This window comes from Pseudomonas sp. Larv2_ips, assembly GCF_963879675.1.
Classification (GTDB): Bacteria; Pseudomonadota; Gammaproteobacteria; order Pseudomonadales; family Pseudomonadaceae; genus Aquipseudomonas.
Genome location: NZ_CAWOAW010000022.1, coordinates 8,187 through 65,857 on the forward strand (window position 1 = coordinate 8,187; position 57,671 = coordinate 65,857).

At 58.1% G+C, this 57,671-nt stretch carries 49 protein-coding genes, 1 tRNA gene and 4 pseudogenes; 15 read left to right on the plus strand and 39 right to left on the minus strand.

All coding sequences use genetic code 11. The features are described from left to right. Positions 1–306: 306 nt before the first annotated feature. From AACV02_RS15390 to AACV02_RS15400, 3 genes and pseudogenes are all read right to left on the minus strand, one after another. Positions 307–816: pseudogene (locus AACV02_RS15390) on the minus strand (IS4 family transposase); the annotation flags it as partial. Between the two features lie 192 nt (positions 817–1,008). After that, positions 1,009–1,416 carry a HEAT repeat domain-containing protein gene (locus tag AACV02_RS15395; RefSeq protein ID WP_119735455.1) on the minus strand — a complete coding sequence of 136 codons (408 nt, stop codon included), beginning with the start codon at positions 1,414–1,416 and terminating at the stop codon, positions 1,009–1,011. 10 nt (positions 1,417–1,426) lie between these two features. Further along, a pseudogene (locus AACV02_RS15400) lies at positions 1,427–3,085 on the minus strand (EndoU domain-containing protein); the annotation flags it as partial. A gap of 119 nt (positions 3,086–3,204) precedes the next feature. Here AACV02_RS15400 and AACV02_RS30970 point away from each other — a divergent pair. Then, positions 3,205–3,318, plus strand: a pseudogene (locus AACV02_RS30970) (DUF6124 family protein); the annotation flags it as partial. A gap of 116 nt (positions 3,319–3,434) precedes the next feature. On the opposite strand, the gene AACV02_RS15405 reads toward AACV02_RS30970, so the two are convergent. From AACV02_RS15405 to AACV02_RS15415, 3 genes are all read right to left on the minus strand, one after another. Beyond that, positions 3,435–3,821 (minus strand): DUF5376 domain-containing protein, encoded by a 387-nt coding sequence (locus AACV02_RS15405; protein WP_234452762.1) that lies wholly within the window; start codon positions 3,819–3,821, stop codon positions 3,435–3,437. A gap of 802 nt (positions 3,822–4,623) precedes the next feature. After that, positions 4,624–5,019: a hypothetical protein gene (locus AACV02_RS15410; RefSeq protein ID WP_119735458.1), complete on the minus strand. Its 396-nt coding sequence runs from the start codon at positions 5,017–5,019 to the stop codon at positions 4,624–4,626. Between the two features lie 543 nt (positions 5,020–5,562). Continuing rightward, positions 5,563–5,850, minus strand: a complete 288-nt coding sequence (locus tag AACV02_RS15415; RefSeq protein ID WP_201255774.1) for a hypothetical protein — start codon at positions 5,848–5,850, stop codon at positions 5,563–5,565. Between the two features lie 841 nt (positions 5,851–6,691). On the opposite strand from AACV02_RS15415, the pseudogene AACV02_RS15420 reads away from it, so the two are divergent. Then, a pseudogene (locus AACV02_RS15420) lies at positions 6,692–7,015 on the plus strand (DUF6124 family protein). 44 nt (positions 7,016–7,059) lie between these two features. Here the strand turns inward: AACV02_RS15420 and AACV02_RS15425 are convergent. The 4 genes from AACV02_RS15425 to AACV02_RS15440 form a co-directional block, all read right to left on the minus strand. Then, complete coding sequence (locus AACV02_RS15425) at positions 7,060–7,305, minus strand: hypothetical protein (RefSeq protein ID WP_119735460.1); 246 nt, start codon at positions 7,303–7,305, stop codon at positions 7,060–7,062. Between the two features lie 212 nt (positions 7,306–7,517). Further along, positions 7,518–7,820 carry a hypothetical protein gene (locus tag AACV02_RS15430; protein ID WP_119735461.1) on the minus strand — a complete coding sequence of 101 codons (303 nt, stop codon included), beginning with the start codon at positions 7,818–7,820 and terminating at the stop codon, positions 7,518–7,520. Continuing rightward, a complete protein-coding gene (locus tag AACV02_RS15435) occupies positions 7,820–25,249 on the minus strand; it encodes a hemagglutinin repeat-containing protein (RefSeq protein ID WP_119735462.1) in 17,430 nt (5,809 codons plus the stop codon). The genes AACV02_RS15430 and AACV02_RS15435 overlap by 1 nt, the downstream gene beginning before the upstream one ends. Before the next feature lie 33 nt (positions 25,250–25,282). Then, a complete protein-coding gene (locus tag AACV02_RS15440; RefSeq protein ID WP_119735463.1) occupies positions 25,283–27,004 on the minus strand; it encodes a ShlB/FhaC/HecB family hemolysin secretion/activation protein in 1,722 nt (573 codons plus the stop codon). 224 nt (positions 27,005–27,228) lie between these two features. Here AACV02_RS15440 and AACV02_RS15445 point away from each other — a divergent pair, with 224 nt between their 5' ends. The 3 genes from AACV02_RS15445 to AACV02_RS15455 are packed head-to-tail and all read left to right on the plus strand — an operon-like array spanning position 27,229 to position 29,957. Beyond that, positions 27,229–28,176, plus strand: coding sequence for an ornithine cyclodeaminase family protein (locus tag AACV02_RS15445; protein ID WP_119735464.1), 948 nt, complete (start codon positions 27,229–27,231; stop codon positions 28,174–28,176). A gap of 21 nt (positions 28,177–28,197) precedes the next feature. Next, positions 28,198–29,331: an NAD(P)/FAD-dependent oxidoreductase gene (locus tag AACV02_RS15450; RefSeq protein ID WP_119735465.1), complete on the plus strand. Its 1,134-nt coding sequence runs from the start codon at positions 28,198–28,200 to the stop codon at positions 29,329–29,331. After that, positions 29,331–29,957 (plus strand): helix-turn-helix transcriptional regulator, encoded by a 627-nt coding sequence (locus AACV02_RS15455; protein ID WP_119735466.1) that lies wholly within the window; start codon positions 29,331–29,333, stop codon positions 29,955–29,957. The genes AACV02_RS15450 and AACV02_RS15455 overlap by 1 nt, the downstream gene beginning before the upstream one ends. Before the next feature lie 59 nt (positions 29,958–30,016). Here AACV02_RS15455 and AACV02_RS15460 read toward each other — a convergent pair whose 3' ends face one another. The 5 genes from AACV02_RS15460 to AACV02_RS15480 form a co-directional block, all read right to left on the minus strand. Next, positions 30,017–30,793 carry an ABC transporter substrate-binding protein gene (locus AACV02_RS15460; protein WP_119735467.1) on the minus strand — a complete coding sequence of 259 codons (777 nt, stop codon included), beginning with the start codon at positions 30,791–30,793 and terminating at the stop codon, positions 30,017–30,019. A 110-nt stretch (positions 30,794–30,903) separates the two neighbouring features. Beyond that, positions 30,904–31,173 (minus strand): hypothetical protein, encoded by a 270-nt coding sequence (locus AACV02_RS15465; protein WP_157986789.1) that lies wholly within the window; start codon positions 31,171–31,173, stop codon positions 30,904–30,906. 90 nt (positions 31,174–31,263) lie between these two features. After that, positions 31,264–31,497 carry a hypothetical protein gene (locus AACV02_RS15470; RefSeq protein ID WP_119735468.1) on the minus strand — a complete coding sequence of 78 codons (234 nt, stop codon included), beginning with the start codon at positions 31,495–31,497 and terminating at the stop codon, positions 31,264–31,266. Positions 31,498–31,569: 72 nt separating this feature from the next. Next, positions 31,570–31,719, minus strand: coding sequence for a hypothetical protein (locus AACV02_RS15475; RefSeq protein ID WP_177410134.1), 150 nt, complete (start codon positions 31,717–31,719; stop codon positions 31,570–31,572). A gap of 51 nt (positions 31,720–31,770) precedes the next feature. Further along, on the minus strand, positions 31,771–32,610 hold the full coding sequence (locus AACV02_RS15480; RefSeq protein ID WP_119735469.1) for an SDR family oxidoreductase: 840 nt from the start codon (positions 32,608–32,610) through the stop codon (positions 31,771–31,773). 213 nt (positions 32,611–32,823) lie between these two features. Here AACV02_RS15480 and AACV02_RS15485 point away from each other — a divergent pair, with 213 nt between their 5' ends. Continuing rightward, positions 32,824–33,060, plus strand: coding sequence for a hypothetical protein (locus tag AACV02_RS15485; protein WP_106580003.1), 237 nt, complete (start codon positions 32,824–32,826; stop codon positions 33,058–33,060). Between the two features lie 6 nt (positions 33,061–33,066). Here the strand turns inward: AACV02_RS15485 and AACV02_RS15490 are convergent, their stop codons facing one another. Together AACV02_RS15490 and AACV02_RS15495 are read right to left on the minus strand one after the other, a co-directional pair. Then, positions 33,067–33,282 carry a hypothetical protein gene (locus tag AACV02_RS15490; protein ID WP_106580020.1) on the minus strand — a complete coding sequence of 72 codons (216 nt, stop codon included), beginning with the start codon at positions 33,280–33,282 and terminating at the stop codon, positions 33,067–33,069. Between the two features lie 36 nt (positions 33,283–33,318). After that, entirely contained in the window at positions 33,319–34,029 is a 711-nt protein-coding gene (locus AACV02_RS15495) for a glycosyltransferase (RefSeq protein ID WP_119735470.1), read from the minus strand. Positions 34,030–34,199: 170 nt separating this feature from the next. Here AACV02_RS15495 and AACV02_RS15500 point away from each other — a divergent pair, with 170 nt between their 5' ends. The 4 genes from AACV02_RS15500 (at position 34,200) to AACV02_RS15515 (ending at position 35,677) form a co-directional block, all read left to right on the plus strand. Continuing rightward, on the plus strand, positions 34,200–34,742 hold the full coding sequence (locus AACV02_RS15500) for a cupin (protein ID WP_177413653.1): 543 nt from the start codon (positions 34,200–34,202) through the stop codon (positions 34,740–34,742). Positions 34,743–34,801: 59 nt separating this feature from the next. After that, entirely contained in the window at positions 34,802–35,083 is a 282-nt protein-coding gene (locus tag AACV02_RS15505) for a hypothetical protein (protein WP_119735471.1), read from the plus strand. 100 nt (positions 35,084–35,183) lie between these two features. Further along, entirely contained in the window at positions 35,184–35,441 is a 258-nt protein-coding gene (locus AACV02_RS15510; protein WP_106580000.1) for a DUF6555 family protein, read from the plus strand. Beyond that, a complete protein-coding gene (locus AACV02_RS15515) occupies positions 35,438–35,677 on the plus strand; it encodes a hypothetical protein (RefSeq protein WP_119735472.1) in 240 nt (79 codons plus the stop codon). Before AACV02_RS15510 ends, AACV02_RS15515 begins: the two co-directional genes overlap by 4 nt. A gap of 230 nt (positions 35,678–35,907) precedes the next feature. Here the strand turns inward: AACV02_RS15515 and AACV02_RS15520 are convergent, their stop codons facing one another. The 4 genes from AACV02_RS15520 to AACV02_RS15535 all read right to left on the minus strand — a co-directional run bounded on the left by AACV02_RS15520 (position 35,908) and on the right by AACV02_RS15535 (position 38,609). Further along, the gene (locus AACV02_RS15520) at positions 35,908–36,834 is read right to left on the minus strand and encodes an NADP-dependent oxidoreductase (protein WP_119735473.1); all 927 of its coding nucleotides are present in this window, start codon (positions 36,832–36,834) and stop codon (positions 35,908–35,910) included. Between the two features lie 156 nt (positions 36,835–36,990). Then, on the minus strand, positions 36,991–37,836 hold the full coding sequence (locus AACV02_RS15525) for a DNA/RNA non-specific endonuclease (protein WP_119735474.1): 846 nt from the start codon (positions 37,834–37,836) through the stop codon (positions 36,991–36,993). Between the two features lie 118 nt (positions 37,837–37,954). Beyond that, on the minus strand, positions 37,955–38,140 hold the full coding sequence (locus AACV02_RS15530) for a hypothetical protein (RefSeq protein ID WP_157986790.1): 186 nt from the start codon (positions 38,138–38,140) through the stop codon (positions 37,955–37,957). A 187-nt stretch (positions 38,141–38,327) separates the two neighbouring features. Further along, entirely contained in the window at positions 38,328–38,609 is a 282-nt protein-coding gene (locus AACV02_RS15535) for a hypothetical protein (protein ID WP_164487977.1), read from the minus strand. 391 nt (positions 38,610–39,000) lie between these two features. Between AACV02_RS15535 and AACV02_RS15540 the strand changes: the two genes are divergently transcribed. Beyond that, on the plus strand, positions 39,001–39,675 hold the full coding sequence (locus tag AACV02_RS15540) for an HAD family hydrolase (protein ID WP_106579996.1): 675 nt from the start codon (positions 39,001–39,003) through the stop codon (positions 39,673–39,675). Between the two features lie 231 nt (positions 39,676–39,906). Then, the gene (locus AACV02_RS15545) at positions 39,907–40,671 is read left to right on the plus strand and encodes an OBAP family protein (RefSeq protein ID WP_119735475.1); all 765 of its coding nucleotides are present in this window, start codon (positions 39,907–39,909) and stop codon (positions 40,669–40,671) included. A 60-nt stretch (positions 40,672–40,731) separates the two neighbouring features. On the opposite strand, the gene AACV02_RS15550 is transcribed toward AACV02_RS15545, so the two are convergent. Both AACV02_RS15550 and AACV02_RS15555 read right to left on the minus strand, forming a co-directional pair. Continuing rightward, on the minus strand, positions 40,732–41,190 hold the full coding sequence (locus tag AACV02_RS15550; RefSeq protein ID WP_106579994.1) for an Hsp20 family protein: 459 nt from the start codon (positions 41,188–41,190) through the stop codon (positions 40,732–40,734). Positions 41,191–41,436: 246 nt separating this feature from the next. Beyond that, positions 41,437–41,847 carry a phosphate-starvation-inducible PsiE family protein gene (locus AACV02_RS15555; protein ID WP_106580017.1) on the minus strand — a complete coding sequence of 137 codons (411 nt, stop codon included), beginning with the start codon at positions 41,845–41,847 and terminating at the stop codon, positions 41,437–41,439. 305 nt (positions 41,848–42,152) lie between these two features. On the opposite strand from AACV02_RS15555, the gene AACV02_RS15560 reads away from it, so the two are divergent. Beyond that, entirely contained in the window at positions 42,153–42,296 is a 144-nt protein-coding gene (locus AACV02_RS15560) for a DUF2256 domain-containing protein (protein ID WP_106579993.1), read from the plus strand. A gap of 40 nt (positions 42,297–42,336) precedes the next feature. Here AACV02_RS15560 and AACV02_RS15565 read toward each other — a convergent pair whose 3' ends face one another. The 10 genes from AACV02_RS15565 to AACV02_RS15610 all read right to left on the minus strand — a co-directional run bounded on the left by AACV02_RS15565 (position 42,337) and on the right by AACV02_RS15610 (position 50,052). After that, positions 42,337–42,702: a histone-like nucleoid-structuring protein, MvaT/MvaU family gene (locus AACV02_RS15565; protein WP_106579992.1), complete on the minus strand. Its 366-nt coding sequence runs from the start codon at positions 42,700–42,702 to the stop codon at positions 42,337–42,339. Positions 42,703–42,858: 156 nt separating this feature from the next. Beyond that, entirely contained in the window at positions 42,859–44,139 is a 1,281-nt protein-coding gene (umuC, locus tag AACV02_RS15570; protein WP_119735476.1) for a translesion error-prone DNA polymerase V subunit UmuC, read from the minus strand. Further along, positions 44,126–44,554 carry a LexA family protein gene (locus tag AACV02_RS15575; RefSeq protein WP_106579990.1) on the minus strand — a complete coding sequence of 143 codons (429 nt, stop codon included), beginning with the start codon at positions 44,552–44,554 and terminating at the stop codon, positions 44,126–44,128. Before AACV02_RS15575 ends, umuC begins: the two co-directional genes overlap by 14 nt. Before the next feature lie 124 nt (positions 44,555–44,678). Next, on the minus strand, positions 44,679–45,461 hold the full coding sequence (locus AACV02_RS15580; protein WP_256680196.1) for a DUF4253 domain-containing protein: 783 nt from the start codon (positions 45,459–45,461) through the stop codon (positions 44,679–44,681). A gap of 386 nt (positions 45,462–45,847) precedes the next feature. After that, complete coding sequence (locus AACV02_RS15585) at positions 45,848–46,096, minus strand: hypothetical protein (RefSeq protein WP_256680209.1); 249 nt, start codon at positions 46,094–46,096, stop codon at positions 45,848–45,850. Positions 46,097–46,336: 240 nt separating this feature from the next. Further along, positions 46,337–46,412 (minus strand) — tRNA-Gly (locus tag AACV02_RS15590). Positions 46,413–46,475: 63 nt separating this feature from the next. Further along, positions 46,476–47,036, minus strand: a complete 561-nt coding sequence (gene pgsA / locus AACV02_RS15595) for a CDP-diacylglycerol--glycerol-3-phosphate 3-phosphatidyltransferase (RefSeq protein ID WP_003232771.1) — start codon at positions 47,034–47,036, stop codon at positions 46,476–46,478. A gap of 32 nt (positions 47,037–47,068) precedes the next feature. Beyond that, positions 47,069–48,892, minus strand: coding sequence for an excinuclease ABC subunit UvrC (gene uvrC / locus AACV02_RS15600; RefSeq protein ID WP_119735477.1), 1,824 nt, complete (start codon positions 48,890–48,892; stop codon positions 47,069–47,071). Position 48,893: 1 nt separating this feature from the next. Continuing rightward, entirely contained in the window at positions 48,894–49,535 is a 642-nt protein-coding gene (gacA, locus tag AACV02_RS15605; RefSeq protein WP_003190387.1) for a response regulator transcription factor GacA, read from the minus strand. A gap of 151 nt (positions 49,536–49,686) precedes the next feature. Next, positions 49,687–50,052 (minus strand): helix-turn-helix domain-containing protein, encoded by a 366-nt coding sequence (locus AACV02_RS15610; RefSeq protein ID WP_106579987.1) that lies wholly within the window; start codon positions 50,050–50,052, stop codon positions 49,687–49,689. An 81-nt stretch (positions 50,053–50,133) separates the two neighbouring features. On the opposite strand from AACV02_RS15610, the gene AACV02_RS15615 reads away from it, so the two are divergent. Beyond that, positions 50,134–50,373 (plus strand): DNA-binding protein, encoded by a 240-nt coding sequence (locus tag AACV02_RS15615; protein ID WP_106579986.1) that lies wholly within the window; start codon positions 50,134–50,136, stop codon positions 50,371–50,373. A 35-nt stretch (positions 50,374–50,408) separates the two neighbouring features. Here the strand turns inward: AACV02_RS15615 and AACV02_RS15620 are convergent, their stop codons facing one another. Both AACV02_RS15620 and AACV02_RS15625 read right to left on the minus strand, forming a co-directional pair. Beyond that, positions 50,409–50,855: a GNAT family N-acetyltransferase gene (locus AACV02_RS15620; RefSeq protein WP_119735478.1), complete on the minus strand. Its 447-nt coding sequence runs from the start codon at positions 50,853–50,855 to the stop codon at positions 50,409–50,411. Continuing rightward, positions 50,856–51,605: a carbon-nitrogen hydrolase family protein gene (locus tag AACV02_RS15625; protein ID WP_119735479.1), complete on the minus strand. Its 750-nt coding sequence runs from the start codon at positions 51,603–51,605 to the stop codon at positions 50,856–50,858. It lies immediately after the preceding gene. Between the two features lie 619 nt (positions 51,606–52,224). Between AACV02_RS15625 and AACV02_RS15630 the strand changes: the two genes are divergently transcribed. Further along, positions 52,225–53,304 (plus strand): 3-deoxy-7-phosphoheptulonate synthase, encoded by a 1,080-nt coding sequence (locus AACV02_RS15630; protein WP_119735480.1) that lies wholly within the window; start codon positions 52,225–52,227, stop codon positions 53,302–53,304. A 123-nt stretch (positions 53,305–53,427) separates the two neighbouring features. On the opposite strand, the gene AACV02_RS15635 is transcribed toward AACV02_RS15630, so the two are convergent. The 4 genes from AACV02_RS15635 to AACV02_RS15650 are packed head-to-tail and all read right to left on the minus strand — an operon-like array spanning position 53,428 to position 57,551. Next, positions 53,428–54,129 (minus strand): NAD(P)H-dependent oxidoreductase, encoded by a 702-nt coding sequence (locus tag AACV02_RS15635; RefSeq protein WP_119735481.1) that lies wholly within the window; start codon positions 54,127–54,129, stop codon positions 53,428–53,430. A gap of 9 nt (positions 54,130–54,138) precedes the next feature. Next, a complete protein-coding gene (locus AACV02_RS15640; RefSeq protein ID WP_119735482.1) occupies positions 54,139–55,758 on the minus strand; it encodes an ABC transporter ATP-binding protein in 1,620 nt (539 codons plus the stop codon). Positions 55,759–55,760: 2 nt separating this feature from the next. After that, positions 55,761–56,588 carry an ABC transporter permease gene (locus AACV02_RS15645; RefSeq protein WP_106579980.1) on the minus strand — a complete coding sequence of 276 codons (828 nt, stop codon included), beginning with the start codon at positions 56,586–56,588 and terminating at the stop codon, positions 55,761–55,763. A 3-nt stretch (positions 56,589–56,591) separates the two neighbouring features. Continuing rightward, the gene (locus AACV02_RS15650; protein ID WP_119735483.1) at positions 56,592–57,551 is read right to left on the minus strand and encodes an ABC transporter permease; all 960 of its coding nucleotides are present in this window, start codon (positions 57,549–57,551) and stop codon (positions 56,592–56,594) included. Between the last annotated feature and the right edge of the window lie 120 nt (positions 57,552–57,671).

Sequence of the window (57,671 nt, forward strand, 5' to 3'; positions counted from 1 at the left end):
CTGGAGAGCACTCAAATTGGTATAACTTGCTAGTCTCATCAATCAAATAGTTGAGTAACACTCGCGCCAGCACCTCTGCACCAACACCCAAAGGTATACCTGCGAGAGACACCGATGGCACGATTGGTGTTACCCAAGATATTGAAAACTGACTAACCTGTTTCATTCTGGTACCCATTTATTGATCGTGGGATTAAATATCACCTCTTGCCCCCGGAAAGAAATGGGGGTCAGACCACCATTCACATGTTTCGAAGAGCAATCTTGATTACCTTTACAAAACCGTGGTCTGACCCCTATTTCTCCTACGGCCTTCATCCAGGGGCGCCGGAAACCTGCATCAGTGACCAGGACTGGAACGCATCCCTCAGGTAGTAATGCAGCCAACGTTTTGAGCAGGCGACTTTGATATTTGGGGCAACTCTCACGCTCATGAACGCTTTCATAAATAGGAAACGAGCGTCCCGCAAACGGGACCGCGGCTCTCAACAAAAAGGCGTCGCCAGAGGCATCAAATCGAGACCAGTCGACCAAGATTAAAGGATGTTTCAAAGAGCCCAACAACGCCCGCAGCATCACCCAGTAGAACAGTGCCCGCTCTGCTCTGAGGTGTTGATTACCCAACAATCGGTCCACTCGCTTGATCGCATGTTTTGGATACGCCTGACCTGGCATAAAACGTCCCAGCGCTGTTAGCGTCAGGCGACGGCCTTGCAGTAACGAACTGACACAACTCATCAGCGTTGTCAGGCGGCGAGAATGGATTGAAGGCAGTGCTTGAGCGAGCGCTCTGTGTAAAAATCGGATGGCCTGCATGGGTTCGGGGTCTTGTTTTTGTGTGGTGCAAACCAAGTTGCCAACTCATGCAGGCCTCTTCAATATTCCAACTTCTTGATTTTTGGTAAGAAAAATCGGGGATCCCTCAGGGTCTGCCCCCTATTTCTCCTCCTCCTATTTTTCCCTATTTTTCCGAAACCCTGGGCGATTCAGTGAGCTACCGAGCAACCTTCATGCCTCACTTAACTTCCTGACCAACGTAGCCGTCATTAGCTTCAACGTTCTGCTCTCTGCCTCAAACCCCTCATCTAGAGCGCGTATGACCTGCGCCCTGTCAAGAATGTAGCCAGCCAAAAAAACTGACTCAATTGATTCAATTGCATGAATGACAACCGACTCCTCTCCAGCTTTTAGAAGCATTAGCAAAACACGCAACGCTCGGTCATCATTCGAGTCACCGAGAGACTCCGCGCACCGACCTCGCCAGACTTCAGACTTCGCCAGAAGAGCAGATTCAAGGTCGCTCCAGCTAGAGTTATCAAACTGAGAGATCTTGGAGGCCGCGATATCAATTCCTACATCCGACCAGTAATCTTCTGACCCTATTGAATCCAGCAAAAATTCATATTCTTTAAACATATTTCACCTATCAGAATTTCGTCGGATCCGTACAGCCTCTGCCACAAGGATAGCCAGCAGTAACGCGCTCCCCAACCTTGATGACCTCAACTTTAACCCCGTTAACTGTCGTTTGATGCAACGAGGCCCCATCGGCCCTCGTCGCAAGCGCCGGGCCATTTCCAGTAGCTCGAACGGCACTCATCGTTTGCGCATCCGACCAGGACGCGGGGAACAAGGTGCTCGTTTTAATCTTCGAAATATTCCCATCAGTAAATTGCGCCACCAATTTTGCATTTCGTGTCCCGTCAGCGTTGCTCGACAACACCTCCACAGCATAATCGGGATGCGTATTGCTTATTTCACCCGAATGAGCACCGATGATTTCGTTCTTCGGATTTCCTGAAGGAGTGGTTTTACGCTCTCCGTAAAGTATCTTCTGCTCCATTTCCTCAGGTATTAGGGTTTTGCTGATAGGTGAGTAAGGGCCTACGATCTCATGCGGTGGGGGAACATCACCACCATTTGGAGGCGGCACAGGTTTCTTGCCTGGCAACAGAACCGACACCCCCTCACCACTTGCGAGTTTCGCGGCACCTTTGAACAGTGCAATTTCCATGGCAGCCCTCGCTGCCGCCGTGCCGTAATCACGCATGGGATTAACGTCGCCGGGGTAGGTATCCATACTGAACGAGTCGAGTACCTTGCTCCCCTGCGTGTATTGATAAGGCGTTAGCAGTGCACCCGTCGCCTGCATGCCTTCGTGGAAGGCGAGCGCGCCGCTCAAGCCAGAAAGTGCGGGCGCTGCACAGCCCACAATGGTCACGCAGGCAGGCGCCGACAAAATTGCTCCGCCAAACCCGCTAGCAGCGCCCATCGCCCCGAGTACAGCTCGGCTCGCATTTCCAGAGCGGATGACTGCCTCGTCATTCCTCAACAATTTGTCGTTGGCTTTATCCCACGCGCCATACTCATCAAAAGCACCCGTTGCCAACAGTTGCTTCTGAGCGTCCTTGAAATTGCCGCCATCAGACTCAAGTTCGCTGATGTATTTGTAGTTTGGGTCTTCAGTCGGAACGGAGGCGCTGCAGTGCACCAACGCACATGCCGCCGCCTTCAATTGATAAGCATTGGTCGGGTCGTCTTTCTGCAACGCCTCAAGGGCGATCGTCTCTTTTTGATGCAGTTGGCGGTTGTATTGATCCGCCATTTGTGACACCCAAGACGCCTTATTGACATCACCTCCTGACAGACCTGCCGCAGTCAAACCAACAATCTGCGCGACCCCTTGCCTCAACTCCGGTTGCTTATCGAATGTGTCGTTCAGAACCTGTGCCATTGCCTGACTTGCACCAGCAGCAATGGCCCCAGTTTTGAAGTCCCCGCCTGTGGCACTCGATACCGCACCGCCAAACAATGCGTGCATGGAGACACGGGCCGCACCTCCCTCAGCCCACATCGCCATGCCAGTGGTGTCACCCGCATTCTTCGCGGCCTGCCAATGCTCTTGGGCATAACTTCCCACAAAGTTAAACGCCGTCGCGGCCGCCACGTTCCCAGCCTGGGAAACCAGACCACCCGTAACATTCTTGCCCAGGCTTCCGCCACCAATCGCGGTTTGGATGGTGCCGGTAGCCACACCCTGAGCTCCCGCGTGAACCGCAAACCCTCCAATCCCCTCCAAGGTATTGAAAGAAATAGGGGTCAGACCACCATTCAAAAGAAATAGGGGTCAGACCACCATTCACATGTGTCGAAGAGCAATCTTGATTACCTTTACAAAACCGTGGTCTGACCCCTATTTCTCCGCTGCCCAGCCCCGAGCGGGCGAAGATTCTGGCGGTGTGGCATTTGCTGGAAATGGCCAAGATCACCGTAGACCGCTCCATCGAGTGCCTGAACCCCACAAAGTCGCCTGCCTGAATAGTAGAATAGGGGTCAGACCACCATTCACATGTTTCAAAGAGCAATTTTGATTACCTTTACAAAACCGTGGTCTGACCCCGTTTTCCTGTCAACTCCAACTGCCAAATGGCAGTTTAGATTTCAACCTCCTGAATTATTCCCACCGCTGGTTTCAGTTTAATAAAGTCCAACCACGCTAATAGTGCTATTTCAAATGAGTCGATAGCAATTAGCTCGAAGTAACTTTCATCATGGAGCGAATAGATTTTTACATGTTCTTTAGTCAATTCAGCCCCCCAGGCATCGCGACTCCAGTCTACAAAATCAACCTTATCCCCCTTAACTAATCTTGTTCTATCCAGTCCCTCATCCAACCACGGCACAGTGTCTAAAAATAATTGCCCGCCATCATCAGTTAAGAGGCACGCTAACGGGCTAACGCCATCTCTGTTGACCATGTTTGAATTACAAACCGGCGACAGAGTTCCTGCTGACTCTTCCCATGAAAAATGCAATTTCATTTTATGCACCTAAAGCTTTGGATAGACGGTAGTTTTCGGACTCATATATCCCTCGACTTGAAGAAATAGGGGTCAGACCACCATTCACATGTTTCGAAGAGCAATTTTGATTACCTTTACAAAACCGTGGCCTGCCCCCTATTTCTCTCAGTCAAAATAGTTGTTCGCGAGGATTCTGCCCGGGTCAGTGATATCTCGGCAACTGGGTCAATTCGGCGCCGGCGCCAATAGGACAGATTTATTTAACCGAAAAAATACCTCTAAGAAAATCAAATAAATCCGGAAGAAGGGGACGGATTTATTTAATTCTCCGAGCTCTTTGTTACTTAAATAAAACTGTCCCCTTTTCCCTGTTGGGTAACGCGACTTGACGTATCCTTTTGTCAGTTCGTCGCAGAGCTGTTGGTTTGTTATCCACAGCGGCCAGTGAGCTTTGCGAGTGGAGTTTGGCGCTACTCGGGAAATGTTTCTTACAACGCTCCGGTATAGGCGCTACAGCCTAGCTAAAAATAAATCTGTCCTCTTTTTGCTGTAAATAAATCCGTCCCCTTTTCCCTCCACTCTGGGCATAAGCAATCTCCTTCCTTAGAAAATCACAGCCTAGCAGATGGGTGAAAAATAAATCTGTCCCCTTTTCTTCTGTTCTTCTTTTCTTCTGGGCGGCCCAAACTAACCGACGACAAAAGCCCCTGGGTGTTCGGTGGCGAACGGACGGCCCAGGGGCCAACAAGCAGATGATGGATGAAAGCGTTGCACTGCCGGCAGATTGAGCGCTTCTTGATCTTGAATAAACGTCCCCCGACTAGACTGGAGACTTCTTTGAGTAACGCTCTTCTAATCTTTCAGCGGACCTTAGAACACTGTCCCCATCATCAGGAAAGAAAGTAGAGTAAACATCAGCTGCAACTTTCATCAGGGAAACGTAGTCAGGCACTGGGATACTTGAAGTTTCAACTTCGCCCAAAAAGAAACTGACCTCACTGAAATCTTCTGGATCGTCCCAGTCCTGATCAAGAGAGTAAAAAAATCCTTCACTCACAGAGAAGCCAACTCCCCGCGAAGCGTCATAGATAAACGCAGGAAAATTAGTCCTCCCCTTCGCTATAGAAGCCTCTATCAATTCGTAAAGGTCTTCATATTCCAGACCAGTTGAAGCAAATGACTTCTTTAGGCTCTCAAGCCAAGCCAAGCTAGCCATCAGTTTGTCCTCGGCGGCATAGTGATAAAGGAGTTTGTTATTTCTCCAGTCTTGCTATTACGTGTCACTTGGAAGTGATAGCCATCAAATTTAATACTAGCTTCTCAAGCAAAAAGGGGACAGATTTATTTATTCGAACGCAATCAAAAAATCAAATAAATCTGTCCCCTTTTCTACTCTTGTCCCAATCAAAAAATCAAATAAATCTGTCCCCTTTTCTACTCTTTGTCCATCAATTGAATACTCAGCAACAGCAATATTCCTACCGCTACCAATATTTAGCTCCGAGCGAACTTGCACCGCCCGTTCAGATAATCTTGCTAATTCATTGGCGGCGGCAGCCTCTTTTGCACTAACAGTATCACCCGACGCGAATTTCGTTGTCTACCCGCGCTACGCCAGACGGGGCGCGGCCTGCGAGCCGGTCGACCCATCTGATACGCGCTCACTGAATAAAACCACCCCGACGCGGGTTTCGGCCCGCCACAGCACACCCAGGATCACCCAAACCAACCGACGACAAAAAGCCCCTCCATCGACACATCAAAAAATCTCGTGCCTAAGCAAACTAAATCCCCCCTCTACTTTTAGTGCATCCATTAACTCAAGAGAACGATTTGTTGCGTTTACATAAAACAGAATCGGGTAATCCGAAAATGCTTGCTCTACAGGCTCGCCATCAAAAGGGTCAATATTTTTTTTCAGAACGAAGTGCTCCGAACTATTGTCACCATGAAGATAATAAATGCCTCCATGATAAGTACTGTCTCTTTCTTCAAGTGAAATTCCTGCAAGTTTTTCTACCTGTGCCCTTGCCAAAACAAGGTTCAAACATTTCGTTCCATACAAATCATAAGTCTTCATTTTGGTAGCACTACGCTTGGTGCTCGGCTTGTAGCTGCGGCCGAAGAGTCATAAATCATAAAGTTAACTTCACGACCTGCTTGTGAGCTTAACTCGCTAGCTAGGTCCTGCAATCCAAGAGCTTGCAAATCTCTTGCACTCAATGGGCCAGTGCGCGTTCCGCCACTTCTAACCCCGATACCTAAAGATTGAGCACGCTGTAACAACTCTGGACTTGCCAGTGCCACATCGAAATCGCTAACCCTTCCTGTGACAAAAAGGGGACAGATTTATTTATTCGAACATAATCTAAAAATTAAATAAATCTGTCCCCTTTTCTCTAAAAAATTAAATAAATCTGTCCCCTTTTCTCTAAAAAATTAAATAAATCTGTCCCCTTTTCTTGCTCTCTGCGTCACCCATACGCCGAATTCAAAACGTGCGTGGGCTGGCGGGACGCGGAGCGTCCCAGGAGGCATTCCCACGCAGAGCGTAGGAACGATCTGATTAGTGGTATTGGGTCATGGTTTGTAAAGGGCCAGCAGGGCGTGTCGCTTTAAATTGCAGGACGTTTCCTACACAATCTCTGCCGCCTTTTGCCTGTTGGAATCGATGGCTAGTCTGCGATCCGTCACTGCTTATCAGTGATCGGGTTTAGTCGCTCGGGTCTTACATGGTGCATGGTCCTCCATGAAGTTTTATGGTGGCTGTGCGTAGGGCACCTTCGGGTGCGCCGGTTTTCCATGTGACCGGTCGACTAACCTGCGTACAGCCGCCACCCAACGTTTAGTCGCGACGGGTGTCAGCTCCAACCATGTGGAGTTACACCATGAAAAAAGTCGTCCCCGATCCACCCCGCAACACCATTAAAGACCGCGCCGCCTTCAACCGCGCCATCGATCATTACCTGCCCACACAAGGTGTTCAAATCGAAGACCTCAGCTTCGAAGACGCCCTGCTCTACACCTAAAGCTTGCTCGACAGCGCTTCGGCCACAACACTCAATTGCAGTGAGCTGCTGCCTAGCCCCGAGCGGGCGAAGATTCTGGCTGTGTGGCATTTGCTGGAAATGGCCAAGACCACCGTGGACCGCTCTATTGAGTGCCTGAACACGGCAAAAACTGTGGGGGCTGGCTTGCCTGCTCCCACATGAGTCCACGTTAAACTTTACTTGGGTATTGCCCTCTCGCGCACACGCTAGGATTTGAACCGATCAGGCAAATATTCCTGCCTCTCCATCTCTCTCACGACATCCGTCACCCCGGAAAGAAAGTAAGACAGCTCTTGCTTAGATTCACACACGGTCATCTCGGCAATCTGAGAATCGGTGTAGTGCTCCATCACAATTCTCATGCAGTCGGCAAACACCATCAGTTCGCCCTCCGACACCCTCACATCAAACAGCGTGACGCTGGCAATGCACTCTTTGCTCAAGATATCCATAAACACCACTTAGATGCATAGAAAAAAGGGGTAAATTTATTTAGTCGAACGCAACCAAAAAATCAAATAAATCTGTCCCCTTTTCTACCGCAACACCTGGATAATGACAGCACGGGCTTTCACCGCCTGAATAACCGAGCAAAGCCAAATAGATAACCTCGCCCTTTCTCGTCCGCTTTCACGGATATTTTTGATATAAGGCTTTTTATCAATCAAACGTTGAACTTGGTTTTAACTTCTCCACCACGCGTATAAGTCATCACAAATGAATTCCAAGTTTCACCACGTCGGGTGGCGCACTCCCTCAATTCCTTCACCAAACGATAGAGGATTGCGCCATTGTAATCCGTTTCTGCATCCGTCACCCGAACCCCTTCCTTCTCGACAGTAAGAACAGTTTCCATATACCCCACGCTTACTACTACCTCATAACAGAAAGAGTCGTAGCCCTCCACGATGCCAGCATCTAGCAACTCAAAAATCTGCTTCACTAACTGTAGGTCTTGAGTAATCACTATATAACCTCCGGAATCTTATGGGCCTCATTTTCAAAGAAAACTTTTTCGGTCTTCCCATTTATCGTATAGGTCACTTCTATGTTATCAGGACGTGGCGACCGCGGATCCTCACGATAAAACTTTATCGTCGTCGGCCCTACCGTCTTACTAGGATCATTCAACGCCGCCCTGATTTTATTCTCATAAAAAACCTTGTACGCCGAATTATTGAAATTCTGGTCCTGCGGGAACAGATTATAACCATCACACGTTCCACCTTGGCTACACGCTTTGGCATGCCCACCCACATCAGTATCCCGCCCTTCCTTGCCTGCCGCCGTCTGCCTCGAATCTCGAGGAACCTTGGTATTGCTTGGCGTGAACGTCAGCTCTTCCACGAACCCTTTGCTGTTGGTGGTGAACGAATCGCCGTTATCAACCTGGTAGCGTGTATTAGGGCTTCGGGCACTAGGGTTGTTGAGTATTTCGTACTCAGGTGAGCCTTTGACGGAATTGCTGGTGTTCACCTTTACAACAGGCAGGTCCGGATGGCTCGAACCGGTAGAGTGACCGCCGCCGACCGGTTTGGGCCCCTCACCCGAAACAGGCGTCGGCTTGCCAGGGCCAGGCTCCATCCATCCCTTCCCTGACGGCTCTCCAAACTTCGAATCAATGGTCATCGGCTCGCTGACCTTTGTAGTCTCGCGGCCCCCAATGACTCCACTGATCTTGCCAGCCACCGCAACAGTGGCTTTTGCCGTCGTCCCCAAAGCGATGTTCAGGAGTGTGGAGGCACCCTGGACATAGATATCGCCCTTCTGGTCACTCGCTCCATTTTCGTGCAGCTTTTTGAATGTATTATCGCTCTTCTCCAAGCTGTCTTTGCTCTTACCACTCAGCTCACTCGCGATGGATTTTGCCAGCGCGTCTTTTGCCGCCTCGATTTTGTCGCCAAACAGTTTGTTGATCAGGACATTCCCTGCCAGGCCTACTGCCATTTTCGCAGGCCCCATCACGGCCTGGACTCCCATGGCCAAAAGTTGAGCCTGTTCGACTGGCAATTGATCCATAAAGTGTTGCAGCTGTTCCGTCTGCGCGAGCAATTTGCCACCCGGCGAATTCGGGGTCAGACCTTTGAGCCCTGTGGCCCAGTTGCTGCTGCCCTGATCACGATAGTGGCTGTACACAGGGTCTTGCTGACTCCCGTCACCTGAGGTGCAGCCACCCGAAGCGTTGCAGGCTTCTTGTTTGTCAGAGAACTCTGCGACTCGCTTTGCAAAGTTGAGGATTGCGGCCACGTCCTCAGGCTTTAGTTTTTCGATGTCACGAGCGTCCCTACCATTGCGCACCAGGTTCTTGGCAATGCTCAACGCAATGTCATCACCCAACTGGGCTCTTGCCTCGGCGGGCACTTCGTCAAGAGAAACACGCTGAGCCTGGATATTGGTCCAGGCCTGTGCGGTGGCCTGAATCGGCCCGTTGATTAAAGAAAGAGCCGACTCGTATGCTTTTTCAGTGCTGCCCGCATAGTTCTCTATTCCGGTTTTCCAAGCCTGTACCGTACCGGACGGATCGGCCACGGCCTCTAGAGAAGATTTGGTGACATACAGATCGGTTCGAGACTCCTTGTCCTTGGTAATTTCATACGCCTTGCCCACGTCCCGATTCAGTCCCGACGTGGAGTCATTGCCGGTCGTCGCATCCCGACGCACAACAATCTCACCGGCCCCTACGGTCGCCCGTACGGCCTGCTCGCGCTCTTTGTCATACTTCCAGCCGTTGACACTCCAACCGCTCTCTCCTTCCGTGCCTTTACCGACCTGACTGCCGTCCTGGGTCGTGCCGCCTTTACCTGCGGTGTAGCTGCCGCCGACATTCAGGTAAAAACCGCGCTCCTTGTCTTCTCCAGAGATATCGCTGAAACCTAGCGTGCCGGTATCCAACTTGAGGTTGCCGTTGTCGGCCGCAATCAGTGCTCCATCGAGTTGGGTGTGGTCTTGAGTCCGGATGTCGACCTTGTTTTTGCCGGTAATGCTGGTTTGCTGTTCAACCCAGTTGGTTTTTCCAGTTGTCTGACCGTAGCCGACCGAGCCGCTGATCCCGGCACCCGGGCCAATGGTCGCGGTGATGCTGATGTCGAACTCTTTGCCCTTGACCTTACCGGTATCGGCAACGGACGAAACGTTGAGATCTCCGCCCACACGGCCAACCACCTCGTCGCCGCGCAACGTGGCGCCATTGATATTGGTGTCATTGCCGCTGTTGAAGCCCAATTGATTGCCGGCATAAAGGTAAGCGTCTTGCTGGCGCTCACCCTCGCGCTCAAGGTTGCCCTTGCCCATGCTGACGCTGACATAGACGCCGACACCTTCAGAACCGAACACCAGTCCGGCTTCACCGCCACCATTGTGTCGATTGCTGTCGCTGCTCCTCTTGTTTTGTGCCGAGGTGATGTTGAGGTCGTTGCCTGCCTTGAGTTCGATGTCCCGGTCGGCCTTGACCTGAGTTCCCACCAGGCTCAAATCGTGGGCGGCGTCCAGATGGACGTCCCGTCCTGCCGCAACCTTAGTGGTGCTGGATGTACCATGTTCCCCGTCTTCGGTGGCCACACCGTAACTGCCACCGATACCGATTTTGAAGCCACCGCTAGTGCCACCATGAATCCCCCCCCAACTCTGGCTCTGGGTGCTTTCCTGGCTGACGCTCCCCTTGGCTACATCAAGAACAATGTCGTGACCTTTTACATTGATGTCACGCCCCGCTTGCAGTTGCCCGCCCTTGACCACCACATCATTGTTGGCAGCAATGTTCAGATCATTACCCGCATTGAGCGTCGAAGACCGGTTGGTCTGTTCGATGGTCTCCAGACCGCTGCTCTGCTTGCTATTGCCGAACTTGACATCGGCCGTCGGCCCCGACACGAACTGGCTAACGGCATCGACGCCCTTGAGCGCGCTTGAGCCTTTACTGACGCCGTCTTCGCCTTTTCCCGCACCGCTTACGGCGTCTTTGGTTCGGCCGTAGTTGTGGTTGAGGGTGACACCCAAACCATTGCGCTCGGTTTGGCGCTGCAGCTCGGTCAACTGAGTTTCCTGTGCAGCATCGATGCGAATATCTCGACCTGCCGTCAGGCTTATGTCTTTGTCGGCGCTCAAGTCTGAACCGACTTGATTGATATCACGTACTGCCTTGACCGTCAGGTCCTGCCCGGCATTGATCTGGCTGGCGGCAGCGGTCTGTTGTTCCAAGCGGTTCTTTTCCCTGCTGCTGTCGGCACCGGCAAAGAAGCTGACACCGTTGGCATCACTGGATACGCCAATGCCAACTTGTTTGGCCTTCGACCAGCCCTGTTCCGCTTTGGCGTTCTGTGCCGCGACTACATTGACATCCCGTCCGGCATCCAGGCTGACGTTGCGCCCGGCACTGATACCGCTACCCACCAAATTGATATCGCGTTCAGCCTTCAAACTTGCATCGCGGTCGGCGGACACTTGGCTACCAACGCTTGTGCTGCTTTGCGCTTGTCTGCCCGACTCCTTGGCCGAGGAAATGGAGATGAACCCACCAGAAGAAGAGAGGCCAACCTTTTTCTTATACTGTTCACTTCGGGTGTAAGCCGTGTCATTCGCAGAAACCAGGTTAATGTCGCCAGTACTGTTCACCAACCCGGCACGTAGTTCGGCATCGTTCTCAGCACTGATCTCACTCGCCCGCAACCGCACGTCATTACCCGCAGCCACCACCACGTCATTGCCGGCCTCCAACTCGCTGCCGACCTGGCTGGCGGTGGTTTTCAGCTGGCTCTTGCCGCTTTTCGAAAGCCCGAGGAACCCGGACTTGGTCTTCTTGCTGTAGGAACCGTGCTCCTCGACACCCGACAGCACGGCGATATCGCCCGTGGCGCCCAGCAGCATGTCGCCGCCGGCTTTCAATTGGCTGCCGATCACGGTGACGTCGCGCCCGCCTTCGATGTTCATGCCGCCATCGGCTTTTTTGCTGGCATTGATGGTCAGGTCTTTGCCGGCTTCGACGACGGAGGCGACGTTGGTGCTGTCGTAGCTTTCACGTTGTTCGCTTTTGCTGCGACCGAACGAGCCTTTGCTCTTTTTCGAGTAGAACGAAGCGTCTTCGTCGAGTGCCGAGAGGATGCTCACATCGCGCTGTGCCTCCAGGGCGACGTTGCCGCCACCGGCAATTCGGCTGGCGGTCAGTTCCAGGTCCTTGCCAGCATTTAACGACACGTCGCCGCCGGCGGTCAGCACGCTGGAGACTTGGCTGATGTGGTCTTTGGACTGTGTGACTTTCTTGGACTTGCTGGAGGAATGCTGCTCATCGGCAGCCGAGGAAACGCTGAGGTTTTCAGTGGCCGTAATGCTCAGGTCGCGCTTGGCGTCGATGCGGCTGGCGATGGCGCTGAAATCGCGGCCTGCCGAGACTGTCAGGTCACGGCCGGCTTCTACGCTGGCACCGTTTTGTGTCACGGTTTCGGTGCGCAGGCGGCTGCCCATGTTGAAGCCATCGCGCTGCTCAACCGCATCAATATGCACATCGCGCCCGGCGGTGATGAGGGTGTCGCGCCCGCTTTGCAACACACCACCGGTGTTGGCCACGTCGCGCCCGGCATTCAGGGTCAGGTCATTCGCGGCCTCGATGCGTGACACGCTGTCGAGATAGTCGCGACGCGTCGCGGTACCGCCACCTGTGCTGGTCACGGCGCGCTCGTTGATCACATCACCCTTGAGGGCCGTGAGCGTGACGTCGCGCCCGGCAATGATGCCGCCGGACTTATTGACGATATTGTTGCCGGCCAGCAGGTCCAGACGATTACCGGCTTCGATCACGCCGCTGTTGGTCAGGTCGTTGCCGGCTTTGGCTGAAAGGTTGTTGGTAGCGCGCAGGGTGCCGGCGTTCTCCAGGTTCTCCCCGGCAATCAGGTTCAGGTCGTTACCGGCGATCAAGGCACCGTTCGGCGCAAGGCGGTTGTCGGCCTGGGCCATGTAAAGCACTGGCACCAGCACTTTCTCACCGTTCACTGAATGCTCTTCGAGCCAGACGATGTCGTGCGTCAGGGCGGCAACCTGCTGCGAGGTCAACGACACGCCCACGGCCAGGTTCAGCTGTTGCTTGCTGCTGATGGCGTTATCCATCAAGTACTTGAACAGTTTTTCGTCGGTGTTCTGGCCGTCGATAAAACGCTGCCCCGTACGCGCTTGCACGGCTTGCTGGATCAAGTGTTGCTCATAAAGCCCGTCGCCCAGGCGTTTGGCACTTTCATCCGGGTTGTAACCCAGGCCCGCCAGCAGGTAATCCGAGCTCATGAACTGTTTCAGGTCGGTGAGCACCGGGTTGGTTTCGACCAGGTATTTGTGCGGCTGGGACACCGGCCCGGTGGGCGTAAAGCCTTGCACACGGCTGACGATCTGGCTGGCGACCGAGGTGGTTTGCGCGCCTGCGTCGAGTGGTTTAGCGACCACCGTGGCTACTTGTGTTGGGCGATTGCCTTGGCTTTGTGTATTGGGCGTGCCGGCTACCGGCTGGATGCCTGGCATCACCGGGGTGACACCGGGAATGTTCACTGTGGGGCGCGCGAGGTCGCCGGGTGTAGTGACCTGTATGCGCGTATCGCGCTCAGTCAGCGCCAGGTTTGGCTGGTCACCAGGCCCGCTGACCTTGACCGTAGGCAGGGTCGAACCTGCGGACGGATTTTGGTTGTTGATGCCATCCCCACGAGCGATCTCACCGGTGGTGATCTGGCCAGGCGTCCAGACGCCGCCGTTGTCCACATCGGTGACCGCAGAGACGTCAAACGCCGTGGCGCTGGCGGTGACGCCGCTGACCTGGCGTGCTGTCGAGCCCAATTGGCGAGTCGCGGCGCTCTGTTGATCGACTTGGGTCAAATCGAAGGTACGCATCGTCGGTGCTGGTTGCGCGTCATTGCGTTGCGCCAGGCCGAGGCTGGCGCCGCCCATGGTCCAGCTTTGCGGGCCCGTGTTGGCCTGTACCGCCTGGGTGCCGTCGACCGCTTGGGTACTGAGGTGGAACAGGCCGTGGGTACCGGTCGGCAGGCTGAACTCACGCAGTGTCAGCGGGTTGACTTGCTGTTTGGCAAGGTCAGGCGGCAGTTGCGCAGCGAGTTGCACCACCACCGTTGCCGGGCCGGTGCTGATAGCGGTGTCTTCGTGGCGCGCGGCGCGTTCGGTCAAGGCTGTGAATGGTGTCTCACTGCTGTTGATCAAGGTCTTGGTGGCGGTGATGTTCACCGCACCACCGGCCTGGATGATCGCCGGCGCCAGTGACGCCCCGGCGGTCGATACCAGGGTGTCGGCAACCAGTGGGAAAGCCGACAACGCACCGACCGGCAAGCTTTTAGGGCCGCCCTGCGCGTTGTACGGGTCTACGACGCTGCGTTTGAAACGCCAGTAAGTACCGTTGGACGCGGTCAACCTCCAGGTACGGGTGCGCGTGCCGGAGCCGGAAGTCGCACCTTTGTTGGTGAGTGTGTCCGCCGTGATATTCATGTCCGTGCCGGCAGCCAGGGTGCTGTATTCGTTGAGCACGTTGTTTGCGGCGATGTCCATTCGCCCGTTCGACTGGATAGTCGAGGCAGCCGAGGTGTTCAGCAGCTCACTTTGATAATTCTCGGTGCCGACGAAGTCGACGACAAAACTGCCACCACTGCAGTCCCAGCAAATGGTGCCGAGCGAGCCGCCACTGCCCGGAATTTCTTTGGTCTGGAACACATCCCGACGGTTTGTCAGGTTGGCCACCTTCAGCGACATATCCCCGCTGGACTGGATGCTGCCGGAGACGTTCTCCAGGCGGGCGGCTTTGCTCACGCCGTCACGGCCGGCAACGTCCAGGCGCCCAAGGCTGTAGATGTCGCCGTATTGATTGGTGATCGAGTCGCTGTACATCGCCATGTCGTTGCCGCTGAACAGCAAGCCATGATCGTTGAGCAGGGTCGCGCTGGTCAGCGTTACCTTTTGCGCTGCGCCCAGGGTCCCGTAGTTGTTCAGGCCACCTGCCGCGAGGTTGAGAGTGGCCGCAGAGGTCAGGCGCCCACGGTTATTGAGCTGGCCATCAACGTTGATCACCGCATCGCCGCCGCTGGTTATCTTCGCGCTGTTACTCAGGTCCAACTGGCCCGCGTGCAGGTTGAGGGTGCCTTGGCTGGTGACTTTGCCATTGCCCGAGTAGGCGCCCGCCAAATCGAGCTTCAAGCTGCCGTCACTGGCAATCAACCCGTTATTGACCCAGCTGCCGCCCTTGCCTTCCAAGTGCGTGGAGGCCAATAGCTGCCCGGTTTCGGTCTGGGTAAAGTTATTGACATTGACGTTCAAACGCCCTGCCTGGATGACGCTGGTGTTGGTCCAGGTATCCGCGTTCAAGGTCAGGCCGCCACGGGTGACAATGGTGCCGCCGGCACCGGTGACATTGGGCAGGGAAATATCGAAATTGCCCTCACCCATGTGCAGCAATTGCCCGCCGCTGTTCTGGAAGCTGGCAGCGGCCAGGATCAGGTCCTGGTTGGCGGTTTCTACGGCGCCGTTGCGGTTATCGAACAGGCTGCCGATCTGGAATTGCGTGGCGCCCGTGCGGCCCAGCGCGCGTAGCTTGCCGCCCTGGTTGTCGATGGCATTGGCCGCCACCGTCAGGGCGTTGGTGCTTTCGATCAGGCCATTCTGGTTAGTCAGTTGGCCCGTGAGGCCCAGTGCTATCTGGTCCCCGGCGATCTGCCCGTTGCTGTTGTCGAGGTTGTCACCCTGGACCCGCATCAGACCCTTGGCATACAGCGCGCCTTGCTGGTTATTCAGGGTGGCGAGGGTCAGCAGCGCGTCACCCGACTGCGCCGCAATGTGGCCGCCCTGGTTGTCGAGCTGGCCAGCAGTGAGCAGAAGACGCTCACCCTGGATCAAACCGCCCTTGCGGCTGCTGCTCTGGTCATAACCATTACGCATCACACCGACCACGCCAGCGTCGATATCACCCTTGAGGGCAGCCAGCACACCACCACGGTTGTCGAAATTACCGGCTTTGAGCTGCACGTCACCGGTCTGGCTGATGAGGTGGCCGGCTTGGTTATCGAGTTCGCCATTGACCTCGACACGCAACCCGTTTTGCCCCTGCAGCTTGCCTTGCGCGTTGCTCAGGCCGAAGGCTTTGATCTGCAGGTCGCCCTCTTGGCTGTAAATCAAACCATCGGCGTTGTTTTGCACCATAGCGCTGGCATCAATCGCCAGTGGGCCTTTGGCGGCGACCGTGCCGCCTTGGCTGTTGTTCAGGCCACCCATGGCCAGTGACAGGCGCCCTTGGCTGGCGAGTTGGCCGCCACGGTTATCCACCTCGACAGCCTGCTTGAGCACCAGCGCCCCGGTGCCGGCGATCTTGCCGTTGACGTTGCCCAGGTTACCTTGCAGGTCGAGCACCAGGTGGTCGTAGCCCATCAGCGAGCCGCCGGTGTTGATCAGGTTGCCACCCAAGACGTTCAGGTTGCGCATTGCCGTGATACTGCCGGTGCTGTTGTCGAGGTTGGCCGCGCTCAGGTCCAGTGTTGAGCCGCTGTCGATCAAGCCGCCTTGGGCGTTGCTCAGCAAACCGATCACATTCAGGGTCTGCTGCGCGCCGCTGGAAATAATGCCTTTGTCACTGTTGTCCAGGCTGGCCGCGCTGACACCCAAGCGTCCCTGGCTGACCAGTACGCCTGCGCCGCTGTTGAGCAAGCCACCACTGAGGCGCAGGTCGAGGTCACCGTTGCGGCTGGAAAGCGTGCCGCCAGTGCGGTTGTCCAGGCTGGCGCCGGCCATATTCAGCCCCTGCCAACCCGATATCAGGCCAGCGCGATTGACCACAGCGTCGGCATTCAGGCTCAGTACTTGTTGGCTGATGAGTGTGCCGGCGCTGTTGTCAAGGCTACGCCCGCTCAGGCTCAGGGCACTTTGGCTGGAGATCTCGCCGCCCTGGTTTTGCGCGTCGCGCAGACGCTTCAAGGTCAAAGGTCCCTTGGCGAGGATCAGGCCTTGACGGTTGTCCAGGTCACCATTGGCCAGGTCCACGGTCAGGCGCTGATCACTGATCAGCCTGCCGCTGCGCAGTGCCAATGCGCTGAGGTTGAGGTCGATATCACCCTTGGCCGACACCTCGCCACCGTCACTGGCGTCCAGCGCCTGGGCATTCAGCACAAGGCTGCCCTGGCTGTTGATCAGGCCTTTGGCGCTGTTGTCCAGGGCCTGGGCATTGAGCGTCAAGGCGCGTGTGCCGAGCAAGCTGCCGCCCTGGTTATTGAGGTCGCCGCTGTTCACCGTCAGTGTTTGTGCGGCGTTGATCAGGCCTTGTTGCTGGTTATTCAGCAGACCGGTGCTGGTCAATTCGAGGTCGCCACGGCTGGTGAGCGTACCGCCGCTGTTATCAACAGAGGCTGCATTGGCACTCAGGCTCGCACCTGCAACCAACCCCTTGACGTTGGTGAGTACCTGGTCGATACGCAAGGCCAGGCCTTGGTTACTGAGCAGCCGGCCATGGCTGTTGTCCAGGTTGCGCGCCAGCAGGTCGAACGCCTGGCCGCTGGAGATTTCACCGCCTTGGTTGTTCACGCTATTGAGACGATTGAGCACCAGCGGCCCGTTCGCGTTGATCAGGCCTTGCTGGTTGTTCAACTGCCCGTTGTTCAGGTCCAGTGTCAGGCGTGTATTGCTGAACAGCTTGCCGCCCTGCTGGTCAAGGCCATCGACGCTGGCCTTCAGGGCCTGGGCACTGCCGATGCTGCCAGCGGCGTTGTTCAACAGGCCAGCCTTCAGGTTCAAGGTGTCGCCGCTGTTGAGGCGAGCGTTGGTATTGTCCAGCGCACCGGTAGTTACCGAGACCGCCCCTTTGCCACTGACCACACCTTTCTGGTTGTCCAGGCTGGCGCTGCGCAGCTGCAACGTACTGTCGGTCACCAACTGGCCGTCTTGGTTATCCACCGCGCCTGCCAGGTCCAGCTCCAACGCTTGAGCGCTGGAAATACGGCCTTGGCGGTTGATCAGGTTGGCGGCGTTGACATTCAGGCGCCCTTCACTGCTGAGCACGCCCTGGCTGTTATTGAGCTCGCCGTTGAGTTCCAGTTGCAAAAGTTGCTGGGCAAGCAACTTGCCGTTGTTGTTGTCCAGGTCCTGCGCCGTGAGCATCAGCCGCTGGGCATTGAGCTGGCCGTCGTTGCCGTTGAGCAGTTTCGCCACGGTCAGGCTCAAGGCTTGCCCGGCCAGCACACGACCGCTGTCGCTGTTATCCAGGGTTTGTCCGGTGAAGCCCAGGTCGCCATTCGTGGACAGCTCGCCGCCACGGTTATTGACATTGCCGACCTGCAGTTTCAGCGCTTTTTCGGCGCCTGCCAGGCCTTTGCGGTTGTCCAGGGACGTGCCCTGCAACGCCAGCTCGGTGGTGCTGATCAGTTGACCGCCACGGTTATCGACTTGGTCGATCGTGGCCGTTACCGCGGCCTTGCCCGTCACATCACCGGCACGGTTGTCGAGCCGCGCGGAAGACAGCAGCAACGCGCCGTCGGCGATCAGCGTACCGCGCTGGTTGTTGATCGCCTGGTCGGCGGCGACGTCCATTGCCCCGTGGCTGCTGAGCAGGCCATCGCTGTTGTCCAGACTGGCGGCACGCGCGTTGATCGAGGCTGCGCTGATGGTCCCGTGGGCGTTGCCTAACGCCTCTTTCACCTGCAGCGTGAGGCCCTGATTGCTGATCAGCTTGCCGGTGGCGTTAGTCAAGTTGCGAGCCGCCAGGGTGAACGCTTGTTGGCTGGAGATCTCGCCGAGCTGGCTGTTGTTTACATCCGCCAGGTTTTTGAGCATCAACAGCGGGCTATTGATCAGGCCGGCGACGTTGGTCAACTGGCCGTGATTGAGGTCAAGGTCGAGCCGGGTTTTGCTGAACAGTTCGCCACCCTGCTGGTCCAGCCCGGTCACTGTGGCCGTGAGGTTGTTGTCACTGGCGATACGCCCGCTGTTGTTCAGTTGGGCGGCCGAGACGTCCAGGCGGTCGGCACTGGTGATACGGCCACTATTGTTCAAGGCGCCGGTGGTCAGCGTCAGCGCGCCGCGACTGTTGAGCAAGCCTTTGGGGCTGTTATCGAGGCTGACACTGGTGAGGTTGAGGCTGGCATCGGTTTCCAGAATGCCGCCTTGGTTGGCGACAGCACCGCCGACCTCCAGCGTCAGCGCAGCGGCCGAAGACACTGCGCCGCCTGCGTTGTTGAGGTTGGCGCTGGTCAGTTGCAGCGTGCCTTCGCTGCTGATCTGGCCCTGCTGGTTGTCCAACTGCCCGTTCAGTTCGGTGCCGGGAATGGCTGCCAGCGCAATGTTCAGGGATTGCTGGCCGGAGAAGGTGCCATGGCTGTTGTCCAGGCGCGCGCCGTTGAAGTGGTTATCGCGGGCAAACACCAGCCCTTGGGCCTGGTTAATCACCTGGGCCACGGCCAGTTCCAGCGCCGTACCGGCGACGAGTTTGCCGCCGCTGTTATCCAGGCGCTGGCCCTTGAAGTCGATGCTGCTCTGGCTGGAAATTTCGCCGGCGCGGTTATCAACGGCGTCGACCTTCAGATTCAGCGCTTTTGTAGCGCCTACCAAGCCGCCGTCGCGATTGTCCAGCGAGGTACCGCTCAAGTTCAGCTCACCCAGGGCAACCAACTCACCGCCTTGTTGAGCCAGCACGCCAACAGTGGCCTGCAGGTCGTTCTGGCTGGCGATACGGCCCGCCGCGTTTTGCACGTTAGCGGCGGTCAGCCGCAGCGGCCCCACGGCACTGATCAGGCCGTTCTGGTTACGCAACTGTTGCCCGGCGGACACCAAGGCCGCCTTGCTGCTGAGCAAACCTTTCTGGTTGTCCAACTCAGCCACATTGAGTTGCAGGTCTTTTTGCGCGAGGACCACGCCGCTGCGGTTGTCGACATTAGCGCTGTGCAACGTCAGCAGGTCCTGGCCGATCAGCCGCCCTTCGCGGTTGTCCAGCTGGCCGGTGTGCAGTTCCATGGTGCCCTTGGCCAACACCTGGCCCTTGGCTTGGTTGTCCAGTAACCCGTCAACGGTTGCGTTCAGTTGACCATTGCTGACCAGTTGCCCGCCCTGGCGGTTATCCAGGCTGGCGGCGTGCACGTCCAACAACGTGCCGGCACCCACTGTGCCGCCCTGGTTGTTCACTGCGCCCTTGACCTTGAGGCCCAGGCTCACATCACCAAGCACTTGCCCCTTGGTGTTGCTCAAGCTGGCTGCACCCAGCTGGGTGTGCCCTGCGCTGATAATCTCGCCCTGGTCGTTCAGCAGATCTTGCTGGACGGCCACGCGCGTGTCCAAGGTGCTGCTGACGCTGCCTTCGCGGTTATCCAGGCGCAAGGCTTCAAGCCCAACTCCAGCCGCTGAAATCAAGCCTTTGACGTTGAGCAGGGCGTGTTCGACTTTAAGGGTCAATGCCTGGTCGCTGAGCAGGTTGCCGCCGCTGTTATCCAAGGTGTCGGCGGTCAAGGTGAAGGCGTGTGTGCTCGAGACCTCACCGTTGCGGTTGTCGACGTCTTTGAGGTTCTTGAGCAGCAACATCCCCGGTGCATTGATAAAGCCATCGGCGTTGTTCAACAGCCCATGCTGCATGTCCAGCGTCAGTTCACTGTTGCTGTAAAGCTCGCCGCCACCGCGTTGGTCGAGGCTGGTCACACTGGCGGCGAGCGCTTGGCCACTGGCGATACGGCCTTCGAAACGGTTGTCGACGCTGGTCGCTTTGAGGTTGAGGCGATCGGCGCTGGTGACACGGCCTTGGTGCTGGTTGAGCAGCACACCCGTTGTGAGTTGCAATGCGCCGTCAGCGATGATGTGCCCTTGGCTGTTGTCGACACTGGCGCCGTTCACGGTCGCGGTGCCGGCACTGAGCACTTCACCGTTCTGGTTAGTGATTTCACCCTGGGTGCTTAGTAACAGCGCCCCGCCGCTGCTGATACGCCCGCCGTTGTTGCCCAGGATGGCAGTGCGCAGTTGCACCCCCGCATCGCTGCGAATCACACCTTGGTTGTTGTCGGCGTGCTCGGCCAGGTTCACGTCAAGGTTGCGCTTGGCGTAGAGGTTACCTTGAGCACTGTTGTCCAGGTTGCCGGCCTTGAGGCTGACGTCCTGTTGCCCTGAAATCAGGCCCTTAAGCTGGTTGTTCAGCCTGTCGAGCGTCAGTTGGAGTGCGCCGTTAGCCAGCACACGACCGCCGTTACTGTTGTCCAGGTCATGCCCTGCCAACGTCAACTCGGTCACGCTGGACACTTCACCGCCACGGTTGTCGACCTTATCGACGGTCACGTTCATGGCCTTGCCCGAATTGAGCAACCCGCCCTGGCGGTTATCCAACGCGTCGCCCTGGACCTGCAGTTGGCCAACCGAGGTAATGCTGCCCTCGCGGTTATCCAGTTTGCCCACACGCAGCTGCGCATCACCTTTGCTGGTGATGCGGCCTTTGGCCTGGTTGTCCAGGCTGGCGGCATTGAGCTGCACACCGTCGCCGGCCGCAAACAGCCCGGCCTGGTTGAGCACGTTGGCCGAGACCTGCACCGTCAAGGCGCCTTCGCTGGTGAGCTTGCCGGCGCTGTTATCGAGGCTGGCGGCATTCACCGTCAACACCTGCCCGGCAGCCAAGGTACCTTGGGTGTTGGTGATGGCGCCCTGGCCGGTCAAGGTCAACTGGTTGTCGCCCTGGAGACGACCCTGAGTGTTATCCAGTGCTGCCACGTTGACCGTCGAGCGCTGGCCGAGCAGTTCACCATGGCGGTTACCCAGCACGCCCTCGATGCTGAGGTTCAAGTCAGTGGCAGCGCTCAATTTGCCGCCCTGGTTGTCCAGGCTGGCGCTGTTGACGTGCACGGCGGCGGCGGCAATCAGGCCGCGGGTGTTGTCTAGCGCCTGGGCGATACGCAAGACCAGGGCTTGCTCGCTGAGCAGCTTGCCGCCCGTGGTGTTCAGGGCCGTTGCCGCCAGCTCAAAGGCGTGCGCACTGGAGATTTCGCCGCCCTGGTTATCCACGCTGCCGAGTTGCTTGAGCAGCAACTGCCCAGGCGCGCTGATCAAGCCACCCTGGTTATTGAGGTGACCACCTTGCAGGTTCAGGCTCACATCGGCCTGGCTGGAGATATGCCCCGCGCGGCTGTTATCCAGCGCCGTCAGCGTCATCCCCAACTGCGTGCCGCTGCTTACGCGCCCGCCCTGGTTACTCAACGTGCTACTGGTGATCTGCAGGGTATCGATGCTGGACAGCGCGGCGGCATCATTGGCCACAGCAAAGGCATCAATAACCAGGCGCCCATCACTGATGATCGAGCCTTGCGTGTTATTCAACTGACCGCCAAGCGCCAAACCCAGCTGGCTTTTGGCAGCCAGGTTGCCCCCCGCACTGTTGTCCACTGTCTGACCCGAAATGTGCAGTTGCTGGGCGGAAATCCGACCTTTGAGGGAGTTGTCCAGGTGGGCGACAGTCAATTGCAGGTCAGCACCGGCGCTGAAGAGCCCCGCCTGGTTGAGCATGTTCCCGGCAATACGCGCGGTCAGTGACGCGTCGCTGTTCAAGTTGCCGCGACGGTTATCCAGACTGGCGCTGTCGAGGGTCACGCTTTGCCCGGCGGCCAACGTACCGGCCTGATTGCTGATTGCACCCTGCGTGTGAAGCGCAAGCGTCGATCCAGCCTGCACCTGGCCCTGATCGTTATTCAGCGCGCCAAGCCCTAATACGAGTTGCTTGCCGAGCAACTTGCCCGCGCGGTTATCCAGTTCGGCATCGACGTGCAGGTTGAGGTCGTCTACCGCAGCGAAACGGCCGGATTGGTTGTTCAGCGTGCCGGCCTGAACCTCCAGAGTCTTGGCCGTTAGCAGGCCTTTGGCGTTGTCCAGAGCCCGGGCGATGCGCACACTCAACGCTTGCTCGCTGAGCAACTTGCCGGCGCCGTTGTTAAGTTGATCGGCGCTCAGGACGAACGCCTGCACGCTGGAAATTTCCCCGCCTTGGTTATCGACACTGCTCAGTTGCGTCAGCAGCAACCGCCCCGGCGAGTAGATCAAGCCTCCCTGGTTGTTCAGATGACCACGATTGAGGTTCAGGCTCAGGTCGCCCTGGCTGAAGAGCTGACCGCCGTTGCTGTTGTCCAGGCTCCCCACGGCCAACTGCGCGCCAGCGTCAGCGCTCAAACGTGCACCTTGGTTGACGAGCGCGCCGCTCACCCGAGCGTTCAGCCGATCACGGCTATGCAAAAGACCACCCTGGTCGTTGATCAAACTGGCGACGTCAATCTCCAGGCCATTGGCGGTAATAACGCCGGCGCCGTTGTTCAGGATTTGCTCGATGCGCAGGCCCAGCGCTCGGTCACTGAGCAATTTGCCGCTGCGGTTATCCAGGCTGTTTGCGGTCAGTTGAAAACCATGCGTATTGGAAATCTCACCGCTGCGGTTATCGACGCTATTGAGATTGTTGAACGACAGCTGGCCGCCCGCGTTGATCAAGCCGCTGTCGCGGTTGTCGAGGTGGCCATTGCCCAGGTCCAGGTTGACGTCGTTGTTACTGTAAAGGCGCCCATGATCATGCTGGTCGAGGCTGGTGACGCGGGCATTGAGAGCCTTGGCGCTGCTGATCGAGCCGCCTTGGCTGTTATTGACCGGCCCTGCAACCAGATCAAGCGCGTCACCACTGATGAGTACGCCGCTCTGTTGGTTATTGAAGGTGCCGGCATTGATCTGTGCGCCAGTGCCGGATTCGATGCGGCCCTGCTGCTGGTTATCCAGCGTGCCGGCAATGTTCAGCCCCAGGCTGCCCTGGCTGCTGACGACGGCTGACTGACTGTTGTTCAGTTGCCCGGCGTCGATCTGCAGGTGCTGCCCAGCGGCCAGGCGACCGGCCTGGTTATTCAGGGTCGCGCCGGCGCTCAAGCGCAGCGCTTGGCCCGAGGAGATCAGGCCAGCGACGTTGTCCAGATCATCGACATGCAAGGTGACGTCGGCCCGGCTGGAGAGTTCGCCCTTGCGGTTGATCAATTGCCCGACGTTAGCGCGCAGCCCGCGGTCGCCGGCGACCAGCCCGGCCTCAGAGTTGAGCAGTCGAGCGGCATTCAGCTCAATGCTTGCAGCACTCAGCACGCGGCCTTGTTGCTGGTTATCCAACGTTGCGGCGCTGACCTTGAGCTGGTTTTTCGCAATCAGGGTGCCGCCCTGGTTGCTCAGCGTTCCGTCGACATTCAGTGAAAGGTCGCGACTGGCAATGAGGGTCTTGCCGTTGTTATTCAACTGCCCAGCGCTGATTTGGATGTCGCCCTGCGCGTTGCGTGTCTGGTCGGCGTTAACGCCAGCTTCGATGATGCCGTTGTTGGTCAACGCCCCGCCGCTTTGCAACTGCACGCGATCACGCGCAACCAGGCTTTTTTGGTTAATCAGTGCGCCTTGGGTCTGCACATTCAAAGCACTGCCCGCCAAGACCGATCCCTGTGCCGCCACGCTTGCGGCCTTCACATTTACGGCGCCGGCGGCCGAGGTCTGGCCCATCACCACATGGCCCGCCGCATCAATCTGAATATCGCCGCCGGCAACCATGTCACCCGACAGCCGCACGCCCACACCGGCCTCGGTGCCGATCAGCTTGACCGCGCCCACGTACATGCCGCCGAGCGCCGAGGAGTCAATCGCCAGGTCTGGCGCCTGGCTGCCATCTGCCGCCCGCGCAGTGGCGTTGAGGGTGCGTGCGTCGACATCGTTGCGACCGGTGACGATGGTGAGTTTTTTCGCCTGAATCTGCGCGTTGATCGTGGTGGCGCGGGTGATGATTTCGAACTGGTCGACGTTGCTGGCGTTCAAGCCGGCGCCTTCGATGGCGACGTTGCCTTGGTCAACCTGATAGCGACTGATCTGGCCGTTTTCGATCACCGCTTTACCAGTGGTCAGCGTGGCTTGTGGGGTGTTGATAAAGCCGCAACCGTTGCAGCTGATGCCGTACGGGTTGGCAACGATGACATGGGCCGACTGCCCCGCCACTTCGGTGTAGCCACGCAGTTGGCTGGGGCTGCCGCCGTTAACTTCGTTGAGGATGATGTTGGCGGCGGTGCCGCGCAGGTTCGGGTTGCCGACGATGATGCCGCCCAGCTGGGTGGACTGGGTGCGATCGGTGGCGTTGTTGAGAATGACACCGTTGGCGCCGACGTTGTAGTCATGGAATTGGTTGTGCGACAGGCCGCTCCCGTTTGGCGCGGCGATGTTGACGATGGGCACGCCATTGCCCGCCTGCCCGAGCGTGGTGCCCGGTGCGCTGACCACGATGCCGTCGGCCTGGGCCAGCAGCGGCTGCCAGAACATCGCGTTGGCCAGGATCAACGCTAACCCACGTTTAGGCAGCCCCAGAAAGTGGGAGCGGCTTTTTACGGCAGCAGAAGGCTGGCGCGCGAGGAAGGCGAACTGGCGAACGTCCATGTCATGTCTCGATGCCCGAGGGCGGTAAAAAATTTAAAGGAAAAAATCCAGGCGGAAATAGATCGGCGCTTCACGTTCTGTGATCGCAGCCGGTCGTTCCAAAGAGTGGGCGAAGGTCACCGTCGCCGCGACGTTCTTGCCGCGGGCAAACAGCTCCAGCGAGTTGCTGCTCATGCGCCCATGCTGTTCGGCGTTGTAGCGGCCGTGGCTGATCACGCCCTGGTCATAACCAAGGCTGGTGCCGTATTCGTTGAGCACCGGCTGCAGCCAGGCCCAGGTCACCGGGCGGCTCCAGCGCAGGTCGTTGCGCCAGTAGCCGCCGCTGTCGCCAGCGAGCATCTGGTCTTTGTAGCCGCGAATCGACGATTGCCCGCCGAGGCTCATGCGTTGTGGGCTGAACAACACGTCTTCACTGTGCTGGCCGGTCATCAAGCTGCTGAAGCTCAGCGACTCGCCCCACAGCTGAAATGGGTACAAGTAGCTCACCGTGGCGGTGTATTTGCGGTAGCGCGCATCGGCCTGACCGGGCTTGGGGTGATGATTGGCTTGGGCATCGAAGGCGCCGATGCCGTCTTGCATGCCCAGGTCGATGTTCAGGAATGAGCCGCCGATGCGGCGGCCATGGTTGATACCGAACTGGGCTTCGCTGAGGCGATTGCTGCTCAGCGCCAGCTTGCTGTCTTCGATGAAGTTGTTAGTGCGCAGGTAGGCCACGCCAGTGCTCAGGGAGGTTTTGCTCAGCGCGTCACGATGAATCACACGCTCCAGGCGCAGTTGGTGGTTTTGGCTGTCGCCGGTTTGCTTGAACGTGAAGTTTTTCGCCTGGGCCTGGGAGCGGTACTCGCTTTCGGTGTAGCTGTAGGTGAGGTTCCACCAGCCAAACGGCAGGCTGTAATTGAGCATCGAATTGCGTGAAGTTTTCTGGTGGTCGCTCATCGCATCGTGGCCGCCGCGCAGCGAAAGTTGGTCGGCCAACCCCAGCGGGTTGTCCCAATCCAGGCTCGCACCCCACTGTTGCTCGCCGGTGCTGCGCTGGCCGCCGTTATGGCGCGACAAGCCGACACGCCACGGTTTCTGCGGAGTGTTCTTGACCAGAACGTCGCTACCACCCACGGCCTTTCCTGGCGCCAACTCCATCTGCGCCTGGTTCGACGGCAGGCGGTTGAGCTGGTCGACCATCTGCTCGATTTCGCGCAGGTTGAGTAACTCGCCGGACTTGCCTGGGAAGCTCATCGCCAACTGGCGGTCGGTGATGCCGCTGCCTTCGACGCCCTTCAAACTTTCGAGCTTGCCTTCGACTACCTGGATCCTGAGGTTGCCGCTGGAAAGGTCCTGCTGTGGCAGGTAGGCACGGCTGGTCACCAAGCCTCTGGCCAAGTAACGGTCGGTGATGACCTTGAGCACTTCATTAAGCTGCGGCACGCCCAGGCATTGGCCGATATAGGGCTTGATCAGCGCGTCACGCTCACCTTCGGACAGCGCATCGGCGCCGGCGAGTTCGATGATTTTGATCGGGAAGCAACGGGTATCCACAGGCGTGGTCGGCGTTGCAGGCGCGGCGGATTTGCCGGGCAGGTCTTTGAGTTCTTCGAGGCGCCGCTGCTGGTCTTCGAGCAGCCGGTCCTGGCGGTCGCGAATCAGGTCGGTGATGCCCGGGGTCGCCTGCGGGGGGGCAGCTTGTGCTAATCCGGCAACGCCCAGGCAAAAAAAAGCGGACAGCAGGCCAAGCCTTGTCCGACGTTCCAAACGCCACATGTCTAGATCCCTCTATATGGCACTGAGCCACTAATCGGCGGCGATAATAGGGTGGCGAAATGCTGGCGTCAATTAAATGTACCCATTTGTATCAGTCCTGATGCATTTATTCAGTGCGTATCACAACTTACCGGCAGGCAGCGCTGTAGCTTTTTTGACACGGATATTGCTCAACAGAATTATAAGTCCATAATGGACAAAACAGTTTATCCGCGGAGATAGCCATGCCCAGCACGCCTCACGTGATCAACCAGGCCCAGGCCCACGAATTACTTGCGCAAATCGATGTGCCTCACATCCTGCGCAAGTTGTTCCGCGACCTGGCCGCAGGGCTTGCGGTACAGCCGGCGCAACAGTGGGTGGAGTTCCCTCAGGGTGCCGGCGACTTTATCAACTACCTGGGCGTGCTGGCCGAAGACGGGGTGTACGGGGTCAAGACCTCGCCCTACATCGTGCGCGAGCAAGGGCCGCTGGTGAGCGCATGGACGCTGTTGATGTCGATGCGCACCGGCCAGCCTCTGTTGCTTTGCGATGCCGCCGAACTGACCACTGCGCGCACCGCGGCTACCACTGCGCTGGCGGTGGACGCGCTGGCACCGGCAACCGCGCGGCGCCTGGCAATTATCGGCAGCGGCAAGGTTGCGCAGGCGCACGTGCGCTATGTGCAGAACCTGCGCGACTGGCAGCACATCAGCCTGTATTCGCCGCGCCTTGGCCGCGCGAATGCCGAGACCCTCGCCCACCTCAAGGGCCTGGACCCGCGCCTGACCCTCGCCACGAGCTGTGACGCCGCCCTGGAAGACGCCGACGTCATCCTGCTCTGCACCTCCTCGGCAACACCTGTGATCGACCCGACACGCTTGCGCAAACCCGCGCTGATCACCTCCATCAGCACCAACGCGCCGCGCGCCCATGAAGTGCCGGCCGAATGCCTCGAGCACATGCACGTGTTCTGCGACTATCGCCAGACCACCCCAGGCGCGGCCGGCGAAATGCTGATCGCCGGCGAACGGCACGGTTGGGACAAGCGCACCATCGTCGGCGACTTGCCTGAGCTGCTCAGCGAAATGGCGCAGCGCCCGGACTACGACCGCCCTGTGTTTTTCCGCTCCATCGGCCTGGGCCTGGAAGACATTGCACTGGCCAATGCCCTGTATCAGATCCAGCGCTAACCGCCTTTTGAGGAGACGTTCATGAACTCTGCAGACTTCATCATTATCGGCGGCGGCATTGCTGGCGCCTCTACCGGTTTCTGGCTGTCGCAGCACAGCAAGGTGCTGGTACTGGAGCGCGAAAACCACCCGGCCTATCACTCCACCGGGCGCTCGGCAGCCCTCTACACCGCCGCCTATGGCACCCCGCAAGTGCGCGCGCTGACCCTGGCGAGCCGTGAATTTTTCGACAACCCGCCGCCTGGCTTTTGCGAACATCCTCTGCTGACGCCCCGCGGTGAAATGACCGTGGATTTCACTGGCGACCCGGTGGAACTCAACAGCCAATACCTGAGCGCCAAGGCCACCGTGCCGCAAGTCGAGCAGCTGAGTGCCGACGAGGCTTGCGCACGCTTGCCAATCCTGCGGCGGGAGAAAGTCCACGGCGCGATCTTTGACCCTACCGCCAGCGACATCGACACCGACGCCCTGCACCAAGGCTATTTGCGCGGCATCCGTCGCCACCACGGCGACGTGCGCACCGACAGCCACGTACTGGGCTTGAGCCGTGACGCCGACGGCCTGTGGCATGTGCGCACCCAGGACGCGACCTTCACCGCCCCAGTCATCATCAACGCCGCCGGCGCCTGGGCTGATCATATCGGCGGGCTGGCCGGCGCGGCGTCCATCGGCCTGCAACCCAAGCGCCGCTCAGCGTTTATCTTCGCTGGGCCCGAGGGTGTGGACACCCACCACTGGCCGATGCTGGTGGCGCTGGACGAGGCCTTCTACATGAAACCCGACGCCGGGATGTTCCTGGGTTCACCGGCCAACGCCGACCCGGTCGAGCCACAGGATGTGCAGCCTGAGGAGCTGGACATCGCCATGGGCATTTACCAGATCGAAGAAGCCACCACCCTGACCATCCGCCGCCCGACCCGCACCTGGGCCGGGCTGCGCAGCTTTGTCCACGACGGTGATTTGCTTTCGGGGTTCGATCCGCAGGTTCCGGGGTTGTTCTGGGTAGCGGCGCAAGGCGGCTATGGTATCCAGACGTCACCGGCCATGGGCCAGGCGAGCGCGGCCCTGGTGCGCGGCAACCCGTTGCCGGAGGCACTGACGCGGTTCGGCCTGGACGCTGGTATGCTCTCGCCCGTCCGCATGGAGCCGCATTGATGAACACCGCCGAGCAAGAAAAAGTCATGCAGAATTTTCGCGCGATCGCCGATGCGATCGCCACGCTGTTCTTCCCTCATGCCGAAGTGGTGCTGCATGACTTGCGCACGCAAAAGGTCGATTACATCGCCAACAACCTGTCCAAACGCGCTATCGGTGACGACTCGTCGCTGGAGGACATGCTCAGCGATGACGTCAGTGAAGTGAACATCGGTCCGTACGAAAAGCTCAACTGGGACGGTCAGAAAATCCGCAGCCTGAGCACCGTGCTGCACGACCACACCGGGCGCCGGCTTGCCGTGCTGTGCATCAACCTGAATATCTCGCTGTTCGAAAACGCGAAGGCGGCGCTGGACCTGTTTCTGTCGCCGAGCAAGCTGATCCCGCAGCCGGACTCGCTGTTTCGCGATGACTGGCAGGAACGGATCAACACCTTCCTGCATGCGTGGATGCGCGAACGCCAGTTGAGCCTGAATCTGCTGACACGCGACCACAAGCGCGAGCTGGTGTTGGCGCTGCATGCCGAAGGCGCGTTCAAGGGCAAGAGCGCGTCGAACTATGTCGCAAATGTGCTGGGCATGGGACGGGCGACGGTTTACAAACACCTCAAGGAATTGAAGGGCTGACCCGGCGCACGAGCCGGCGTGCCGGCCCCTGCGAGGAGTCGGCACGCCGGCTTGAGACGTCAGTCGCCGTAGATGTCGGACTTGAAATACTGCTGTGAGATCTTCTGGTACTCGCCATTGGCGCGGATACCGTCGATGGCCGCGTTCAACTCGCCGACCAGCTCGGTATTGCCTTTGCGTACCGCAATCCCGGCGCCCTCGCCCACGTATTTCGGGTCCTTGAGTTCAGGGCCGACAAAGGCATAGCCCTTGCCACGTGGCATCGACAGGAAGTCGCCCAGCGGGATGGTGTCGGCAAAGATCGCATCGAGGCGCCCCGACGCCAGGTCCATGTAGATTTCTTCGTTGTTGCTGTAACGCTTGACGTTGATGCCCTTGGGCTCGAAGACCTCGGTGGCATAACGGTCGGTGGTCGTGGCGCGCTGCACCCCGACGGTCTTGCCCTTGAGGCTGGCGTACTGGTCATCCACGGTTGCGCCGTCTTTCATCACCAGGCGTGAGGAGGTGAAATAGTACTTGTGGGTGAAGTCCACCGACTTTTTGCGGTCTTCATTGATGGTCATGGACGACAGGGCCATGTCGATTTTCTTCACTTTGAGGGAAGGAATCAGGCCGTCGAATTCACCCTCTACCCACACGCATTTGACGTTCATCTGCGCGCACAGGGCGTTGCCGATGTCATAGTCGAACCCGACGATCTTGCCATCCTGGGTCTTGGAAGCGAACGGTGGGTAGGCCGCCTCAATGCCGATGCGCAAGGTTTTTTCGGCCGCCAGCACATGGCTGGAAGCGAGCAGGCTGAAGGCCAGGGCGGTGATAAGCGTGTGTTTCTTCATGATTGGGTCTCGCAAGTTATTGTTGGTTTGGCAAGCGTGAAGAAATAAAGCCAGCGTTGACGCACGTTTTTGTACTTATAATTCCATACTGGACTTTTAAGTATGACTCGTCAATCCACCTTCCCTTCAGGCAATAAACCGCCCGCCTCCATCGTTCCTAAACAAAACCTCCCATGAAAAATGCACCTGGGTCGCGCACAATAACGCCGCTGCAACTGCATCTGGCCCTCAAGCCCGACCTGTTGCTGCTGGATGTGCTGATGCGGCACGTGGATGGCCGGCAGGTACTGGCTGGTGAACCCACCGCTGATCAGTGGCTGATCGTGGCGCAAATCATCATCGACCAGAGGCCTATGACCCTGCTGTTGCGTGTGGATCACACGCGCGAACTGCTCCGCGAGGCACGGCAAAGCTGTCTGCAACCAGACGGTGACACAGGGCAAGACCCCAGCGTCTCAGGCCCGTCACGCTCACACCACAAGCAGCGCCTCATGCAGTTGAATGCACGGTGTAGCGCCCTCGCAACGCCGGCTGTCCAACCAGCCGCGCGTTTTGGCGATATCGAAGATCTGGCCGTTGTCCATCAATGCCAGGATCAGTTCGTCTGCCACCCGGTAACGTCCGCAGTCCGGGCAGTCGCGTTCTTCCCAGGGGCCGTCGCAGGAAACCCGTTCGGCCGCCCCCACACAAATGAGGCAATTCATCGCGATCACCGTTTTTATCGTTGTAAGCGGTGCAGTCCAGGCTGCTCGCGACAGCCCGGACCCTCCCAGGAACTACTGGCTTTCCTGTGACTTGCCTTCCTGCATCTGCACCGAGGATTTGCTACCGCTGGTGTTGTCCTTGGTGGTGTTGTTGGCGCTGTCAAAACAGCCGTGAAGCATCAACACACTGCACAGCCCCAAGCATCTGTATAACGTCTTCATCATCGTCTACCTGTTAGTGAGGTGGGTGAAAGCGCAAGGCCTTGCCAGGCGTCAGACCGGCGTACCTGGCTTGATGTCATAGGCTTTCTGCACCAGCTGCGCGCGCTTGCCCAGGCCTTCGTTGCTCTTGCGCGTCCAGGCCGAGTCCATCTGCTTGCGCTGCTGGTCAATGATTGCCTTGGGCTCAACGTTTCGATAGGTATCGATAGCCCCGGTAATCACCCCGATAGTGGTCTCGAAGACCGGCTCCGGGTCGTATTGCTCGTGGGGAAAGGCCAGTTTGCTGTAGTCGAAAAGGCGCTCGGAAGGTTCGTCTTGCCAGGTCTTCCAGGTTTCGAACATGCGGTCATTGAAGCCTGTGAGAAACGGCCCCGGGTTGACGGTCGCCACCTCGATGCCAAACTCCTTGAGCTCAAGGCTCATCGACTCGGCGATGGCCTCCAAGGCGTGCTTGGACGACGCGTAGGCGCCGGCGAAAGGGTCGGCGGTCAGGCCGGCAACGGATGACATGAAGACGACCTTGCCCTTTTTCTTCAAGACCATTTTTTTCACAATCAGCTGAGTCAGCATCAATGGGCCAATCACGTTGACGTCATACTGACGGCGCAAATGCTCAGCAGGAATGTCCACGGTCGCGCCGCCTTCAGAAATACCGGCGTTGTTGAGCAGCACGTCGACGTCCCATTCAGCAGCCCTTAAACGGTCGCCCTCGTGCGTGACATCGAGCTTCTCGATACGCAGGTTGACACCCCGGCGGCGGGCTTCCTGTTCCAGCGCATGCACCTGGGCCACGATCTCGACGCCGGCAATCACGTCGAGGCCTCTTTTGGCCAGCCTGAGGGCCACCTCATAGCCGAAACCCGTACCTGCGCCGGTCACTAGAATTGTCATGATTTGCTCCTGGGAATGATGGGTAGCGGTGGCCGGACGAAGCCTGCTGTTCGTCCACACATGATTTATCTGGCCGGAGCGCAGCCGCGCTCGTTCAACTATTAGGCTCAATAGCTGACGAGTGGTTAGGACGTTACGCGAGTTAAAAAAACTGAATCATTCATCCCAACCGCCCTCTTCCTATTTAAAGGTCTGGCAATTAAGGAAGCGGGTTTGAGTGATCTGGATTGGGTGCAGTGGCCAGCAATGCTGGTCACGGTTCTGGCGGCGTGGCTGATCGGCTCTCAGCGCCCCTCGCGCAGAATGGCGGGGTTCGTGTGCTTTTGTTTGAGCAATGTTCTGTGGGTTGTCTGGGGCGCTTACGCTGACGCCTATGCGCTGATCGTGCTGCAGATCTGCCTGGGCTTGATGAACCTGCGCGGGTTTAAAAAGAACTTTCAGAATCAGTAAGGTGGGTCATTCAGAAGCCCGGTGGGTGCGAAGATTTTTCCGGAAGCCACGCGCGTTCATGCCCAACAGCGTGCATTCGAGCACGATCAGCGCGTAGGCATTCGCGTGCCATCCCCAGGCCACCCATAAGGCGTTGCTGAGGATGAAGCCCCAGAACGCGAACATGCGCCGGCGAGGCCGTTGAGACCCGATGAACCAGGCCGAGATCACCGTCACGACCATCGCGGGCCATTGCACCCAGTCGATAAACACCCGAGGTCACCCGGCCCCGAGCGTGACGTTTGCACTCGCACTGGGCTCGCTGACCACGTGGCCCGTGCCAGGCATGAGCGAAGCCAGGTATTCGCCGAACCCGCCCCGACATTTGTAATCACGGCGCGCACTGGTGATCACCGGGTTGGTGGCCGTCCACGCAATCCGCGCGCCGGTCCTTTCCAGGTCAGCCACCAGGCGCACGTCCTCGTGGGCAACCAAATGCTGAAACCCACCGGCGTTGCGATAGGCGTCTGCACTCAGGCCCAGGTTGGCGCCATGGATATGCCGATGGTTTTCGACAAACTGGTAGAGGGCGAGGTATCGAGAACGTGCGACTTCGTCGTACTCGCTCCAGCTGTCCACTTCGACCGTGCCACACACCGCGTCGGCGCCGAACGCGAGCTGACGCACCAGCCAATCCTGCGGCACGAGGGTATCGGCATCGGTGAAGGCCAGCCATTGGGCACCGGCCTCCAGTAGCTGCTCTGCGCCGACAGCCCTGGCCTGGCCGACGTTTCTAAAGCAGACATCAAGCGTTGCCACGCCCAGTGCGGTTGCCCGTTCACCCGTTTGGTCCGAGCAGTCGTCCAGCACTATGAGGACTTCGACGCGCTGGTTTTGCAACGCCGGGTGCGCAATGGCAAGCAGCACGGAAGCCAGGCAATCACTGATGTGCCTTTGCTCGTTATGGGCAGGTATCACAATCCCTATCATTGACGTTACCTCTACCTGGCGAAGTGTCTCCAGCTATCGACACCTCGCCTATCGCGAAGGTTTAAAGTTTCTGGAACGTCCCTTGGCCCTGGCCGCTCAGATTGTTTATCGGCGCGCCACACTGGCGCTCTGGGGGCTTTGCTTCGTTATTAAGCGCAGGAGAACACGGCATGAAGAACGCGCATCCATCGGCAGGTACGTTCAAGACCTTGCTGCTCGACCGCAACGGCTGGGTGCCGAACAACCCGCGCTTGCCGGTGATCATTTACCCGAACGCCATCCGCGTAACCGGAAGTGATCCGGCTGCGCTGTTTGAGCAGACGTTTTTGGCACACGGCTGGCCGCCCCAATGGCGGGACGGGGTCTACGATTACCACCACTACCATTGCGAAGGGCATGAGGTGTTGGGCATCGCCTGTGGTGATGCACGATTGATGCTCGGCGGGCCCAATGGTCACGTGGTGTCGGTGACGCAAGGCGACGTGCTGTTGCTTCCCGCCGGTACCGGTCACTGCAATCTCGGTTGCAGTGAAGACTTTCTGGTGGTTGGCGCCTACCCGCCCGGTCAGCACGCAGATATAGGCCGCGAGGCACCGAGCGACGCGCAACTGCAGCGCATTGCTGGCCTGGCGTTTCCACAGCAAGACCCGGTTCAGGGTGACGCAGGCGCGGTCTGCACACATTGGTCTGCCCAGCGCGCAACTATCGAATGAACAACAGGGTCGAAAATCGACACTGTTGAATTCGCAGTCACTACAGAAGGTAGCCCGTTATGTCTTACGATTATCAAGGTATTGCCAGCGTCATTACTGCATCACGTCACCTGGGCACCCGCTCAGACGAACACCTGAATGAGTCGGTGAACATCCAATTGACCAGCAGCGGCAAGCCGACGATTGCACGCCTGAGCTTTGACAAGCCCCTGCAATGGCCCGGTCACCCCAACTTTGTCGCGATCAACCTGCCGGACGGCGCCTCGATTGGCGGCGTCATTATGGAAATCGAAAGGGCGAATGACGGCCCAGGTTGGGTGACGTTTACCGTGGACGACTGACACGCGCGAGGGTCGCCGGCACGGTCATCGAATTGTCGGACAATTTTTTGAATCTTTTTTGACGCCAAATATCTGTACTTCATGAGCAACAGGAGGCCTCATGAAAGCGAGCGATCTATTTACCATCGAGTATCAGTTGCACGGCGTGCCGAAGTCTTTCATCGTTCGCGCGCCGCAGATGGACAACGCCCAGGCCTGGCACTGGGCCAGCTGCGACGCCGGCGTCGCAGTGATACCCAAATTTGGCCAGAACACGCTCAAGCGCGTTTCCAGGCCGATGGCCGAGCAATATGGAATTACTCACGTGCGCTGGAACAGCGCCGCAGAGATTCAATGGATGGAGGAACTTACGCAATGACTAGTCAAACCCTTCAATATTCCACGAGACAGGCGTGGGATGACCAAATCGCACACACCACCGAGATGTTTTTCGAGGCCGATCGACTCGAAGCGGCGGCCTACAACATCATCGAGTCCTACAGCGGTGACACGGCGACCTGGGCACGCTTCAGTCAGGCCAAGCAGACCGCCGACAGACAACGCGCCGCCGCGCATCAAGAATGGATGCGAATACAGCAGGCGATGCGCAACTAGTCAGCCGCCAGCCCTGTCACGGCAGGGCTGGCTTACTGGCCTCATGCACCCGACTCTGGATCCTTCGACGGTCCGCCGGGGGCAACCGCGCCCTGATTGACATCAGGCTTCCAGGGCCGGACGACATTCGGATCTTCTGACGTGTCACTTCGTTTCGCCGTCTCGGGGCGTACTTTCTGCCCGGCAGGTGCGCCTTCAGGTGGCTTCAAATGATCGCTCATGCAGCCGCCTCAATCGCTCACGTGCAGGACAACCTTGCCGTGCACATGCCCGTTGGCCAAAAAGTCCAATGCCTCTACTGCCGCCGCCAGCTCGAACTGCCTGGCGATATAGACCTGCACATTGCCGGCCTCGATCAACCCGGCAATCTCGGTCAACTCTTCGCCACGTGGCGCAGCCGTAAACCGCGTACCGGTCTTGCCCGTGGCCTGAGGATGATGGGCATCGGGCTGGGTCAGGGTCGACACCAGCCGCCCGCCCTCGCCCAGCACCTGCCATGAGCGCGCTTGCGTATCGCCGCCAATCAAGTCGATGACCAGGTCAAAGTCCTTGCAGATGTCTTCGAAACGCTCGGTCTTGTAGTCAATCGCACGGTCCACGCCCAGCTCACGCAAAAACGCCAGGCTGTCGGTGGAGGCCGTGGCGTAGACCTGGGCGCCCTTGACCTTGGCAAATTGAACGGCGAAGTGCCCCACACCGCCGGTGCCACCGTGGATCAAGACCTTTTGCCCCTGCTCGATGTGACCATGCTCCACCAACGCCTGCCAGGCGGTATGGCCTGCCAGCGGCACACCGGCGGCGACCGGACAATCGAGCGCGGCCGGAATGCGCGCCAGATGCGCGGCAGGCACGCGGGCGTATTCGGCGTAGCCGCCATCGGCGCCAATCATTGCAAAGACCCGGTCGCCCGGTTTGAAATCACTGACACCGTGCCCGACCTTCTCGACCACACCGGCCACTTCACGGCCCAGGGTCAACGGCAGTTTGTCCTGCTTGACCTCGGGGTATTGACCCTGGCGAATCTTGTAGTCCACCGGGTTGATACCCACAAAAAAATTCTTTACGAGCACTTCGCCCGTTTTCGGTTCCGGCACGTCGACATCGCGTAGCTGCATGACCTCGGGGCCGCCGAACTGCTCAATCCTGATTGCTTTCATGCCAAACACCTCATTGTCTTTTCAGAACATACAGGGGTGTGGAGGACTGTCGGCAACCTGGGGTTCAGTGGGTGTTGGGTTATGCAGACCAACGGTTCGGTCTGCCCTGCGAAAGCGCCTACGCGTTTTGCTCCGCATAGGCGCTTCGTGTGGGGGTTATTTGCAGCCGATACGGCCCGGCAACTGGCCTTGCTTCGCCTTCAGCGCAGCCTGCACCGACTGCGGCAAATTGCTCCAGAAGGTCAGCCCTGAACGCTCTTCGATTTGGTTTACGGTCACCTGGTAGTCACAGAAGTTGGCGCCTTTGGGCGTCTCCTGGTTCATCACAAACGATGCGTACACTCCGTTTTCGGGCGAGCTGCCGACAAAGATGATTTTCCAGTAGCCACTGGGAATGGTGTGCACCTTGTTTGTGCCCGGCAGCGTGCCGACAAAATGCTCATACAGCGGCCCGGTGCTGACATACACCTGGTCGACGCCCGCCTGTTTGCTGAGGTTGCGCTCCTGATCTTCAAGATGCGCCCAGGGCCCCTGGTTAAGGTCGGACTTCTGCGGGGTGATGTTGGACAAATAATTGAGCGTCTGCCAGTCAGGCACGCCCGCCATGGAGGCGAGGTTGGCCTGATGGCCACGGTCGACTTTGAGCGCGACGTTCGCGCCGTTGTAATCCACCGGGTCGAGCGTTTCCCCGGCCGGAATGTCCGGATCCGTCTTCCAGTCGCGCGGGCGTCCGCTCGCCGGGGTGTCCTTGGTGATTTTGTACGACACCCAGTTGGCAAACTTGGTCGAGCCGTTGTTGTTGAGCGTGTAGGCCTGACGGTTCAACGTCAGAGGGCTTCCGCCGGCCGGACAGCCCACCGCGCAATTGTCGAACTGCAATGCCGGCTGTGGTTGCGGCTGGGCAATGGCTGCCGATTCGCGGTTTCTATCCGGTGTGGTACAGGCGGCAACGAGCGGGATCAACAGAAACGCGAGGTGCTTGAACTTCATACTTCCTTGCATGGTGTAGCTCCTTGGGTGAATCAATAACAGAGGTCAATGGAAAGCCGACCATTGCGATTCCATCGCGGGTCGACATAAACATTAAACCACTTTAAACATTTCAATATGAGGAAGGCTTTCAGATTTCCAGCAAAAACGGATTCGACATTGCGCCGTACCAGGCGTTGACGTCATTCAACGCTGCCAAGCAAAAAAAACAGGTGGTCATCGAGGCAACAGGCTCAGCGGTGAATAGCGCTGCAGGCGGGAATTGTCGGCTCGTCATCACGTTACCGACTGCCGTGGATAGGTTGATGGCGTTCATGGAAACCGACGCTGCAACCGCAGGCCGTTTTTTGCAGGGAGCCCTGCGTGACGGGATGGCAACCCGGATTGGCGAGCGGCTTTTTGAGCCGCTGCCGTGCAGCCTCGCGGCCCAAAGCGCTAGCGCCCAAGCCTTTATCGAAGACAAACCCGCGTGAAGAAGCTAGGGCATAAAGCCCTAGCAGGTCTCACTTCTTCTTTTTCGACGACTTCTCTGACTTCTCAGATTTTTCTGACGTCTTCGCCTTTTCTGGCTTGCTGTCCGCTTTTTTTACAGATTTCTTTGGTTCGGCTTTTACAGACTTCTTTGGTTCGGCCTCTTTTTTCTTGTCTTTCTTATCGGAAGACTTTGAAAGAGCCGATGCTGCTGCGGATTTTTTTGCGGGTGAGGACTTTTTGTCTTTCAATTCCTTGCTGGCTTTCGAAGCGTCACCTTTGCTTTTCTTCTCGTCTTTAGCCACGTTGCCCACCTCTCGGAGTATGCCGATATTGGCAAATCGCCTGTGCAATTCGTCACAAGCTAATCGTTAGGTAAGCGTGTTCAGCGACGGTTCAAATTTTTGCTGCGTCGAAATCGACTGACCGATTTTGGTTTCGTCTTTCTCATCCAGGTTTTCTGCAGCCTCGTATCGGGACCGCACAGTACAACGGCGAGCAATCCCTGCTGGTTGGCAGCAGGTGTGGTGTGAACACACCCCGCTGTGGACGAAATAATGAACGCGTGGCCGCCTCACGTTTCAGAACGGTATGCGCCAAGATTTGACTGAAGGGAGACAGCCAATGGGCACCGCGTTACACCGGGCCCGGCTGATAATGAAATACCCGTCACGAACATTACAGTTATCAACCTGGAGACTCTCCATGCGACCTCAAACATCATTTATATTCGACCTCGACGGCACGCTCACCGACAGCGTTTACCAAAACGTAGCGGCGTGGAAAGAGGCACTTGATTCAGAGGGCATCCCGCTGGCTATGTGGCGCATTCACCGCAAGATCGGTATGAGCGGAGGGCTGATGTTAAAGACCTTGTCGCGTGAAACCGGTGTAACCATTACTGAAGCGCAAGGCGCGGCATTAAGTAAGAAACATGCTGCTGCGTATGAGGCGCTCAAAGGCCAGATAACGGCACTTCCAGGGTCAGTCGAGTTATTAAAAACCCTGACTGAAGACAATATAAAGTGGTGTATCGCTACCAGCGGCGGTTTGTCTACTGCCAGGATCAATTTAGAAGCGCTTGGCTTGGATATTAACGCGATCAATATAATCACCCGCGACGATGTTAAATACGGCAAGCCGGATCCAGATCTTTTCCTTGCCGCGGCGCGCAAGCTCGATGTACCGATTGAGGATTGTGTCGTAGTGGGCGATGCCATATGGGACATGCTTGCGGCAAGGCGTTGCAAAGCGACAGGCGTCGGCTTGCTTTCAGGCGGCTACGACATCAGCGAGCTTGAAAGAGCGGGAGCGCTGAGGGTGTACGAGGACCCGCAAGATCTTTTGCAGCATTTAGAGGAAGTCGCATCCAGGCCTTGATTTCCCACATTCCATCCAGGTTTTTAACAGCGGTCTGACGCTCTTTCGCCCTTGAGCGCTCATGCTTCGCTGATGCGCCGTCACCGGCCACCGCCTACGTCGGTATCGGCTGCGCAAATAGAATTTTCGCTGCTCGGTGGATATCCAAATCGCTGTAATCGAATGGTGTGCCGAACAGCTGTTCAAGCCGCACGGCAGGCACTTAATCAAATCGACTGAAGGGACTCTCCAATGAGCGCAATCTGCAAACCCTATAGGATCAACACGCTGTGCGCGGCGGTGTTGGCGCCATTGCTCGCCGCCTGTGCGGGCAATAACTCACCCTCTAACGTCGTCGCGCCGGGGGATACCCAATCGCCCACTACCCAGTCCCTGGACGCCGGCGCGGCACTGCTTCAATCACGCCCGCCGATAGACGCATTGAACGCGTACCTGGATGGCTTTCATTTTTATAACGGCCACATGAATGCACAGATGGAGGCCCACCATTACTGCGCCATCCTCAACGAGGAAGTCATCCAGTGTGTGATCTACGATGGCAATCGCAAGGACGCCAAGTTGATGGGTGTCGAGTACATCATCAGCGAACACTTATTTGCCGGTCTGCCCAAAGCCGAGCAAGCGCTTTGGCACAGTCATGTTCACGAAGTGAAATCAGGTCAGCTGATAGCGCCCGGGATTCCTGAAGTAGCTGAGCACGCATTGATGGAAAAACTCGTCCACACCTACGGCAAGACGTGGCATACCTGGCATACCGACCTCAATAAAGACCTGCCTCTGGGCGTGCCTCAGCTCATGATGGGTTTCACCGCAGATGGGCAGGCAGATCCTCAGATGGTTGCAGATCGGGATCGTCGATTCGGCGTCGATAGCGCGCAAAAGCACAAAGCGCGAGTGGACATACCGGCCCCCGCCGTTGCGCCAGGCGCGGATGCGTGGCGTCAGGGCAAGGTGTTCCAGATAGCGGATCCGACAAACACGCCGCATCAGCACTGACGTCATCGCCCATTAAATGCTGATAAGAAAAAGGCGCTCCGAAGAGCGCCTCAAATGGAATTATTGCAGGCTTACTTGACGCTGTTCTGGCTTGCTGGCCGTACCGATCTGGATGCGTTTTGGCTTGGCTTCTTCGGGAATCACTCGAAGCAGCTCGATTGCCAGCAGACCATGGGTGAGCGATGCACCTTGCACTTCGATATGGTCAGCCAGCCGGAAGGACAAGCGGAAGGCCCGTTGCGCGATGCCCTGGTGAAGGTAAGTCACCTTCTCGTCGCTTTCACGTTTTCCACCGGAAACGTTCAGTACGCCGTTTTCAACCTGAATGTCTATGTCCTCCTCAGTAAGACCCGCCACTGCAATCACGATGCGGTATTGATCATCACCGTGTTTCTCGACGTTATGAGGTGGATAGGTATTACCAGCCTCGCTACGCAGCGCCGATTCAAACAGGTCGTTGAAGCGATCAAAACCCACAGACTGACGAAACAGAGGGGCCAAAGAAAGAGTAGTAGCCATAGTAAAATCTCCTGAGTTTTCTCCAAGTGATTTAAGACGCGACCCGTTTGCGGCATCGCGTAAAACCGAAAATAGGTACGCCCAAAACATTTTCAAGGGCATCCCGAAAAAAATTTTTCCAACTCAAATTCTCGGGTTAAGCCCTGTGCACACCGCCCCAGGCAGGCGCAGGTCTGAACCGATTTTCTCTCGGCAGAACGCGCCTGCAGCGAGCGAATTCGTCAGCGGCTCAGGGACAGTAGCTTGCTACTCAGACAGGTCGCGGTGCCGCAAAAGCCAGCAAAGCAGGCCCAGTACCAACGTCGCGAAACCTAGCGCCGCGATGGTCGAAGCCGGAGTGACGGCCGAATCCAGGATGACAAATTTTCGGCTCAGGGCCAGCAATGCAATCATCAGTACCGTTCTCACCTGCACGACGCTGTTTCGCCTGAGGGCGGGCCGTACTATCGAATGCTTGAACTCCAAGGCAATCAGTACCGTGAAAATGGAGCCGAATAGTGCTTGAAATGCGTTGTGATCCAGCGGATCAATGGCTCCCCCTATCAGAAGGGGTACTACATTCCTGCAAAGCTGCAACACGGCGATAACGATCACCAGCGCTATGATCAGGCTCAGCGCCAGCACCACCAGTTGCTCGAAGCGTTCATAGGCGCTCATCAAAGCCCACTGGATTTTAAAGTTTTTGAATGTCGAATTATTCTCACGATTTTCTGGATGAAGCTTAGACACGACCTCTCTCCTCTTGTCTTGGAGGACTTATGCAAGACGCTCGAAGTCAGTTTATGAAAAGATAGCGATTGCCTTGAGTTTCAAGCCTGTTGATCTGCACTTGATATGCCTCTTGGCGCAATCAGCCGAATCCAATTTACCTGCTGGGTAGACAAACACCGGCGGGTTAAGATGCCCACCGTTGCACGGTTTGACCAAGTAGGGGCATACACACTTAATATCAAGGACGCCTGTTGAAAAAGTCAGAGCTTCCCGTCAAAACCTGCGCTACCTGTGGGCTTCCTTTCACATGGCGAAAGAAATGGGCCCGTTGCTGGGACGAAGTTCGCTATTGCTCGGAGCGCTGCAGACGCAGCAAATCACCAAAAACTGAATAAAAAAAGGGCTCTTTAAGCCCTTTTTGTGTTCACGCGGGGTTTACTTGGTCAGCCAAGACTCAACTGTGTCAGCGCCGTGCTTGCTCTTCCACTCTTTCAAGCCTTTGTGATTACCACCTTTGGTTTCAATGGTTTCTCCAGTGTGCGGGTTTTTATAAACCTTCACCTGGCGAGCTTTGCGAGTGCCCGTTTTTGGCGCCGGTGCAGTAGCGCGGCCCTTGGATTGTGGATCAAGCAGGTTGATCACGTCTTTGAGGCTATAGCCATACTTTGCGAGCAAATCGCGAAGTTTGGTTTCGAATTCAATTTCTTTCTTGAGGCCGGCGTCGCCTTTCAGCGCTTCGAGCGCCTGGAGTTGCTCAGCAAGGTGTTTTTCGAGTTGACGAAATTCTGCGAGTTTAGACATTGGAAACCTCTTCTAGATGTGTTGTTACGTTACACCAAAAAAGACACCTGCATGAACGGGTAAACCTGTCGACACACGTCCGGGGTCATGAACTCAACCCTATAGAAAGAGTGAGTTCAGCTACTGAGAGAATAGACTCCCGTGCCTAAACCGTACTTACCGACAGTAAACAGTCCACAGCTGATCGACACGGGTCGTGAAGCTTTGGCTCATCATCTCTCTTCGCATGCCCCAATCTGGGTCGATAGGCACGCCGGCCAAGCGCATCGTCCCCCTGCCCCACCGGCCGTTGATCGCATCCAGAACGCCCATGACCTTCTGCGTAGCCTCAGGTTGGGAGATGGAAAAAAGATCGTCGGTGTATTCGCCTTTCTGGCAGAGGTTAACCAGAAGCACCTCGGCTTTGCTGTACTTGAAGCCCGGTCGGAAAACTTGCTCCACGGCGTCAACTGCAGTCTTGGTCATCAGGCGAACATCGTCGGTAGGGTATGGGAGCTCGACCAGCACCCCGTTGGCATACTTCGCTTCCTCAGGGTTGAACATGCCCGTGCGAATGCTCACTCGAATGCGTTTGCAGAGTGATTTCTGAGCGCGAAGCTTCTCAGTGGCCCTCATCATGTAGGTAGCAATGGCCTCCTTTATCGGCGCGATCTCAGTCAGCCGGTTGCCAAACATTCTTGAGCAACAAATTTCCTGCTTGGGCGGATCAGGCTCATCAAGCGTCAGGCATGAGGTGCCAGCAAGCTCGCGAGCTGTCTTTTCGACGACGATACTGAACCTGTTACGCAGTGCAGTGGGGTCAGCTCGCGAAAGATCCCACGCCGTATTGATACCCATGGCTTGAAGGTGCGGAGTCATCCTGCGGCCTACCCCCCAAACGTCAGACACGGGGCACTTCTTCAACACCCATTCACGCTTGGTCTGATCGCGAAGATCGACCACCCCACCACTCTGCGCTTGCCATTTTTTGGCCGCATGATTGGCCAGTTTGCTCAGGGTTTTTGTACCTGCGATACCCACCCCGACCGGAATACCGGTGCTGCGGTAAACCTGGGTGCGTATGCGACGCCCAAGGCCTTCCAGATCACCTTGCACGCCAGTCAGTTCAGCGAAGGCCTCATCGATGCTGTAGACCTCCACCGCCGGTACCAGCGACTCGATGACGGTCATTACGCGCTGGCTCATGTCGCCGTAGAGGGCATAATTCGACGAAAACGCGACGATGCCGTGCTGCTTCAGTTTTTGCTTAATCTGGAAATACGGCTCACCCATTCTTACGAAGGGTTTGGCACAGGCACTTCTCGCGATTACGCATCCGTCGTTATTGCTAAGCACCACGATAGGCGTATTTCGAAGGTCAGGCCTGAATACACGCTCGCAGCTGGCGTAAAAGGAATTGCAGTCGATCAGGGCAAAGACCGGCTCAGGCTTTTTCATGGCTGCGTACGCTGTACAAGACAACGCCCCACACCAATAGCTCTTCACCTTCCATCATGTACCGCGAAGGATATTTGGGGTTCTCTGACTTAAGAACGATCTGGCCACTCTCCTTGATGAGGCGCTTGCACACGGGCTCGCAATCGACCGCTGCAATCACGATGTGGCCCGACTCAACCTCCAGAGATCTGTCGACGATTGCCAGGTCCCCGGGGAAAATACCGGCGCCAACCATGCTGTCCCCTTCGATCCGTACCAGGTACATGTGCGGCGCACGCAGGTCCAGAAGCTCATCGAGCGAGACGTTTTGTTCAAGATGATCTGCGGCCGGCGAAGGAAAACCTGCCGGCACCCGGTACGAGTAGAAAGGAAGCTGAACGCCGTTACTGGAAAGTGGCCCAAAAAGGGTGACCATGATGCAAACGCCAAGTACTGTATGTGCGTACAGTTAACCGTTGAGTCGGGTTGGCGGTCAAATAGTGCGTGGCCCCAGCCGACAGGAGGTCTTTAATCGGCCGGGATTTAGCTGTGCACCACGCTCATTCCACGTAACGCAACCAAAGATGCGTCCGACCGCAAACCGACTGTGCGACTGCGCTTACGCGTGCAGGCAGGTCTTCAATGCCCGTGTTGTAGAGCGCACAGAAGTCTTTGGCAACGGCGTCAGCGCGCGACATATCAAGCGGCGCCGCACGAATGAAGCCCAGATAGGAGGCCCCCACGCCCATCAACTCATAGCCATGCGCTTCAGAGAAATGGCGCGCAACTGCACAGTTTTTCGCAGGGTCCAGATCGCAAGTGAAATAGCCATTCGGAAAAGCCGCGAGTGCCTGGCAAGACTGCTCAACGGGTACCAGCAGCGCTGATAGGGGTTGCTCTAGAAGAGCAACCGGGTTGTTCTGGTAACCGATCCAAGCCTGCAGGGCCTGCTCATCCAGCGTCAAACCATGAGCGCACGCATCTTCGAAAGACGTGCCCGCAACCAGGCGTGTGAAATTGCGCAGGCAGATTGCGAACTCCGCTTTCGTCGTCGGATAGCCTATGTATAGACCCTGCTCGAAGCACTCAGGAGGCAGGCCAGCGATGTCATGCTCCGTTGCATCGTCCATCCCCAGGTTATTGCGCACATGGCCCGAGGTGTAGCGGGCTTGGTGCAGATCATCGAGCGAGAACAGAGGTTTAAAGCCTGGGTGTAGCTCAGCAATCCTGCGACGCGCTTCGGTCAGGTCCTCAACGCTGGTCAGCCCACTCACACCGTACTCATCGCACGTACCTACAGACGGATTCTCACGCATGCCATTACCGCGAAATTCGATATCCATAGTCCTTGGCCAGCTCCAGGGTGTTACGCGATTGAGTGAGCAACCCTAGACTTTCAGGATTGTCAGAGGAAGATCCATTTCCACGCCACGACAGGATCTGGTTTGACTCACGATTAATCGTTATCGATGCGAAGTTAGCGTTCGCAGATGCATGATTTCGGCGTAAGGGTTAATTACCCTAATACTGCGCCGTGGCGCTCGTGTACTGCTCGTGCCACCGGATGACAAGTTCAGCATGTTGCTCGTGGGTGAAGTGACTGCTTTCGCAATGTTCGCAGCCGTCAGCGGCCAATTAACGGACATCGCCAAGCCTATCCAGCCATGGGTGCTCAACTAACGTACTGAGGCCCATCATGACGGGCCGACACTTCTGGGCTTCAAACTGACTACTGGTGAGTGTCCGCCTCTTCAGCCGGATAAAACTCGCCCTCCTTCCCCATCTTTTTCAGCCGTTCGCGCACAATTGATTCAACGCTGGCCACTGCAGCCTGATCGTCAGGATTGACCAACTGCACGCACAGGCGTCGGACATTCTGGTCGTGCGTGCCCTCGCTCATCATTTCGTGAGAGAAGACTCGTTCGCCGCGCCATAGGCACAGCTGGGTATGCGTCTCGCCCAGCCATATCTCGTTGATTTATCCAAGATCGGCGGTCGCCAGTTGATCCACGGTGATTGTGTTGTCCATTGCGCTGTACCTTACCGATGAGTAGATACAGATAGACTTGCAGGCGCAGTGGGTCGTTCCCGGCGTCAGCAGTTCAACCGCACCCAGGGTGGCAGACCACGCGCCAAACGAAAAAAGACGCCGAAGCGTCTATTGCGTAAATCCCAGGCAAAAAAAAGCCACTCTATTGAGTGGCTTTTTCTTTGTGTTTGGAGCGGGAAACGAGACTCGAACTCGCGACCCCGACCTTGGCAAGGTCGTGCTCTACCAACTGAGCTATTCCCGCGTCTTGGTGGTGTGCATTCTATAGAATCCAGAACCCCCGTCAACCCCTTGATTCAAAAAAGTTTTATTTCTTTTCAACGGTGGTGCGCAGATGTGGCCAGGCGGCACGCAAATACTGAAGCATGGACCACAACGTCAGGCCCGCGGCGATCAGCAGCAAGGCGTAGCCCGTGAGCACCCAGAAGGAGAAGTCCGATGGATTGGCCAGCAGGATCACCAATGCGAGCATTTGCGCAGCGGTTTTCCATTTGCCCATGTTGGAGACCGCCACGTGGGCGCGCGCGCCGATTTCGGCCATCCATTCGCGCAGGGCCGAGACGACGATCTCGCGGCCGATGATCACCGCGGCCGGCAGCGTCAGCCACAGGTTGCCGTGCTCCTGCACCAACAGGACCAGGGCGACAGCCACCATCAGCTTGTCGGCCACCGGATCAAGGAACGCGCCAAAGGGCGTGCTCTGTTCCAAGCGACGTGCCAGGTAGCCGTCAAGCCAGTCGGTTGCGGCTGCAAAGGCAAACACTGAACTGGAGGCGGCATAGCTCCATTCGTACGGCAAATAGAACAACAAAATGAAAATCGGAATGAGCAGGACGCGTAGAACGGTAATCAGATTAGGGATATTCATCGGCACAACTGGCTACGAGGTGAGAAGGCATTCTATTCGCTGTGCAGGTTTGCATAAATCAACTCAGCGAGCTTTTTACTGATACCGGGTGCTTTGGCTATTTCGTCAATGCTGGCACGGGACAGCTCCTGCAAGCCACCAAAATGTTTTAGCAGGTCGCGGCGGCGTGTCGGGCCAACGCCCGCCACCCCTTCCAGGGTTGAGGTTCGACGGGTTTTGCCGCGACGGGCACGGTGGCCAGTAATGGCAAAACGGTGGGCCTCGTCACGGATCTGTTGAATCAGGTGCAGCGCGGGTGAGTCGCCCTTCAAGGTGAACTCATGGGCGGCATCATTCAAGTACAACGTCTCGAAACCGGCCTTGCGCGTGGCGCCCTTGGCCACGCCGAGCAGGATCAGGTCGGGCACGGCCAGTTCGTTGAGCACGTCACGGGCCATGGACAGCTGGCCCTTGCCGCCGTCCACCAGGAGGATATCCGGCAGTTTGCCCTCTCCGTCCTTCAACTTGCTGAAGCGTCGCGTCAGGGCCTGATGCATCGCGGCGTAGTCATCGCCGGCGGTAACGCCTTCGATGTTGTAGCGCCGGTAATCGGATTTGATCGGCCCTTCCGGCCCGAACACCACACAGGACGCCACAGTGGCTTCGCCGCTGGAGTGGCTGATGTCGTAGCACTCCAGCCGTTGCGGCGGCTCGTCCAGGTTAAGGACTTCAGCCAAGGCGTCAAAGCGTGCGGCCACATGCTGCCGATTGGCCAGACGCGCACTCAGGGCCTGCTCGGCGTTTGTGACCGCCAGTTGCTGCCAACGGGCACGGGTACCGCGCACGCGGTGACTGATGTCCAGCTCACGGCCGCGCAGCTCGTGGATGGCCTCGATCAGCGTGGGGAAGTCTTCATGCACCACGTTGACGATCAACTCCGAGGGCAGATCGCGCTCGGGGCTGCTGACGTAGTACTGACCGAGGAAGGCGGCCATGACTTCAGCCACTTCCTCGTCGATCCCGGTTTGCGGGAAGAAGTTCTTGCTGCCCAGCACTCGCCCGCCACGCACGCTGATCAAATGCACACAGGCGCCGCCCGGGTTGACGAAGGCGGCGATGACATCGACGTCGCCGTTGCCGCCCTCCATGCTTTGCTGGTCCTGGACACGGCGCAACAGAGAGATCTGGTCGCGCAACTCGGCGGCCCGCTCGAAATCCAGCGTGCTGGCAGCTTGCTCCATGGCGCCGGAGAGCTCATCGGTGAGCGCATTGCTGCGCCCTTCAAGGAACATCACCGAATGGCGCACATCCTCGGCGTACTCCGCCGGATCAACCAGGCCGACACAAGGCGCCTTGCAGCGCTTGATCTGGTACTGCAGGCAAGGCCGCGTGCGGTTCTTGTAGAAACTGTCTTCGCACTGGCGCACAAAAAAGGTCTTTTGCAGCAGGCTCAGGCTTTCGCGGATTGCACCCGCGCTGGGGTACGGCCCGAAATACTTGCCCTTCTGCTTCTTCGCGCCGCGGTGAATGCTCAGCCGCGGGAAATTGCCGTCGGATAAAAACACGTAGGGGTAGGATTTATCGTCACGCAGCAGAATGTTGTAGGGCGGCCGCCATTCCTTGATCAGCGTCTGCTCAAGCAACAGCGCTTCGGTTTCATTGGCGGTGATGGTGGTTTCAACCTGGGCGATACGCGCCACCAAGGCAGCGGTTTTCGTCGCCAGGCCGGTCTTGCGAAAGTAGCTCGCCAGACGGTTTTTCAGGTTCTTGGCTTTGCCCACGTAAAGCAGGCGTGCCTCGCTGTCGAACATGCGGTACACGCCGGGGCGGCCACTGCAGGTTGAGAGAAAGGCACTTGGATCAAACGGTGTGGTCATGTCAGGCGCTGGCGTCCACCATGCCGTGGCGCACCGCGAGCAGGGTCAATTCAACATCACTGCTGATGGCGAGCTTCTCGAAAATGCGATAGCGGTAGGTGTTAACGGTTTTGGGCGACAGGCAAAGCTTGTCGGAAATCGTCTGCACTTTCTGGCAGCCGACGATCATCAAGGCAATCTGGATTTCCCGCTCCGACAGCGCATCAAACGGCGAGTCGCTGGTGGGCTGGAAAGACTTGATAGCCAACTGTTGGGCAATCTGCGGGCTGATATAACGCTGGCCGGCAAATACCAGGCGAATGGCTTGCACCATCTCCGCCAGGCCCGCACCTTTGGTCAGGTAACCGGCCGCGCCTGCCTGCAGCAGACGTGTAGGAAAAGGGTCTTCCTCACACACGGTCACCACCACGACTTTAATGTCCGGATGGCTGCGCAACAATTTGGTAGTGGCACCAAGACCGCCGATCCCAGGCATCTTGACGTCCATCAAAACCACATCTGGTTTCAACTCCCGCGCCTTGATCAGGGACTCCTCCCCTGACTCGGCCTGACCGACTACTTGCAGGCCATCGATGTCAGCCAGCATTCGTGTAATGCCTGTACGAACGAGATCATGGTCATCGACTACTAGCACCCTAATCAAGCAGACACCTCGCGATATGGTCTTATAGGTTGCTGAACACCTTAGCAAAAAACCAGGGCGCAGACCTAGCTGCAAGCGTCATATATATAGAGTTTACGCACGCCATCGGTGCCCGACTTGCGCCAGACAGCCGATTTTACTGAGCAAAAGGTCAGCTTTGCGTGAGAGCCGACTTGTGTTTTCCGTTCTGCGACACGGAGTGTTCCGCCAGTGTGGAGGTCAGTCGGCGGATAGCGTCCTGATCTTCCTTGAGCATCACCCGGTAGTTTTCCAGGATTTTTTCTTCCAGCTGACTGAGGTTTTCCAGCTGGATAGGCGTCGGACTTCCCGTCAGCACATATAAAACATCTACACCACGCTGAGCCACGCGTGACAGGTAGTCCGCCTTGGGTGCGCGGCCACCGCTCTCGTATTTGCCCTGGGCATTTGCTTCAACGCCGCCGATTTCACCAAAAACTTTCTGTGACAGGCCAAGACGTTCTCTTTCCTGCCTTAAACGCGAACCGATTCCACTCATTTGGATGTATGATCCTGTCTGGCACACCCCAAGAGGTGACACACTCATCTCGTTTTAAACAAACTTGAACGGTTTTGAACTATGCCCGGTATTCGCACTGCTGCACAAGCCAAGGCCTGGCTGGAACATCAAGGAAAGTCAGTTCAAGCGTTTGCCCGTGAGCACGGCGTTGATCCGGCCACGACCTATCAAGTGCTCGCTGGGCGTAAAAAGGGACGGCGTGGGGAAGCCCACAAGGTGGCGGTCCTGTTGGGCATGAAAGAAGGGATTATCGTGGATGAGCCCGTGGCCCTGAACCGCGACCCGGAAATCGTTTCCTGACCGCAGTATGCGCCTATTGGCAAGACGTGCCTGTTTTAGTCCGATGGACCTGCCTGACACTCGCGCTCCATGCGCCAGAAGCAACCCTCTTCCCCCACGATGCTCAACCCCAGGCGCTGATACAACCTGCGCGCCGGATTGGTTTTGAACACCGTCAAGCGTAAAAGACCCAGCCCCTGTTCACACGCCTTGAGCGCCATCTGCTCGAGTACCCAGCTGCCTGCGCCCTGCTTGCGGTAGTTTTCGGACAAGTGCAATTCGCGAATGTACAGAGCATTGTTGTCACGGCTCAGGCTGATAAACCCCAGCACTGCGTCGTCCTTGCAGATCATCCAGTTCTCGCGGCTTCCCCAGCCCACATCAAAGCCATAGTCAGACCACACAAGACCGTATTGCAGGTAGTAGCCGCCCATGGCTTGGTAGGTCAGCCTCCGTGCGAATGGCAAGTCATCGCCAGTCGCGGCGCGCAGGTGAAACGTCATTTACAGTGCAACCACGTGGCCAGACCAGTGGCCGCCATCGCGGCGGGCAAGCACCAACGCGTCGCCAGTGCCCGGTGCGGCGGCCAGCACGCTGCCGTCCGCGGCCCAAATGGCGCTGCGCCCTGCGCAGGCCCAGCCGCCTGAAGGCCCGCCATGGTTGGCCATCAACACCAGCATGCGATGCTCGGCGGCATACCCCTGGAGCAGCGCGCTGTCTGCGGCGTAGCCACCCTCGCTGATCAACACGCCGGCGGCGTACACATTGGCGCCGGCGTGCGCGGCCTCACGTGGATGGCTGGCGTGGGAAAAGTCTGCGCAAACCGCCAGCGCAATACGATCATCCGCCCATTCGAGGGCGGCACCGCCCTGCCCTGCGACGAACGCCACGTCTTCAACCGCATGCAAATGCTGCTTGGTGTAGACCGCCAGCGACCCGTCCGCCGCCAACACCAGCGCGCCGATCAACACGCCCGCCCCGGGCGCCAAACGGATCGGCATCCCCACCACCGCCGTCAATTGCAGCGCCTGCGCCTTCTCACGCAATGGCGCAAGCCGTGCATCCTCTGGCGCCATCGCCAGTTCAGCGGCCAGCGCCGGCTCGTAGCCGGTCAACGACAGCTCTGGAAACACCAGTAACTGCACACCGTGCTCCGCCGCCACCTGCATAAACGCCAAGTGCCGCTGGATATTGGCCGGCACATCGCCTGCGATTGAAGTGGTCTGAGCAGCAGCAAGGGTCAAGGCAGTCATGGTCGCGTCCAAGCCATCAATATCTAAGTGTCAGCAGCATATCGACACTCACCCCATAGCCGTAAGTACCTCAGGCGATAGAAATTACTGATTGAATCCACCCGCGTGCCTCTAGTAAGCTCCCCCCATCATCTGGAGACACACCATGTTGCAACTCACCCACACTCAGGTTTGCCCTGCTGCCAGCGCCCCGCGCTCGGTATCGGCTACCCGCGTGAACGGTTCGAGCGCACTGGTCAGCTTTTATTTTGGGTATTGGTTTAGCCACTGGCGCGCCTGATACCTGAAATCGGCGCCCACTACTCAAGGGGTCGCCTACCAGAGAAATCTAACCCCCGGTCGGCTCCCCGACCGGGGGTTTTGTTTTTTCAGCCCCTACTTATTTTGCTTCACACCGAACACTAAAAGGACTCACGACATGAACTACGCCACCTATTACCGCTACGACACCTCCACTGCATGGCGATTTAGCAAGCTCCGTTCGGGACAGCCTGCCGCCTCCGATCGGTCACCTATTGGTGGCAAGCCAACACACGTAGCCAATACGGCCAATTGTCGAACACCCCAGTAGGGCAGAGCGCGCGGGAATCGCCCGCCGCTTGCCCAGGAAGCCTTGAATATGAACTCTGCCACCGCCGCCTTGCCTGTTGCCAACCTGTCCAGCGCCAATGAAGCCCTGACCCAGCGCCTGCCCAGCTCGCTTGAACTCAAGCACCAGTTGCCCCTGAGCCCCTTCCTCAACGAACAGATCCACGCCCATCGCCAAGCCGTGCGCGCCATCCTCAACGGTGAAGATGCCCGTTTGCTGGTGATTGTCGGCCCGTGCTCGATCCACGACCCCGAATCGGCCATGGAATACGCGCGCAATCTGAAGAAACTGGCGCTTGAAGTCAGCGACCAGATGCTGCTGGTGATCCGCGCCTACGTGGAAAAACCGCGCACCACCATCGGCTGGAAAGGCCTGGCCTACGACCCGCACCTGGACGGCAGCGATGACATGGCCGCAGGCCTGACCCTGTCGCGCCAACTGATGCGTGAAATGCTGCGCCTGGGCCTGCCGGTCGCCACCGAGCTGCTGCAACCCATGGCCGCCGGCTACTTCGATGACCTGCTCAGTTGGGTCGCCATTGGCGCACGCACCACCGAGTCGCAGATCCACCGCGAAATGGCCAGCGGCCTGGGCATGCCGGTCGGCTTCAAGAACGGCACCGACGGCGGCGTCGCGATTGCCTGTGACGCGATGCGCTCGGCGTCACACCCGCACCGCCACTTCGGCGTCGACAGCCAGGGCCATCCGGCAATCATCCAGACCCCAGGCAACCCCGACACGCACCTGGTGCTGCGCGGCGGGCACGGTGGGCCAAACTACGATGCGCAAAGTGTGGCGCAGGTAAAACACGATTTGGCCAAGTCCAAGGTCGCGGCGCGGATCATGGTCGATTGCAGCCACGCCAACAGCGGCAAAGACCCGCTGCGTCAGCCGGCCGTGTTCAACGACGTGCTGGAACAACGCCTGCAAGGCGACACCTCGCTGATCGGCATGATGCTCGAAAGCCATCTGTTCGAAGGTTGCCAGCCGTTGAGCGCGTCGATGAAATACGGCGTGTCGGTGACCGATGGCTGCCTGGGCTGGGACGGCACCGAACAGTTGTTGCGCAGTGCGGCAGAGCGGTTGCGGGAGCAGCACAAAGCCAACTGACAGAAGCGGCTCCTAAATGTGGGAGCTGGCTTGCCTGCGATAGCGGCGTATCAGGCTACAGATCTTTAGCTGATGTACCGTAATCGCCGGCAAGCCAGCTCCCACACTTGAACAGCGCTGGACTCAGGAAAGTGGGTATAGCGCCTCATCGAATTGTTCCAATTTCGGGAATATCAAAGGCTGCTCTTGCGCCAGACCTTGCAACCGCCGCGCATACCCCAGCAGAAACTCCCGCCGCGCCTCATCGCTGATATACGGCACATGCCACGCCACAAACGGCGCCAGCACCTCATACCCGACATACGCCAGCGTGCCGCGCAGAATCGGCTTCAACATCTCCTCCAGCGGCCCGTGAATAGCGCCTTCGCCAAACATATGCTCACGCCCGCCCAGGGTCACCGTGACCAGCGCCCGCTTGCCCGCCAGCCCGCCCTGATCGTAAAAACGCTTGCCGCCGTAACACACGCCCGACACCAGCACCCGGTCGATCCAGCCCTTGAGCATCGCCGGCGCCGAGAACCAGAAGATCGGGAAGTTGAGAATCAGCAGGTCAGCCCACAGCAACTTGTCCAACTCGCCCTGGATATCCGCCGCGATCGACTGCTTTTTCACCCCCAGCCGTTGCTCCAGGGCGTACACCAAATAGTCAGGATTCTCCCGTGTCGAAAAATCCGCCGCCGACGCTACGGGGTTCCACTGCATGGCGTACAAGTCGCTGACCTGCACCGCATGCCCCTGCTCTTGCAGCGTGCTGACCGCCTGGTCGCGCAAGGCGGCGGTAAAGGACTGCGGTTCAGGATGGGCGTGAACAATCAAAACCTTCATGTGAATTCCTCAAACGGTGGGCGCCGCCCGTTGGGCCAGCAAATGATCGAGCCAGTCCGGGTCCATTTCCGGTTCCGATGAAAACAGCAGGCCGGTGTAGTCCTGGTAAGGCGGGGTAAAAATCGCGCTGCGGCTGCCCTGGTCAACCACCCTGCCCCGCTGCATCACCACCACCTCATCGGCAATCGCGCGCACCGTGGCGACGTCGTGGGTGATAAACAGGTAAGCCACACCCAGTTGCTGCTGGAGGCGGTTGAGCAACTTCAGCACGCCTTCGGCCACGAGTTGATCGAGGGCTGAGGTGACTTCGTCGCAGATGATCAGTTGCGGGTCAGCGGCCAGCGCGCGGGCGATGCAGATGCGCTGCTTCTGCCCCCCGGACAGCTCGCGCGGTTGGCGCTCCATAAACACCGCCGGGTCCAGCTCGATCATCTCCAGCAGCTCGGCCACCCGCGCGCGCATCGCCTTGCCCTTAAGGCCCAGGTAAAACGTCAGTGGCCGGCCGATGATGTCGACGATGCGCTGGCGCGGGTTCAGCGCCGTGTCGGGGATCTGGTAGATCATCTGGATACGCCGCAACTGCTCCTTGCTGCGCCGCCGAAAATCCACCGGCAGCGCCTCGCCGTCGTACAACACCTGCCCCGCCGTGGCGGGCAGCAGGCCGGTGATCAGCCGCGCGGTAGAGCTTTTGCCACTGCCGGACTCGCCGATCACCGCCAGGGTCTGGCCGCGATGCAGCTGCAGCGACACCTCATGCAGCACCGGTTGATGCCCGTAGCTGGCACACACCTGGCGCACCTCCAGCAGCGGCACGTCCTGGGCCGGGCGCGCCTTGGGCTCGGTGCGAAAGCTGCGCACCGCCCACAGCGATTGGGTGTACGCCTGCTGCGGCTGGCTGAGCATGCTGCGAGTGTCGGCTTCCTCGACCCGCTTGCCGTGGCGCAGCACCATGATGCGATCGGCCATCTGCGCCACCACCGCCAAATCGTGGCTGATATACAGCGCAGCGCTGCCGAAGGTTTTCACCGCGTCGCGAATGGCTGCCAGCACTTCGATCTGGGTGGTGACGTCGAGGGCGGTGGTGGGTTCGTCGAAGATGATCAAGTCCGGGTGGCAGGCCATGGCCATCGCCGTCATCACCCGCTGCAACTGCCCACCTGACACTTGATGCGGATAGCGTTGGCCAATGGTTTCGGGGTTGGGCAAGCGCAGCACGCGGTACAACTCCACCGCTTCGCGCTCGGCCTGGGCGCGGCTGATACCGCCGTTGATCACCGCGGTTTCCACGTGCTGATCGATCAGGCGGTGCGCCGGGTTGAAGGACGCCGCCGCGCTTTGCGCCACATACGCGATGCGCAAACCACGCAGCTTGCGCAAGGCCTCAGGCTTGGCCTGCAGCAACGCGATGCCGTCAAAACACACCGAGCCGCCGACAATGCGGCAACCGTCGCGCGCATACCCCATCGCCGCCAGGCCAAGGGTGGATTTACCCGCGCCCGACTCGCCGATCAGCCCCAGTACCTCGCCGCGTTGCAAGGTCAGGTCGATGCCCTGGATCAGCGGGTGCCAGGCGTCTTCGTAATGCCCTTCAACCTGCAGGTTGCGGATTTCCAGCAATGGCCTGTCCATCCTCAACACTCCTTCAGGCCGCTGGATGTATGCAGCATCCAGTCGACGACAAAATTCACGCTGACCGTAATCAAGGCCACCGCCAGCGCCGGCAGCAACGGGCTGATGTCGCCGAAGGTGATCAACACCGCGTTATCGCGCACCATACTGCCCCAGTCGGCGGTGGGCGGTTGAATGCCCAGGCCCAGGAACGACAACGCGCTGATAAACAGGAACACAAAGCAAAAGCGCAGGCCGAATTCGGCAATCAACGGCGCGGCAGCGTTGGGCAGCACTTCGCGGCTGACCAGCCACCACAAGCCTTCGCCACGCAGGCGTGCGGCTTCGACAAAATCCTGCACCACCACGGTCATCGCCACCGCGCGAGACAAGCGGAACACCCGCGTCGAATCCAGCAGCGCAATCACCACCACCAGCGACGTCGCGTTGGTGCCCACCACGCTGAGGATCAGCAGGGCAAAAATCAGCTGCGGGATTGCCATCAGAATATCCACCACCCGCGACAGCCCCTGGTCAATCCAGCCGCCCTTGATGGCGGCGACCAAGCCGCTCAAACCGCCCAGCAGGAACGCCAGCGTGGTAGTCAGGAAGGCGATGCCCAGGGTATTGCGCGCGCCGTAGACGAGGCGGCTGAACATATCGCGCCCGAGGTTATCGGTGCCCAGTAAAAACTGACCGCTCCAGGGCGCGAACCCCTCGCCCACCACCTGGGTTTCGCCGTACGGCGCCAGCAGCGGCGCAAACAGCGCCACCGCGATGTACAACACAATAATCAGCAGGCCGAACTTGGCGCTCAACGGCGCCCTGGCCACATGGCTCAACAGGCTCATGGTCTACCCCTTTGGGTGCATCAGGCGTGGGTTGCTGGCGATGGACAGCACATCCGCCGAGGTATTGAGCAGGATGTAGGTGGCGGCAAAGATCAGGCTGCACGCCTGCACCACCGGGATGTCGCGCTTGGACACCGAGTCCACCAGCAATTGCCCCAGCCCCGGATAGACAAACACCACTTCGACCACCACCACGCCCACCACCAGGTACGCCAGGTTGAGCGCCACCACGTTGACGATGGGTGCCAGTGCATTGGGCAACGCGTGGCGCCAGATAATCCGCGACGGGCGAATGCCCTTGAGCCGGGCCATTTCGATGTAGGGGCTGGCCAGCAGGTTGATCAAAGAGGCACGGGTCATGCGCATCATCTGCGCGATCACCACCAGGCTCAGTGTTGCAACCGGCAACACCGAGCGCTCAAGGATCGTGGCGAACGACGCATCCGGTGCCAGGTTGGACAGGCTGGGAAACCAGCCGAGCTTCACCGAAAACAGCAGGATCAGCAGGTAGGCGACAAAGAACTCCGGGAACGACACGGCACTCAAGGCCGTGGTGTTGAGCAGGCGATCAAACCAGCTGTTGCGGTACAGCGCCGCCAGCATGCCCAGCACCAGCGCGGTGGGCACCGAGACCAACGCCGCCAGGGCGGCCAGGCTCAGCGTATTGCCCAGGCGCGCGCCGATCAGCTCGGCGATAGGCCGCTGGTTGGCCAGTGAAGCGCCCAGATCGCCGTGCAGCAGGCGCAACAGCCATTGCGCAAAGCGCGTGAACGGCGGCAAATCCAGGCCCAACTGCGCGCGAAACGCCGCCACGGTTTCCGGCGTGGCCGACTGGCCGAGCATGGCCTGGGCAATATCGCCCGGCAGCATGCCCACGGCGAGAAAGATGATCACCGAGACCGCGAACAACGACAGCAGGCCGAGGGCGAGGCGTTGGAGGATGAGCTTCAACAAACTATTCATGGGTGCATTGCTCCTGAAACACCACAAACCCTATGTGGGAGCGGGCTTGCTCGCGAAAGCGGTGTGCCAGCCACTACATGTGTCAACTGACAGAGCGCTTTCGCGAGCAAGCCCGCTCCC

Excerpts from the sequence above, each read along its gene's own strand:
- uvrC (WP_119735477.1), bottom strand. The coding sequence starts at position 48,892 with ATGACCACACCGTTTGATCCAAGTGCCTTTCTCTCAACCTGCAGTGGC.
- AACV02_RS15540 (WP_106579996.1), top strand. The coding sequence starts at position 39,001 with ATGCGACCTCAAACATCATTTATATTCGACCTCGACGGCACGCTCACC.
- AACV02_RS15445 (WP_119735464.1), top strand. The coding sequence starts at position 27,229 with ATGCCCAGCACGCCTCACGTGATCAACCAGGCCCAGGCCCACGAATTA.
- AACV02_RS15510 (WP_106580000.1), top strand. The coding sequence starts at position 35,184 with ATGAAAGCGAGCGATCTATTTACCATCGAGTATCAGTTGCACGGCGTG.
- umuC (WP_119735476.1), bottom strand. The coding sequence starts at position 44,139 with ATGAAAAAGCCTGAGCCGGTCTTTGCCCTGATCGACTGCAATTCCTTT.
- AACV02_RS15575 (WP_106579990.1), bottom strand. The coding sequence starts at position 44,554 with ATGGTCACCCTTTTTGGGCCACTTTCCAGTAACGGCGTTCAGCTTCCT.
- AACV02_RS15630 (WP_119735480.1), top strand. The coding sequence starts at position 52,225 with ATGAACTCTGCCACCGCCGCCTTGCCTGTTGCCAACCTGTCCAGCGCC.
- AACV02_RS15610 (WP_106579987.1), bottom strand. The coding sequence starts at position 50,052 with ATGAGTGGAATCGGTTCGCGTTTAAGGCAGGAAAGAGAACGTCTTGGC.
- AACV02_RS15425 (WP_119735460.1), bottom strand. The coding sequence starts at position 7,305 with ATGGATATCTTGAGCAAAGAGTGCATTGCCAGCGTCACGCTGTTTGAT.
- AACV02_RS15505 (WP_119735471.1), top strand. The coding sequence starts at position 34,802 with ATGTCTTACGATTATCAAGGTATTGCCAGCGTCATTACTGCATCACGT.
- AACV02_RS15645 (WP_106579980.1), bottom strand. The coding sequence starts at position 56,588 with ATGAGCCTGTTGAGCCATGTGGCCAGGGCGCCGTTGAGCGCCAAGTTC.
- AACV02_RS15565 (WP_106579992.1), bottom strand. The coding sequence starts at position 42,702 with ATGTCTAAACTCGCAGAATTTCGTCAACTCGAAAAACACCTTGCTGAG.
- AACV02_RS15525 (WP_119735474.1), bottom strand. The coding sequence starts at position 37,836 with ATGCAAGGAAGTATGAAGTTCAAGCACCTCGCGTTTCTGTTGATCCCG.
- AACV02_RS15530 (WP_157986790.1), bottom strand. The coding sequence starts at position 38,140 with ATGAACGCCATCAACCTATCCACGGCAGTCGGTAACGTGATGACGAGC.
- AACV02_RS15545 (WP_119735475.1), top strand. The coding sequence starts at position 39,907 with ATGAGCGCAATCTGCAAACCCTATAGGATCAACACGCTGTGCGCGGCG.
- AACV02_RS15515 (WP_119735472.1), top strand. The coding sequence starts at position 35,438 with ATGACTAGTCAAACCCTTCAATATTCCACGAGACAGGCGTGGGATGAC.
- AACV02_RS15435 (WP_119735462.1), bottom strand. The coding sequence starts at position 25,249 with ATGGACGTTCGCCAGTTCGCCTTCCTCGCGCGCCAGCCTTCTGCTGCC.
- AACV02_RS15410 (WP_119735458.1), bottom strand. The coding sequence starts at position 5,019 with ATGGCTAGCTTGGCTTGGCTTGAGAGCCTAAAGAAGTCATTTGCTTCA.
- AACV02_RS15500 (WP_177413653.1), top strand. The coding sequence starts at position 34,200 with ATGAAGAACGCGCATCCATCGGCAGGTACGTTCAAGACCTTGCTGCTC.
- AACV02_RS15460 (WP_119735467.1), bottom strand. The coding sequence starts at position 30,793 with ATGAAGAAACACACGCTTATCACCGCCCTGGCCTTCAGCCTGCTCGCT.
- AACV02_RS15550 (WP_106579994.1), bottom strand. The coding sequence starts at position 41,190 with ATGGCTACTACTCTTTCTTTGGCCCCTCTGTTTCGTCAGTCTGTGGGT.
- AACV02_RS15620 (WP_119735478.1), bottom strand. The coding sequence starts at position 50,855 with ATGACGTTTCACCTGCGCGCCGCGACTGGCGATGACTTGCCATTCGCA.
- AACV02_RS15520 (WP_119735473.1), bottom strand. The coding sequence starts at position 36,834 with ATGAAAGCAATCAGGATTGAGCAGTTCGGCGGCCCCGAGGTCATGCAG.
- AACV02_RS15490 (WP_106580020.1), bottom strand. The coding sequence starts at position 33,282 with ATGGTCGTGACGGTGATCTCGGCCTGGTTCATCGGGTCTCAACGGCCT.
- AACV02_RS15615 (WP_106579986.1), top strand. The coding sequence starts at position 50,134 with ATGCCCGGTATTCGCACTGCTGCACAAGCCAAGGCCTGGCTGGAACAT.
- AACV02_RS15450 (WP_119735465.1), top strand. The coding sequence starts at position 28,198 with ATGAACTCTGCAGACTTCATCATTATCGGCGGCGGCATTGCTGGCGCC.
- AACV02_RS15455 (WP_119735466.1), top strand. The coding sequence starts at position 29,331 with ATGAACACCGCCGAGCAAGAAAAAGTCATGCAGAATTTTCGCGCGATC.
- AACV02_RS15470 (WP_119735468.1), bottom strand. The coding sequence starts at position 31,497 with ATGAATTGCCTCATTTGTGTGGGGGCGGCCGAACGGGTTTCCTGCGAC.
- AACV02_RS15395 (WP_119735455.1), bottom strand. The coding sequence starts at position 1,416 with ATGTTTAAAGAATATGAATTTTTGCTGGATTCAATAGGGTCAGAAGAT.
- AACV02_RS15405 (WP_234452762.1), bottom strand. The coding sequence starts at position 3,821 with ATGAAATTGCATTTTTCATGGGAAGAGTCAGCAGGAACTCTGTCGCCG.
- AACV02_RS15440 (WP_119735463.1), bottom strand. The coding sequence starts at position 27,004 with ATGTGGCGTTTGGAACGTCGGACAAGGCTTGGCCTGCTGTCCGCTTTT.
- AACV02_RS15640 (WP_119735482.1), bottom strand. The coding sequence starts at position 55,758 with ATGGACAGGCCATTGCTGGAAATCCGCAACCTGCAGGTTGAAGGGCAT.
- AACV02_RS15555 (WP_106580017.1), bottom strand. The coding sequence starts at position 41,847 with ATGAGCGCCTATGAACGCTTCGAGCAACTGGTGGTGCTGGCGCTGAGC.
- AACV02_RS15475 (WP_177410134.1), bottom strand. The coding sequence starts at position 31,719 with ATGAAGACGTTATACAGATGCTTGGGGCTGTGCAGTGTGTTGATGCTT.
- AACV02_RS15495 (WP_119735470.1), bottom strand. The coding sequence starts at position 34,029 with ATGATAGGGATTGTGATACCTGCCCATAACGAGCAAAGGCACATCAGT.
- AACV02_RS15650 (WP_119735483.1), bottom strand. The coding sequence starts at position 57,551 with ATGAATAGTTTGTTGAAGCTCATCCTCCAACGCCTCGCCCTCGGCCTG.
- AACV02_RS15480 (WP_119735469.1), bottom strand. The coding sequence starts at position 32,610 with ATGACAATTCTAGTGACCGGCGCAGGTACGGGTTTCGGCTATGAGGTG.
- AACV02_RS15580 (WP_256680196.1), bottom strand. The coding sequence starts at position 45,461 with ATGGATATCGAATTTCGCGGTAATGGCATGCGTGAGAATCCGTCTGTA.
- AACV02_RS15625 (WP_119735479.1), bottom strand. The coding sequence starts at position 51,605 with ATGACTGCCTTGACCCTTGCTGCTGCTCAGACCACTTCAATCGCAGGC.
- AACV02_RS15635 (WP_119735481.1), bottom strand. The coding sequence starts at position 54,129 with ATGAAGGTTTTGATTGTTCACGCCCATCCTGAACCGCAGTCCTTTACC.
- pgsA (WP_003232771.1), bottom strand. The coding sequence starts at position 47,036 with ATGAATATCCCTAATCTGATTACCGTTCTACGCGTCCTGCTCATTCCG.